This window comes from Pseudoalteromonas sp. Hal040 (assembly GCF_037162425.1).
Classification (GTDB): Bacteria; Pseudomonadota; Gammaproteobacteria; order Enterobacterales; family Alteromonadaceae; genus Pseudoalteromonas; species Pseudoalteromonas gelatinilytica.
In genome coordinates this window covers 545,343-602,253 of sequence record NZ_JARLUU010000001.1, presented here as the reverse complement: position 1 = coordinate 602,253, position 56,911 = coordinate 545,343, and the positions used below count along the sequence as shown (strand labels likewise).

Genomic DNA, 56,911 nt, shown 5'->3' with positions numbered 1-56,911 from the left:
CTAAATGCACAAATATATGAGATACCTGACATACGGTGCACGTACTAATTTTGTACACTACACTCAACTAATTTTCTGGTAACACAATGATGTATTCTACACAATCTGGCAAAGCTCTTTTTCCATTTATTATTACCCTTTTGCTAGGGTTATGTATTTATTTGTATTTACCTTCAAGCCAAGGTGAACAGAGCAACTTTGGTAATAGCGCAACTCAAGTGACAGCACATACGGTTGTCGCTGAAGAAAATGCCGTGCTGATAGAAGCAATTGGTAGTGCTCGTGCTAACCAAGCGATTTACTTGCGTAGTGCACAAAACGATTATGTTACCGATATTTTTTTTAACGATGGCGATTTAGTAAATAAAGGTCAAAAGCTTGTTCAACTGCAATCGCAAGAAGAAGAATTAGCAGTAAAAGAATTAAGCATCAATTTACGAGAAGAACGCCGCCAACTTGAGCGCCTCACTGAGTTATCTCGCTCACAAGCCACTGCAAAGTCGTTACTAGAAGAGCAGCTGTCACGTGTTGACGCAACCGAAGCACAGCTTGAAAGTGCAAAAACAAAATTGGCCGAGATGACGATTAAAGCGCCTTTTTCAGGTTTGCTTGGTAAGCGTGAAATTTCAATTGGTACCTATGTAAATAGCACAACTAACATTACGACACTTGATGATATCAGCATCATCAAAGTTGATTTTAAAGTGCCAGAAAAATACTTAGCGCAACTGCAACTCGGTATGAAAGTGATGACGCAAAATGATGCGTACCCAGAAAAAACCTTTACCGGTAAAGTCACTCACATTAGCTCACGCATAGACTCAATTACCCGTAGCGTTGAAGTGACTGCAAGCTTTATCAATAAAAGCGGCTTATTACGTCCTGGTATGCTGTTAAACACAGCCTTAGAGTTAAGCTCAAGCCAAGCACTTATGGTGCCTGAAAAAGCCGTGATCCCGCAACAAGACAAACACTATGTGTTCCAAATTGAAGATGGCGTTGCTAACAAAGTCGAAGTGCATGTGGCTGGTCGTCACAATGGCTGGGTAGCCATTGACAAAGGCCTTGAAAATGGCCAACAAGTTGTGACTGAAGGCATCATTAAGATCCGTACTGGCAGCAAAGTAAGTATCAAAGGCTAAACCATGAAAATTACTGATACTAGCGTTAAGCGCCCGGTCTTCGCGATCGTAATAAACCTATTATTACTCACCTTTGGCTTGGTGGCATTTTCTATGCTGCCACTGCGTGAGTACCCAGATATTGAAACGCCGATTGTTAGTGTTAGCACTGAATACACAGGTGCTAGCGCAGAGATCATTGAAACGAAAATAACCCAAGTCCTCGAAAACCGTATTTCGGGTATCGAAGGCATTAAAAGTATTAACTCGTCGAGCCGAAATGGCCGCTCAAATATCACCATTGAATTTAATATTAGCCGCGATATTGATGCCGCATCAAACGATGTACGCGAGCGTGTAGCTCGTGCCCTTGATAGCTTACCTGAGCAGGTTCGCCCGCCAGAGGTGTCTAAGTCAAACAGTGATGAAAGCCCAATTGCTTGGTTCGTACTAAACAGTACCACTATGGATTCATTGCAGTTATCTGATTACGCACAGCGTTTTATTGTTGACCGATTAGCCGTTGTTGATGGTGTCTCAAACGTGCGCGTAGGTGGCGAGCGTAAATACGCAATGAAAATCTGGTTAAACCGTAAAGCAATGGCTGCGCGCGGTATTACTAGTAGTGATATTGAAACCACTTTACGTACTGAAAACGTTGAATTACCTGCCGGTGAAATCGAATCTATCGACCGTGATTTTACAGTACGTACTGCGCGTAGTTATAAAGATCAACAAGACTTTCGAAACCTAGTAATTAAACGGGGTGAAGATGGCTATTTAGTGCGTTTAGGTGAAGTGGCTGATGTGCACTTAGAAGCCGCGGACGACGAAAGCTTATTCCGTGGTAATGGCCGCAACATGATTGGTTTGGGTATCGTCAAACAAGCCAAAGCTAATACCCTAACCGTGGTTGATAATGCCCGCGCAGAGCTTGAAAAAATTAAGCGTAACCTGCCAGAAGGCACCACCATTCAAGACAGCTATGACTCTTCAATTTTCATCAAAGAATCGATTGATGAAGTTTATCGCACACTCGTTATTTCAATGGCACTAGTTGTCTTAGTTATTTACCTGTTTTTAGGCAATATCCGCGCAACGCTAGTGCCAGCTGTAACCGTACCGGTGGCGTTAGTGGGTAGTTTTATGTTCTTGCTGGCTATGGGTTATTCAATCAACTTACTGACTCTTCTAGCCCTTGTGCTGGCAATTGGTTTAGTGGTGGATGATGCGATTGTTATGCTCGAGAACATTCACCGCCGTATCGAATTAGGCGAACCACCACTACTTGCTGCATTTCGTGGTGCCCGTGAAGTTGGCTTTGCGATTATAGCAACGACCCTCGTATTGATTGCGGTATTCGTACCACTGGTGTTTATGGATGGCCGAATCGGTGCCCTATTCACAGAATTTGCTATGGCGGTAAGCGCTCGCGGTGTTCTTCTCTAGTATTACTGCGTTAACGCTTTCTCCAGCGCTTTGCTCAAAAGTTTTGAAGTCATCAGAAAAAGAAAGCAAGTTTAGCCAGTGGATGGATAGAAGCTTTAACAAAATCGAAAATGCTTACCGTAACTCACTCACCTCAAATATGAGCCGTAAGTGGAGCTTACTACTGACTATGATTTTGGCCGGTGTTGCCAGCTTTATGCTATTTCAAAAAGTGCCATCAGAGCTTACGCCAAAAGAAGACCGCGGTACTTTCTTTATCATGATGAGTGGCCCTGAAGGCGCAAGCTATGAAAATAACGCTGCAAACATGGCTAAAATTGAAGAACGTTTAATGCCTTACTCTGAGTCTGGTGAATTGAGCCGAGTGCTTGTTCGTGTGCCGGGCTGGGGTGGTCAAGGTGGTGTTGCTATCATTGGTATGGCTGACTGGGATAAGCGTAAGCGCTCAACCTGGGAAGTAATGGACGAAATCAGCGGTAAAATGACTGAAGTGACTGATGTGCGTGCATTTGCCATTATGCGCCGTGGTATTGGTGGTGGCGGTTCATCTCGTCCGATTGAATTTGTACTGCAAGGTAACGATTACGACCAGCTAGCCGATTGGCGAGACCGTATTATTAAGCGTGCTGAGAAGAACCCTGGCTTGGTAAGAATCGATCATGATTACAAAGAAACATTCCCGCAGTTTTTAATCAACATTGATAAAAACAAAGCCGCTGATTTAGGGGTTTCTGTATCAGATGTGGGCCGCACGCTTGAAACCATGTTAGGTCAACGCCGCGTAACCACCTTTATCGACCGCGGTGAAGAATACGATGTGATTTTAAAAGGCACCAAAGAAGACTTTGCTAACCCAACTGATATCTCAAATATCTATTTAAAATCACGTAGTGGCGAATTAGTGCCGCTAGATAGCTTAATTAGCTTAAAAGAAGAAGCCACTGCATCGCGTTTAAACCGTTATAACCGTATGCGCGCAATTACTTTAAGTGCGAACTTAGCAGATGGTTATACCCTAGAAGAAGCGCTTAACTTCTTAAATCAAGTTGCAGCGGAAGAAAACGACATCGACGGTGCAATTGACTACAAGGGTGAATCTCAGCTGTTTTATGAAGGTGCATCGGCAATGACCTATGTATTCATACTGGCACTGACAGTCACCTTCTTAGTACTTGCAGCCCAGTTTGAAAGCTTTATTCACCCATTTGTGATCATGCTTACTGTGCCACTTGGTTTAGTGGGTGCATTATTTGGTTTGTGGTACACCGGACTTACTCTGAATATTTACAGCCAAATTGGTATCGTAATGCTGATAGGTTTGAGTGCGAAAAACGGTATCTTGATTGTTGAGTTCGCGAATCAACTGCGCGATAAAGGTGTGGAGTTTAACGAAGCGATTACCCAAGCGGCGACACAACGTTTACGTCCAATTATTATGACCTCATTGACCACCGTGATGAGCTCGGTACCGCTGGTACTTGCAAGTGGTCCAGGTGCAGAAAGTCGCATGGTAATTGGTGTGGTGGTATTTACTGGTGTTATTGTTGCAACCTTACTGACCTTATTCGTCGTACCTGCTGCATACAGCGCACTTGCACGAAATACCCAGTCGCCTGAGTACTTACAGAGCAAGTTAGAGCAGCAAGCAAAAGACAAGCCGTTAGAAGAAATTTAAACGAGCTTGAGCTTTAACAAAACGCCGTCTTTACGGCGTTTTGTTTTTTCGGCTATAGTCAGCAAAACGGTAAGGAAGTGAAATATGGATAACAACATACAAATAGCCACTTTTGGCGGCGGCTGCTTTTGGTGTATTGATGCCGCATTTAGACGCGTAAAAGGCGTGCTTAATGTCAGCTCTGGCTATGCCGGTGGTGAGATTGAAAACCCAAGTTATCAACAAATTTGTACCGGCTTAACGGGTCACGCTGAAGTGGTTCAGCTTGATTTTGACAGCAGTATTGTAAGCTATAACACCCTGCTTGAAATGTTCTTCACTTTACACGATGCCACACAGTTAAACCGCCAAGGTAATGATGTCGGCACCCAGTATCGAAGTGTTATTTATTATCATGATGAAAAGCAAAAAGCAGAATCTCAAGCCATGATTGATGCTTTACAAAAGCAAATTCGTGAGCCGATAGTCACCGAGCTGAGTCCACTTACAAACTTTTACCCTGCAGAGCAGTATCATCAAGACTATTACAATGAAAACCCAAATCAAGGTTATTGCAGTATTCTGATTGCCCCTAAGCTTGCTAAGTTCGAACAGTATTACGCAGATAAACTAAAATGAAAAAAGCCCGCTAAGTAGGTAGCGAGCTTTTAGACGCAGAACTAATAATAACGCTGAGCGTGTTTTAACTTAAAGGCGAATGACATCAACGGGCAAATTAATGTCAATTACTCGCTTTAAGCAAACAGCTCAGTTGACCTTAATGGTTATTAGAACTGATAACGGGCACCTACAAACAGGCGACGCTCGGCCGTGTTGTAGTAATAAAATTCGTCGTTAATGTAATCACCATCTAGGTCTGTACCATAGGCATCAACAGCGTTGTACTCTCTATCGAATAGATTTTCTACACGTAGTGAGACAGTTAAGTTGTCAGTCGCTTGGTAGTGACCAACTAAGTTCCATAACGTATAAGAAGGTAAGTGCGTTAACTTGCCATCACGATCACCACGGTATTGCATATCGATACCGGCATCAAAATCACCCCATGCTTTATTTAATGACCAATTCACACTGTGATTTGACACATAGGTTAGTGACTGACCTGTCTGTGTATCTTCCGCTGAAAGGTAGGTAAAGTTAAAGCTGTGATCAAAGCCAAACACTTGGTTTTTAAAGCTAAATTCAACACCTTCGTGGCGAGCTTCGTTTATATTAGTTGGGATCCACTGCCCTGATGCATTTGGTGCCCAAGCGATTTTATTGTCGATTTCGTCGCGGAAAATCGCAATATCAAGGCTGATATCATTCACATTCAGTGATAAGCCAAGCTCTTGGTTATCTGATGTTTCAGGGTTTAACTCTGGGTTACCTGAGCCTGGGTAATATAGGTCATTAAATGTTGGAGATTTAAAACCTGTGCTTTGACTTACGCGGAATGTAGCGATGTCATTTAAGTGATAGCCAACAGCTGCAGTGTAAGTTGTTTCATCACCAAACTGCTGATCATCATCTTGTCGAACGGTTAGGTTTGCCAGCACGTGTTCGTCGTCATAATATGCGCCAACAAACGCGCCGAATACTTCACGGCTGTCTTTTAAGTAAGTACCTGAGTTAGTGTTCACTTCATCTTTATACCAATTCAAACCGCCACTAAGAGTCAGTGCTTGATTGAAAAAGTATTGGCCATTGTAATCAATTTGCTCACGCTCAGTTTCAAACTTATCAACCACCGTTGCACCAGTGTAATCAATACGTGAGTCATCTGAACTATCACTTGATATAGCAATATCAATGGCATGGTTGTGTTTTTCGAAAGCCTTTTTCCAACCTAGTGAAGCTTGGTAATTTTCGAACTCGCCTTTTTCTACGGTGCTGTCTGCAGGGCTATAAGCGCTATCGTATTTTGCTTCGCCTTCTGAGTATTGTGCTTGCGCTAAAAACTCACCTAACTGCTCATTTTGATAACCAAGATTAAAGCCAAGGTTTTTGTTCTCGTAGCCGTCTTCATCAGGGGCTAAGCCTTGCAAAACATCAAAACCATCTGTTTTTTCATAACCGGCATTAACGGCAACATCAACACCCGCAAACTGACCACCTGTCGCTACTTGATACTCTTGGTAAAAGTCAGAGCCAAAAGTAACATCTAAGGTCGTGTTTTGTGCTTTACGCGTAATGATGTTAATCACACCAGCTAGCGCGTCAGAACCATATACAGCAGCACGAGAGCCTTTGATTACTTCAACACGCTCAATACTGTTTAAAGGAATATTGCTAATACTTTTATAGCCAAGTGTTGCAGAGCCTGTGCGTACACCATCAATTAAAATAAGTGTATGACGAGAACTTGCACCACGTAATGAAACACCTGAGCTTTGCCCAAAACCACCATTGGCATTAATTTGAAAGCCTGCTTGAGTTGCCAGTAAGCTTGGTAAGTCACGCACATAGCTTGCTTCAATATCAGCGCGGTCAATGACAGTAACACTGGCTAATACATCATTAATTGATTGTTCGAATTTATTGGCAGAAACTGTGATGTGCTCGATTGATTGCTCGTCAGCAGATACAGAAAAAGACAACGCAGCAGCAACCGCTACGCCTAACGCAGATTTATTTAGCATGATATCCCCTAGCCTGTGCCCACCGCACACGCGAATAGTAAGTTACTTCAAGGCCGGTCTCCGGACTCTGTATATGCATGGCATCTACATTACCGTTGCGGGGGCAGTGTTGGCATTGTTTTCTCCCTGAAAACGCACCGACTTCCCGATTATCTTGCGACTATTTCACCCTTTGAAATAAAACGTATCTGAAGATACAGCAAGCACCTAGAAAATAGGCCGTTATTGTGATGATTTTGGGGAAGAATGTCAATGGACGGCTATACCGCTAAAGGCAAGTTTTAAGTCTAACGCTGCAAGTGGAGTCAGATCAAAAAAGCCAATCAGCATGGTGATTGGCTTTTATAAAACAATGATTACCAGAAGTACTCATGAGGTTTTGAGTTTCCTAACGGAAAAACAATTCCTTCTGGGTCAGCACCATTCAGCACACGCTTGCAAAGAGCTTTATTTAAGCGTCTTCTTGGCTTAGTCATTGTCATTTTCACCCACCAACTTGGTGTTTGTTGGTAAAAATAAGTACTGTGTGGACCTGTGTATTTTCTGTTTATTTTACCGTGTTTATTACGGTCAATTGTTTTGTTTTTTACTGACATAAATATCCTCTAGCTGAAAATAGCTAGAAGATATCTTTTTCTCTGTAACCTAATATTCGTCTCAAAATACGCTCCTTGTAAAGTTCAGAAACTTGCAGGCTTATAGCTTAAAACTGACAGCTTAAAGCTATAAACACAGTGTATTAATCGCGGAAGTTTTTGAACTGGAATGGTTGACCTAAATCAGCAGTACGAACAACTTGCATTGCTTCTTGTAAATCATCACGTTTTTTACCAGTTACACGTAATTCTTCACCTTGAATCGCGGCTTGTACTTTAATTTTTGAGTCTTTGATTAGCTTAACGATTTTCTTCGCTACGTCTTTTTCGATACCTTGCTTAAGAGCAACATCACGCATTACGTATTTACCGCTACGCGACTCATCTCTTAATTCTAGGCTAGATACATCTAAGCCACGCTTTGAAATTTTCGCAGCAAGAATGTCAAAAAGTTGCATTACTTGTTGTGGTGCTTCAGCTTTTAACTTAATTACTTTGTCACTTAGTTCGATTGATGCATCAACACCACGAAAATCAAAACGCGTCTCTAGTTCACGCTTTGCATTATCTACTGCATTCTGCGCTTCGTTCATTTCTACTTCAGAAACAATATCAAATGAAGGCATGGGGTTCTCCTAACATAGTCTTTTTTAAATTCATTTATGGTTGGCAATTATAACGCTTATTTGTCGATTCTTTCTATTTTTATCCGATTTGTTCAGGTGCGATGCAAAAATTGTTTGATATACTGGCCATTCAATTTCGGCATTTTTAGGGTTTATTGTGACAAGGCGTGTTTACCAAGTTATCTTTTTAGCCAGCATTATTGGCTTTACGATTTTGTTTGCCAAAGAAATTAAAGGGGTTAGCAACCTCTTCCCACACGTAGATAAAGTGGCGCATTTTGGTATTTTCTTCATATTAGCCATGGTGATGGATAAAGCCTTTAAATTACCACTGATGGTGCAAATTTTACTGTTAGCTGGGTATGGAGCCGCCATTGAATTTATGCAAGACATGCTGCCTTACCGTCAAGCCTCGGTTGGTGACTTTATCGCTGACTTTATTGGTGCCATCAGCTATTTTGCTATAAAACTTGGTTTTCATTTAGGTAGTAAGCAACGTAATGGCTAATGTTTTAATTGTTGGCGATGGTGCGATTGGCTTATTGTTTAGTCATTTTTTATCTGCACAACATGACATCACATTACTGACCCGTAAGCCAACCCTGACCACGCGTTTTTATCAAGCAAGTAATGGTAAATCACACCCTATCAAAGCCCGTCTCATTAATCATAAAGAGCTTGGTCATTCAGCGCCCTTTGATTTAGTGTTAATCACCGTTAAAGCATTTCAAGTTCAAGCGGCCTTTAAGCAAATAAAACCTTACCTCAATGAAGACTGCCAAATCGTTATTTCTCATAATGGTATGGGTAATGTTGATGAACTTAATGCCCAGCTTTTGAACACGCAAGGATTAGCGTTTTTAACAACGCGTCTAGCTGGTTTTAAAACAACACCTTATAGCGTAAACCACACTGGAAATGGTGAAAGTGTGCTAGGCGCATGTAATGCGGCTGCAAGCGAAAGGCTCAACGAGCTTAAGCAGCAGTTTAGTTACTTACCACATTTTTCTGTGAGCGATGATATTCACTTCGTCGCGCTGGCAAAAACTACTAGTGAACATTGCCATTAATCCCTTAACGGCAATTCATAACGTTAAGAATGGCCAGTTACGCGCGCCACAATTTAGCACGCGCATTATTAATTTACTTAGTGAGGCGTGTTTGGTAGCCAATAAACAAGGTGTTGATGTAAAACTCAGCGAGGCGTTGGACCAAGCCTATTCTGTGATGACAGCCACCGCTGAAAACTTTTCTTCTATGCAACAAGACATCAGCCATAATCGAGAATCTGAAATTGATGCGATTTGTGGCTATGTGTGTGAGCAAGGTGCTAAGTTAGGGATAAAAACCCCCTATAATCAAGCAATGCTAAGCATGATAAAAATTAAAAGTTAATGGGCTGCTAGTTACTAAGAGAAAGAGTAAAGCTACAAGGGGAAAGGAGAAAGAGTAAAGTTTCTCGTAATGATTTCAGGCATTAAAAAAGCGCGAACATGTCGCGCTTTTCTCACTATTCCTTACGGGCGATACACTTTTACGTTGCTAAAGCCTTCTTCGTGAAGGATCAGTGCTTGTAGCTGGCTCATCACACCTTTAGCACAATATAAGTAATATTCTTTATCTTTTGGTAAGTCACCAAATTTAGTCGCTAAACGGAAGAAAGGTAAATGTACAACTTCAATACCTTCAAGCTCAAGTGGGTTTGCGTCTTCTTCTTCAGGTGAGCGAATATCAACAACAACCGCTCCTTCAGGTAAATCAGATACAGACTCTGCTTCTTTCACTTCTTGCTTAGCTTCGGTGTCGATATCGCGAATATCCATCACTCGTGCATTTTCAACAACTGTATTTAGCACGTCGAAATCAAACTTAGCTTCTTCGGCAAGAATGGTTTTGATTTTAGCTTTAACCGTTGGCTTTTTAGAAATTACACCACAGTATTCAGGCATGCTTTCTGCCATCTCAGCCGTACCAATTTTACGCGCAATATCAATAATATCTTGCTTATCGTGTTGGATTAACGGGCGAATGATTAAAGTTTCCGTTACACGGTCAATCACACTTAGATTAGCCAGTGTTTGGCTTGATACCTGACCAATACTTTCGCCAGTCACTAGCGCTTGTACACCTAGTTTTTCTGCAACTTGGCTACCGGCACGCATCATCATACGCTTAAGTACAACACCCATTTGGCTGTTTTCAACGTTCTCTAAAATCTCAGCAACAACAGGTTCAAAATCAACAGTAACGAACTTCACTTTGTGAGTAGAGCTGAACTGTTTCCAGATATAATAACTCGCCTGCTTAACACCGATTTCGTGCGCAGCACCACCTAAGTTAAAGAATAAGAAGTGAGTACGTGCACCTTTACGGATCATTTGATAGCTGGCAACACCAGAGTCAAAACCGCCCGACATAAGCGATAATACATCTTCTTGTGTTGGTAACGGGAAGCCCGCCATACCTAAGTGAGTTTGAGTAACGATATATGCTTTTTCATCACGCACTTCTAAACGTACTGTTACTTCAGGGTGAGATAATTTAACGCGCGCACCTTCAACATGCTGGTTTAAACCACCACCTACGTAGCGCTCTACATCGCTCGATGTAAAGTCATGCTTACCAGAACGTTTACAACGTACACAGAATGTTTTACCCGCAATCGTATGGCCAATTAGCTCAATTGCTTTTTGATAAATATCGTCGATTGAGTCGAAGTCTGTTTCTGTAACTTCAATAAACTGTACGATACCTGGAATGCGTTTTAAGCCATCGATAATATCTAAACGAACTTGCTCAGAGTCGAGTAAGCTAACAACAGAGATATTATCCCAGTTGTTTCTTACCTGAACTTTTTCGTCAACACGACGCAAAACGATCTTAATGTTATTTTCTAATAACTTGGTAAAACGCTTACGAACAGATTTACTCTTGATCGCGATTTCAGGGTGTAATTTGACGATAAATTTAAGCATAGTTCACTCTTAGACTGTGGATTTCACACGCCCTAAGGTTTAGCAACCTCAAGGGCGCGCGATTATAACAAAAATTATAGCGTCTAGGAAATAAACTGCTTTGTAGGATTAGTGGTCGTTTTGCTCAGATTCTGTAAGGGCCAAATACTTTGCCCTTAATTGATTTACTTGTTCTAAATGTTGCTCGGTACAGTGGGCTTTTAATAGCAGCAATACCTTTAAAATACCGTTATAAATATCTGCTCTGGCAAGTTCACCACTTAAGCGACGAGCTTTGATATAAGGCGTCCAAAAACTCACGGTCATTTTTAGCATATGCGCAAGTTCTGTGACATCTTCGTCTTCAATGCAAATGATCCCGCCTTCACGCAATGCAAACAGCACATCTTTCACTTGCTCTAAAAGCTCAGCTTGAAACGCAATGTAGCCTTTTTTCAGCTCTTCATCACGAGATAAAATATCGCCTAAGTTGTCGTAGAAAAACTGAAAACGCCACATAAGTTCAAATAGCGAATCAAGATAGCCCGCTAGGTTTTCTAGTGCGTCGTCACCGGGAGTCAGTGGCTTAAAGTGAGTGTGTAAATGATCGCTATACAAAGCAAATATGTGGCGAATAATATCTTCTTTATTTTTAAAGTGATAATACAAGTTACCTGGGCTTATCCCCATATGCGAAGCAATATGGTTAGTTGTTATGGCACGCTCACCATGGCGATTAAATAACTCGATGCTGGTGTGTATGATTTTGTCCTTTGTGCTCATAGCTTATTTACTCTGTTTTTTTATGATTATTACGGTCCCCAGCCGAGCAGTATAAACAAATGCGCAGCAATTAAATACTACCTTGAAAAATATTAACCTCAATCGGTTTAGTACCTTATATAGGTGAAGGATTCTAATCCGATACGCGTATTTTCGAAGCTGCATCGTCGAGAAAACACTGTTAATATAGCAAGCAAATTTATAAATCGCTGAATGTTATGAACGTTACTGCAATCTATCCGGGCACTTTCGACCCACTTACAAATGGCCATACAGACTTAATTCATCGCGCGGCAAAAATGTTCGATAAAGTGATTGTTGCCATTGCGCATAATCCAAGTAAACAACCTTGCTTTACCCTTGATGAGCGCGTTGAACTTGCTAATAAGATTTTGGCGCACCTTGATAATGTGAGTGTGATTGGTTTTTCTGGCTTATTGGCTGATTTAGCTCGCGACCACAAAGCCGAAGTGCTTATTCGTGGAATTCGTGCGGTGTCTGACTTTGACTATGAATTTCAGTTAGCGAATATGAATCGTCGCCTAAACCCAGATCTAGAAAGTGTATTTTTAACACCGGCAGAAAAAAATTCATTTATTTCATCGACACTCGTCAAAGAAGTTGCACGCCATAATGGCGATGTAAGCGAGTTTGTTGACCCAGTCGTAGCCAAAGCCTTACAGGATAAAATTCACGGATGAAATTAAAAAAGTTCATTAGCTTAACAGCATTACTAATGATCTCTGCGCCAAGTGTTGCTGGACCATGGATAGAAAGCGACGACCCGTTACTTCGCGCTTCAATCGAAATGCTCTTTAACCAAGGCATTATTAAACAGCCAATTAATAGCTATCCATTAATGTGGCAAGGTATCGCACGCGACCTAGACGTTGCCAATACCAGCCAACTTGACGAGCAAAGCTTATTTGCTTATCAGCATGTAAAACATGCTCTTGATAATGCAAAACAAAAAACCAGCTCAGGTATTCGCCTAAACTACAACAGCGAACCTCTCACTCAGCAAGGTTTTGGTAAACGCCACCAGCAAGAAAGCGGTGTAAATAGTTATGGTTCAATCACAGGGAAGCGTGTTAGCGCTAAAGTGAGTGTAAATTACGCCGATGACGCCCTTGATAAACAGCATGTTACTTATCAAGATAGCTATTTAGCCGTACTCCTTGGTAATTGGTCAATCAGTGCAGAGCAAGTTAGTCATTGGTGGGGGCCAAGTAACGATAACGCCCTACTTCTATCAAATAATGCGGCGCCAATGAAAGGTGTGCGCTTCAGCAGAGCAAATACGCAATATGTAGGCCCAAGTTGGCTGTCGTTTATCGGTAATTGGCAGTTAACGGGTATTTACGCTAAGCAAAAGCCATATCTAAATAGCTCAGATGACGGTGACTTTTGGGCACTCCGGTTTGCAAGTACGCCATTAACAGGCCTTGAAATAGCAATTAACAGTGCAGGCTCTGATTATTTAACTAACCTCGAAATTGACCCAGTTACACTCGAAAGCAGTGAATCAACACATCGTTTAACGAGTTTAGATATTAAGTATTCAACCACTTTAGCGGCGCAACCTGTGGCATTTTATGCTGAAGTAATGGGTCGAAATGAAAGTGGTTTAGCACCGAGCGAGCCATTTTATACGCTAGGCGTAGAAAGCTATTTTGGCTCGAAAGAAAGTCTATTAAAAAGCTACTTTGAATACTCAAATACAGAGCAAAGCTGTGATCAAATTAGCGATTGCGTATATGGCTCTGGCAGCTATACACAACGCTCACGCTTAATTGGTAGCTCAACACCGCTACAAAGTGAATCGGCTATCCTTGGCGCCTATTACCACACTCTAAATGGTTATGGTGGCCATGCGAAGTTACGTTGGATTGAAAGCGAAACCACACACGCTGAACTCGCATCAGATACGAGTCAGCTGCAGCTAGAGCTTGGTTATCAGCAATCTGTGTTTAATGGTCTGTGGAAAGTGACAGGGCTTATTTCAAAAGATGAAATAGGTGATGAGTCAGAAACAAACACAGCCCTTAGAACTAGCTGGGAATACCGTTTCTAACCAATTGGGGTCAAGCTAGTTCAGCTTGGCCTCGAACTTTCCTGTATAGCTTCACAAGCCCTAAAAAGTCTTTATTACTGAAAAGTGCGATGAGCATCATGATATCCATCAGGTTCACTGTAATACTGTAGACATCCCAAAACCACCAGCTTCCTGTATAGGCGTAGTTAATATCGAAATACATACCTAAAAACAGTGATATATTTACGCTTAGACCAATTGAAATATAGAGCTTTACAGGCTCATCAAAAATGCTTTTACTTTTTGAAATTAGCCACACTATAAAGAAAATGACAATATCAGAACAAGCCCAGATTAGATAAGCTAATGTTGTATCCAAAATATCGTATCCAAAAGTGATATTCAGCAACGGATCACTAGCCATATATGAAATAAACATTGTGAATGAGATCCACATCTTGGTGCCATCACCACCTGGAAATGAAGATTTTTTGACCATATTGTATAAAAAGGCCATTAAAAATCCCCACATAATAAATGTAGCTAGATATAAACCTATGTTTTCTTGAACCACTCCAATCATTGATTAGATCAATTCCAACTTTTCTTCAGGTTTTTCGCTCGACGACATAGGATACTTAACAAATTTTTTGAGTAGTAAAAAGTCTTTATTGGATGCAATAGCAATTATCATCATTAAATCTAGTAAATTTACACCTATCGAAAATACACTCCACAAAAGCCAAGGTTCTCGATTACCTAGTATGAAAATATCGTAATGCATCGAGAGCATAAAACTTGCATTAAGCAGTAATCCAGCGATTACATAAATTGAAGCTGTAAAGAGTTTTACACTTTTTACTAACAACCAAAAAGAGATCACTAATATTGTTATCAAATCGTATAGAAACCAATTCAAGTATGGCGCGTCAGATAATTTAATAACATCCGTAACAAAATATGATAAGGCCATAATCGCAGATAAAATCAGAGGAGATTTATCAACTTTATTAATGCTGGTCGATAGATTAAACAAGAAAGCCATAAGTACCCCCCATTCAATAAAAATTCCAACCAGCTGGCCAGTAATTGAATCAAGATACATTAGAGGTATTTACTACTTTTTTATTCCTAAAGTGAGATTTGATAGATTTTTTAAGTTTATGCAGACCGTATATGTCTCTATCGATAATAAGAACTGCAATCATACTGTAATCAACGAAGTTAACTCCAAATGCATAAATATCCCATAGTAGCCATGGAGTTGAATTTCTATTTAACTCAACATCTATATACAAAGAGATAAATAGAGTAATGTTAACGGCTAAACCAACGACTAGATATAAAAAGGAAGGGGTCGTTTTATTTATGAAATAATACCCAGTTAAGAGCGCTAATACTGTTGCTAAGTCGTAAAGTACCCAATCAAAATAAGTTGCGGCGGTAGAAGAAATCCAAGTGAAGAAATAATCACCAGCCATATAAGAAAGCATCATTATAAAAGAGCTGAGCAACAAGGTAGTACGACGCTTGACATCTAAACTATAAACAAAAACGTTAAAGAAAAATGCCATTAAAAATCCCCAAGCAGATAGGGCTGATAATGAAAAAAATCCAAATTGCTCAGTTAAAAACATTGTTTTCCTATAATCATTCTTCCTTCTTACTAGGAGGAAGAATTACACCGCCACCGCGTTGAATCTCTGCACCGCCTGATAAAGACAGCGCTTCACTTGATAAAGTTACTGTATCAGATTGCAGGGTTTTATTACTAGTAGTTTGTTCCAAAGCAGGCTTTGTTTGTTGCATTTGGCTGTAAGCTTGCATTTGCAATTGGCTATTGTTTGAAATTTGCATAAGTTAATTCCTTTAAGTTAATTGTTTTTTCAGTACAGCTTACAATAGCTTGTAAGCTGAGTTAAGCGCTCTCATTTTTTTGACGCTTTTTTATACTTCATCGCGACGTTGCCACCGCGCTGATAATAAAAGCAATTAACGATCCAACTTTTATAAATTTTGATCTTTTTGATCATAAAATTCAGAAAATCTAAATTTCAGGCATAAAAAAACGCACAGGGGTAACCGTGCGTTTTTCTCATCCAGGGAATTTAAGCCAGGTGTTTACACGGGATCACCGCGCTATTACTTGGCTTTAAAATATATTCCATTGCCACTTCATCGCAATTATCTTTACGAAGGCAAAGCTCACAATCTTTGATCACTTTTTCTGGCAAACTGTCTTTGCTACAAAAGCTGAAACCTTGGCTTGCAAAAAATTCTGGCACTCTTGTCAAGACAATTACCCGACTAAGCGCCAAGCTTTTGGCTTTTTTAAGCAAATGTTCAACAAGTTGACGCCCCTGCCCTGCAATTCGTGATTCGGGGTCCACCCCGAGCGAGCGAATTTCAGCAAGGCCAGTGTCGTAAATATACAGCGAGGCACAGCCAGTAACTTGGTTTTCAACCTCAGTAACAGCAAACTCATTGATTGAGTGAATCATGTCGCTCTTAGCGCGTGGTAGGTTTTCACCTACCGTCGCCCAATGCTGAATAAGCTTAGCGATTGACTCAACATCATTTAAGGTTGCGTCACGTACCGCTATTTGCTGTTTTTTTGCGTATTTAATGGCGCTTGTTACTTGCTCAAGTGACGTGCCACCCAGCGCTTTTCTTGCTTTAATACACGCGTCTATTTCTAATACAGGATATACATCTGATTCGAAAATGCTATGCACAGACTTAAATTGCTCTAAACTTAAATCTTCTAAGTTATTCCCTTGTGCAATAGCCATTTGCACGAGCGTACCAACAATGTGATGGCCTTCTCTAAATGGAATACCTTTAGCCACTAAATAGTCAGCAAGCTCAGTCGCATTTGAGTGGCCGCCTTTTGCTGCCGCTAATGTTCTCTCTGCATTAACTTTAATACCTTTAATGCATGCCTGCGCCATATGAATACATGCCAGCCAAGTTGGCATCGCATCAAATAAGCCTTCTTTGTCCTCTTGCATATCTTTATTGTAAGCAAGTGGTAGTGCTTTAAGAGTCATCATCATGGCACTGAATGCCCCAAATACACGGCCCGTTTTACCACGAATTAATTCTAGAGCATCCGGGTTTTTCTTTTGAGGCATAAGAGAAGAGCCTGATGTTACCCCATCAGAAAGCTCAATAAAGCCCGCTTCACCCGAGTTATAAAAAATTAAATCTTCTGCCATGCGCGATAAGTGGATCATCGAAATCGATGCGCAGCTTAATAACTCAACCACAAAGTCACGGTCAGATACGGCGTCAAGGCTATTACGTGTTGCACCGGTAAAACCTAACCCTTCGGCAAGAATTTGCCTATCAATTGGGTACGCTGTTCCAGCTAAAGCACCACTACCAAGTGGACAATAATTCATACGGTTCTTGGCGTCGGTTAAACGGCTTTCATCACGCTCAAGCATTTCAACATAGGCCATACACCAATGACTAAATAACACAGGTTGTGCGCGCTGTAAGTGTGTGTAACCCGGTAAAATAGTACCAAGCTCACGCTCAGCTAAGGCAATAAACTCACCTTTGAGCTCTGCAATTGCCTCAAGGATATGCTCAGCAGTATCACGACACCATAAGCGGAAATCGGTTGCAACTTGGTCATTACGACTACGACCTGTATGAAGTTTTTTAGCAAGGTCGCCCACTTTATCAATCAGTGCTGATTCAACATAAGAATGAATGTCTTCATGTCCTGCTACAGCGACTGCTTGTGGGTTTGCTTTAACCTCATCTAGCAGCTTATTAAGTGCTGCAACGAGGTCATCGTATTCTTGCTGATTAAGTACGTTAACTTGTTTTAACGCCCCTGCCCAAGCAACTGAACCAATAATGTCTTGCTCTGCAAGTTGATAATCAAAAGGAAGTGAATCGTTGAATTGTTTAAACGCTTCATCTGGACCCGTAGAAAAACGTCCGCCCCATAGTGCCATTGAACTGTCTCCAAATTCGGCTATTGCCCTGCTAGTGCAGGGCAATAATTAAATTACTTTTTCGTTAGTGCTGAGATTCTGCTTGATAGCGAGAATAAACGAATGAAGCCTTCAGCATGTGATTGGTCATATACATCATCTTCGCCAAAGGTTGCAAAGTCTTCGCTGTATAAGCTATTCGGTGATTTTTTCTGTACCGCAGTGACTTGGCCTTTATAAAGCTTAAGCACAACTTCACCCGTTGCTAACTTAGACAGAGATTCAGCCCCTGCAAGAATCGAGTCTTTTAATGGCGTAAACCAACGACCGTCATACACTAGGTGAGAGAATTCACCACCAAGCACTTCTTTCCACTTACGGCTTGATTTATCTAACACAAGCTCATCAACCGCTTGAAGAGCTGCCATGATCACTGTGCCCCCTGGTGTTTCATAACAACCACGCGACTTCATGCCAACTAAACGGTTTTCTACGATATCAACACGACCAACACCATGTGGCGCAGCAATGTCGTTTAATTTAACTAAGCAGTCATATGGTGTTAGTGATTCACCGTTTACTGCAACCACTTCACCTTCAACAACGTTTAATGTTACATATTCAGCTTCATTTGGCGCTTGCTCTGGCGAGTTAGTCCATGTCCATACTTGATCACTTGGTTGGCACCATGGATCTTCAAGTTCACCACCTTCATGAGAAATGTGCCAAGCGTTAGCATCACGGCTATAAATTTTTGTCGCTGAAGCAGAGCATGGAATATTACGCTCAGCTAAGTAATCAAGTAATGATTCACGGCTTGATAAGTCCCACTCACGCCATGGCGCAATCACTTTTAGATCCGGTGCCAATGCAGCGAAACATGACTCAAAACGTACTTGGTCGTTACCTTTACCTGTACAACCATGTGAAAGCGCATCAGCACCGACTTTACGGGCAATTTCAACTTGCGCTTTAGCAATAATCGGACGTGCCATAGACGTACCTAGTAGGTAAGTACCTTCGTAAATAGCGCCCGTTTTTAAAGTTGGGTATATATAGTCACTGACCATTTCGTCTTTTAAGTCTACGATATGACATTCCGACGCACCTGAAGCAATGGCTTTTGCTTCAACGCCTTCGAGCTCTTCTGCGCCTTGGCCTACATCAGCAACAAACGCGATTACTTCACAGCCGTAGTTTTCTTTTAACCATGGCACGATTGCCGATGTATCAAGACCACCAGAATAGGCTAGTACGACTTTTTTAATTGAACTCATTGGTGTTCCTTAAACAAAATTTGGATTTAATAATGTGACAAGTAGAGCATTTTGCGCGTGCATACGATTCTCTGCTTGTTGAATAATTTTTGATGCTGGGCCATCCATTACCTCAGAGGTAATTTCAAACTCACGATGCGCTGGCTGACAATGTAGTACAGTCTGCGCACCTGTTTTCTCTAATAGGGCTTGGTTAAGCTGGTAAGGCATATATTTAGCTTTTACCTGCTCAAGCGGTGTTTTATCACCCATTGAAACCCAGGTATCAGCATAGACTGCATTTGCGCCAACTGCCGCCTCAATTCTGTCACTTACCATAACAGACGCACCATTCATTGCTGCAATTTGCTCTGCTTGCTTGAGAATTTGTGAATCTGGCGAACTGCCTTTAGGACAAACTGCAACAAAATCAGTGCCTAAAGTGGCAGCTAATAACATTAGAGAGTGTGTGACGTTGTTACCTTCACCTAAGTAAGCAAGCTTTAGTTTGCTAACATCGCCATGCACTTCTTGCAGCGTTAAAAAGTCAGCAAGCGCTTGGCATGGGTGATATAAATCACACAGGCTATTAACGACAGGCACCGATGAGTACTCAGCAAGTGTAGTCAGTGTTTTGTGTGCATACACGCGAGCAACAATGCCATCAGCCCAAGCGGAGATATTAAGAGCAAAGTCTTTAACTGATTCACGAGCACCCATGGCACCATTTTGTGAATCTAAATAAACCGCATGACCGCCTAATTTATTAATACCAATATCAAATGACAAACGGGTACGTAAGCTGGGTTTTTCGAACAAGGTAACCACTGATTTTCCCGCTAATGCTTGGCTAAAATCAGCTGGATTTGCTTTAATTTTTTGCGCTAAGTTAAGTAATTTAAGGGCGCCTTTTTGGTCTAATTCAAGACCATTTAAGAAATTCTTTAACATGAAATACCTATGGTGTAATTTTCGTTCCTACATGCTCGCCCTTTAATAAAGCGACTAAATTCTCTGGCTTAAGCCAGCTTGAGATATACACACCACGTCGTAAATGTTGGGCAGCAAGAAGGCTGGTCTTTACTTTGACCTCCATCCCGCCCTGAATAACTCCTTCAAGGATAAGTGTTTCGATTTGCTGCGTATTAAGTTGGTGTAGTGGCTGCTTATTGGCATCAAGTACAGCTTCTACATCAGTCATAAAAATAAGTTCTGCATCAAGCTCTTTAGCGATAGCCGTCGCGGCTTCATCTGCATTGACGTTGTACCACTGACCATCTTCCCCAAAGCCAATAGAGCTCACTAGGGGTAAACGACCTTGTTCAAGCAAGCTAGGTAGCACGCTGTCACAACTACCTGAACACTGACCTACTTGCGCCAATACTTTAAGTTTTTCAGATACCAGTACACCCGCTTCATAAAGGCTTAAACCCACAGGTTTGTGACCAGCGCTGATTGCTTGGCTCATTAATTGTTTATTGGCACAACCTGCAAGGGCACCAACAATATAAGGCATTTGCTCATTTGGGCTGATACGTAAGCCTTGATGTTTTGCAGTTACAAAACCTGCGTCTTGTAACCAAGCATCCACTAAGGCACCACCACCATGAACAATGACAAAGTTATCTTGTTCAGAGGCTAAAACATCAAAAAGCGCTTTTGCTGCATCGGCGCTATTTAACACAGCACCACCGACTTTAATGATCCAAGTTTTCATTACAGCGCTCCTACTAAACCAGTGTGGTGAGGTTCACCCATGGCTAAATTAATACACTGTAATGCTTGTCCTGCCGCACCTTTTAGAAGGTTATCAATCGCTGACATAACAATGAGTTGCTCACCTTTTTGTTGCCATGCAATATCAACAAATGGTTGTTTAGCGACGCCTTTGATGCTTGGAATTTTATTGCCAAGTAAGCGAATTAACGGCTCATTAGCTAACACTTGATATGCCGCGCTCACTTGCTCTGCTGTTACGCCCGGTTTTAATTGCACATAAATAGTTTCTAAAATTCCGCGAGGAAAATTACCCAAATGTGGGGTGAATAGCACAGGGTGACCAAGGTGCTGCTCAATCTCAGGTGTGTGTCTGTGATTAAACAAACCATAAGGAGCAAGTGATACTTCGCAAAAGTGTGTATTAACACTGGCTTTTCTGCCAGCGCCTGTAACACCTGACACCGCATTAACAATAATGGCTTGATCAGCTAATAAACCTGCTTCTTTAAGTGGTTTTAAAGAATTAAGTGCTGCGGTTGGGTAACAACCCGCTACAGCAACGAGGTTTGCTTTACTAATTGCATCGCTATTCCATTCAGCTAAACCATACGCTGCTTGCTCTAAAAGCTCTGGATGTTCATGTGCGAAACCGTAATAAGTTAGGTAATCCTCATTCCCAGCTAAACGGAAACCACCAGATAGGTCGAATACTTTTTTACCCATGGCTAAAAATTGGGGAGCAAGATCAACACTGACCTTGTGGTCTGTACACAGGCACACATAATCAGCATTATTTTCGATATCTTGGAAAGCCTCAGCTGTTAGAGGCTGTAGTGGATACTCTAACAATCCAAGGTGCTCAGGGTATAAATCGCTTAATAATTTATCTTTATCTAAACTCCCTTCAGACACATAACATGCTTTTAGGGTCAGTTTTGGATGCTTAGCAACTAAACTTGCTAGCTCTGCGCCGCTATAACCACTTGCGCCAATAATCACTACATTCATTGCTTACTTTTACCTATTAAATCTGTTTATCGATACGCCTAAAATTACTCGCTGAATTGCGAATAAAAACACTGTCTAAAGTAATGAAATCAGGTTATCGTCGTTTCGTGTTCATCGTACAGCTTTACTAATATTTATGCTTAAAAAGTGAATTGATATTCATCATAAATACTTTTATATTGTTATGCAATTAGATTGAATAATTATTTTTGGATTTTTTATGTCGCTACCCTCTTTTTTATCTATGTATCAGCAGCTGATTGCAGCCCCTTCAATTAGTGCGATTGAAGATTCTTTGTGCATGAGCAATAAAGGGGTTATCACCTTGCTCGCAAATTGGTGCGAAAGCCTTGGTTTTACTTGTGAAATCACGGAGCTTGAAAACGGCAAAGGCCGTTACAACTTATTAGCCAAACGTGGTGAAGGGGATGGCGGTTTAATGCTTGCAGGTCATACCGATACGGTGCCATTTGATGATAGCCGCTGGAATTACGATCCGTTTAAACTCAGCGAGCATGACAATAAACTTTATGGTTTAGGTAGTATTGATATGAAAGGCTTTTTTGCCTTTGTATTGCAGGCAATTAGCGAGCTTGATGCTACGAAGCAAACAGAGCCACTATTGATCCTAGCCACAGCCGATGAAGAAACCACGATGGCCGGTGCACAGCAAATTTGCCGCCACCCAGATTTAAAACCAGCGCGTTGTATTATTGGTGAACCAACTGATATGACACCAGTATTTACTCATAAAGGCCATATGAGTACAGCGATTCGTGTGATTGGCCGCTCAGGCCATAGCTCTGATCCTGAGCGTGGTTTAAACGCCATCGAAGTCATGCATAAAATGATTACAAAATTGTTAATCATTAAAGAAGAGTTAAAGAATAAATATTCAGTTGACCACTTTGAAATTCCGTACCCTACTTTGAACCTTGGTCATATTCATGGTGGCGACAATGCCAACCGCATTTGTGGCTGCTGTGAAATGCACATTGATATGCGACCTTTACCTGGTTTAAGCGTGCAAGAACTGCAAGCGATTTTGCTAACTGCTGCAGAAGAAATTAATACCCAATACCCAAATGCTGTAACTGTTATCGACATGCATGAACCTATCCCTGCGTTTAGCGGCAGCACGGATACAGCATTAGTAAAGCTGGCCGAAAAAGTCTCGGGTCAACCCGCTGTTGCTGTGAACTATTGTACAGAAGCCCCTTTCATTCAACAGCTTGGCTGCGAAACCATTGTCATGGGACCGGGCTCAATTAACCAAGCCCACCAGCCAGATGAGTTTTTGGCGATGGAAAAAATTAAACCTTCGCAAGCGATTATCAGTAACATGATCAAAGCAAGCTGCTTTAGTGAATATACCCAAACCACCTAAAGATGCGAGTTTCAGTTGGAATTAAAAGCGATTTAGACAAGGCATTGATTGCAAGTAATAGTGGTTCTATTGTTAAAATCAATAACGCAGTATAAATCGCTTTTAAACCAACCCTTCGGGCGCTTCACAGGCACTTACTCTCATCGTTGTTACTTCTTTAAAAGGGACTACCATTCTTACAAAGTAACGCCTTGATATTAAGCACCTGTGAAACGCTGAATTCTGCATCTTGAGGTGGCTTGGGTATAATAAAAAGGGAGTATCACGCTCCCTTTGTTAATCCATATACTTACTTAAATATTTTTTAAATACCGGGTCGGTTTTCGCCAGCTCTTTTTGCTCCGCTAAAATATCTTTTAGAATCGCTTTAGAGGTTAATGGGTTAGCTAAAACAACGCGAAAAACCACGGTAGGTTGATGGTCATACTTTGCAGGTGTTAAACGAGTACGGGATACAAAAGAACGACCCGCTTCACGCTGACGTTTTTGCATGCTTGCAGTAAAGCGATTCAACGAAGCGTAAATATCTAATTTCGTTTCTTCGTCAGCCTCATTCAGCTTTGCTTGGATTTCTTTTGGTACGTAACGGTAGGTTAATAGGCAAAGCTCTGGCTCTGAAATTAACTCAAAGTCTTCATCTTGCTTGATCATATTGGCAAAGGTGCGTGCTTTCACGATGCTACGGTCAATCAGCATCTCATAGCCTTTTCGGCCAATAACACGTAAGCAAGCATGTACTAACATTGCCATACCAGGGCGGCTGCCCTCGAGTGTATGACTCCCTAAATCTTTTGACCCTTTACGAAGAATATATTCAGCATGATGCTCAATAGCATCCGTTGCGGCAGGGTCTTTAAACAACACTAGACCTGCCCCCATTGGCACATACATTTGTTTGTGTGCATCAATGGTAATTGAATCAGCGCGCTCAATACCGCTTAAAAGGTGGCGGTAATTTGAAGAAAGTAAGGTTGCACCGCCCCATGCAGCGTCGACATGAAAATGACAGCCAAGCTCTTCGCTCAAATCAGCCATCTCATTTAGTGGATCGATACTACCCGTTTCAGTTGTCCCAGCAACACCCACAAGCGCCATTACCTTAATACCAGACGCTTCAAGCTCATGAGCCTTTTTGCGCATCGCATCGACATCAACTTTATTATTTTCGCCAGTAGCAATGGCAATGATGTTATCGCGACCGATGCCCAGTAAATCAACGGTTTTACCTAATGAGTAATGGCCTCGCTCAGATACAAGTACAGCTAAGCCTTTGTAACCATAGTGCAGCATTCCAGCGATTAACCCCTGTGCAGCAATGCCTTTATAATCACCATCGGCTTTTAATAAACGGTTGCGGGCAATCCATAAAGCGGTAATGTTAGCGACAGTGCCACCTGAACAAAATGCGCCTAATGAGGTTTTCGCACTGTGCATCCATTTACTGTAAAAACTGTCATTTTCACCATAAGCAAGATGATGCATCATTCCCAATACTTGTCTTTCAAGTGGTGTGAATGCTTTTGAAGTTTCAATTTTTACTAGGTTTTGGTTTAGACCGACCATTAACTTAGATAGCGGTAACACAAAGTGCGGTAACGCTGAGGTCATATGGCCAATAAAGCTCGGCGCGCTGGTATGCACAGAATGAGCAACTAACTGCTCCATAATGTCTTGAGCGTAATCAGAAACAAAAGTTGGCTCTTCTGGAATAGTGGCCGTTTGAAAGTCTTTTTCAATTTCGTGCAAAGGCTTTTCAATCGCTGCAATGTTCTCATTTAGGAACCCAGCTAAATTGCTAGAAATTTCAGATTCGATTTTACTTAATGTCGAGTCTGGTGCTTCTGGCACCGTAAAAATACGAATCAAGCTTTCTTTAGAGGCGACGGCACAACGCTTTTGATCCATCCTAATACCCATAATTAGCAGCTAAAAATGCACCCGATGATGGGACACCTTGGTGAGCACTTTTGCGGCACTGTTTCTACGAAATTGGCTAACTTTACTGGAATATCACGAAAATGTCTCGCATAAAGCAAAAAAGCCCTAATTTCGATGGCAAAAAAGTGATCAGTTAATGAAATTTGCGGGCATTTTCTAGTATCAGCCCCGCATTTTTTGAGTATAATCAAATGATAACTGCTAAGGGAACCTCTATGCCCAAAGGAATGCAAAAAACCAGCTGGCTGCTATATGGCTTTGCCACATTTTTTATAAGCTTATTTGGCTATATCTATTACACCTATGAAACCACCCGCAGTGAGATCATGGAAAATATCGATAGCAAATTGCTTAATGCTGCGGTCAGTGTCAAACATATCCTCGGTGATGACTACCACAATATAGTCAATGCAGGGTTACCAGTCTCTGCGGCAATCTATAAAGAAAAAAGCCGTGCTCTATCTGAGTATGCAAAACAAATGCAATTAGCCTATGTATACGCAATGATTCTGCGCGACGGCAAAGTGTATTTTAGCGCCTCTAGCTACACGCAAAAAGATCAAAACAATGGCCGCGTTACCCAGTTTCTTGATGCCTACCCAGAAGCAACTGAACTTAATAAAGAAGCCTTTTTTTCGACTGAACCAGTCTTTGAGATCTCAAAAGATCAATGGGGCTATTTTAAAAGTATCTTTGTGACTTTTGTCGATAATAATGGTCACACTTATATCACAGGTGCCGACATAACCATTAGTGATTTGAATCAGCAACTGCAGCACAGTGTTACACGCGCAATGATCACCGGCTGCTTCTTTTTCTTTATCGCTGCACTTATTGCTGGGCTGTATTTTTTACAACTGAAACGTTCACTCTCTACGGATGCCCGCACCGGCTTTGCGAACCATGTCGCGCTGGAATACTACATAAAAAAACTACTAAACACCGCATGGAACTGGCGGTTGTTGCCATTAATGAGTTAGAAGACATTAGCAGTTTTTATGGCACGCAAGTGAGCGATAAAGTAATGGCGAACCTACTTGGCTATTTTCAATCACGAATGCCAGGCGAAGGGTTTGTTTATCGTTTAGCAACCAATAAAATTGCGCTATTGAGAACGCATAGTGATGAGCGCAATATCGATGATGTAATAACGGCCTTTAACCATGCAATTCCAGCACTAAAAGAGCCTTATATTTACGTGAGCTTGTATGCAGGTATCGCCACCGGTAATAAGCAAATGCTGATTGAAAATGCCCATGTTGCGCTGCAACAAGCAAAGCTAAATAACCAGCGTATTGTGCGTTATGAAAATGTCTTTAAACAAGTTGAAGAGCGATTTAGAAGTAACGTAACCCTTGCCAAAGAAGTAAAAGAAGCTTTCGATAACAATCGCATTGTTCCTTATTTTCAAGCTGTCTATGACAACCAGAGTAAACAGATTGACCATTATCAATGCCTTGCCAGAATGGCCAGTGCCATGGGCCGTATTCATACACCAGATTACTTTATGATGGTACTGAAGCGCTCACGGATGGACGGCCTTTTAAGACGCACCATGTTTACCCGTTGCATCGAGCAATTTAGAAAAACCAATGTGCGCTGGAGCATTAATATTACTGCGCAAGATATTCTCGATCCTAGTTTAAGCGAGTTTTTAGAGTTACAACTAAGGCGCTACCCGCAGCCCCATAATATTATTTTTCAGTTTTATGAGCGTGATGCTATCGCTTACTTTAGTGAAGTAAAAACGTTTATTAATACCCTAAAAAATAAAGGCGCTCAGGTTATTATTAATGAATTTGGCGCGGGTTTTTCAAACTTGCCCCACATCAGAAAGCTCGAAATTGATGGCCTTAAGCTTGATAAAGGATTGGTCAGCCAAATTCATATCAATGCCGATAACTATCTGTTTATTGAGAACTTGGTGAAATATGCTCAGCAACTTAAACTTGAAGTGATTGCTGAGCAAGTTGATAACGAGCAAATAGCAGACGCACTAGCTCGCGCGGGTGTGACTTTAATGCAAGGGAGTCACTTTGCACCACCGACTCCCTATATTCATTAAAGGTTGATCACCAGACGGTGACTTTGTTGACCACTGGCCCAATATTTACGTTCGAATGGGGTAATTGCAGTATCGCTTTCATATAGCTCAACATCGCACTTATGCCCTGCAAGCTCTAGTGAGCGGGCAAATTCCTTAACGTATATATCCCAGTTGCTTCTCAGCTCTAAGCGACCGCCTAATTTAACGATATATGGAAAAATTGCAGCGCCGTGCCAGCGTCTTTGCAAGTGCTTTGCTTTTGGCCAAGGATTTGGATACAACAGATAATGATGACTAGGTTGCCAGTTTGCAGCCACGGCTAAACGCCAAAAGTCGTTTAGATCTGCTTGTACTAAAATGTACTGCCCTGCATCCGTTTGCTTGTACTCGATATCATGCTTGTCTAAACGATGTGATGATTTATCAATGCCAATCACCAGCGCATCGGGGTGACGTTTTGCTAAGTTAGCGGTGCTTTCACCCACACCACAACACGAATCAAGAATGAGCGGCCCGTTAAACGCCTGCACCTTCTCGTTAACCTGATCAAAAGCCGCTTGCGTATGCTCTGCAATCGGCTTTTTAAATTCAGCACTTAAGTGCTTTAAAACAATTTCGTCTAGCTTTTCATGTAAGCCAGGTTGATTCGATACAATACTTCTCGAATTTGCATCCGTCATTAATGTCTAAGCCCCACACCACGTTTAATAAGGGTTAATGCTAACGTAAATAAACCTACAATAAATAAACCAAGTACACCAAATGCTACCGATAAATCGACATCAGACACACCTAAGAAACCATATCTAAATGCATTCACCATATAAATAATTGGATTTACTTGCGATACGCCTTGCCAAAATTCTGGCAACAAGGTGATAGAGTAAAACACCCCACCGAGATAAGTCAGCGGCGTTAAAATAAAGGTCGGGATAATACTAATATCATCAAAGCTATTAGCATAAATTGCATTGATAAGACCGCCTAACGCAAACACAGCCGACGTTAAAATAACCGTTGCCATAATCACAAAAATATTATGAATTTGAATATCAACAAATAGCAAAGAAACACTGGTAACAATTAAACCAACCAGCATGCCTCGTGTCATGCCACCGCCCATGTAGCCAAGTACAATGATGTAATTGGGCACTGGTGCAACTAATAGCTCTTCAATGCTTTTTTGAAATTTAGTCGAATAGAAACTCGAAGCAACATTCGAGTAAGAGTTGGTGATCACCGACATCATAATCAGACCCGGGACAATAAACTCCATATAAGTAAAGCCACCCATATCACCGATACGAGAACCAATCAGATTACCAAAAATCACAAAATACAGGCTCATCGTGATTGCAGGTGGAACTAAGGTTTGCACCCAAATACGTAAAAAGCGAATACACTCTTTGATCCAAATACTTTTTAGCGCTACTCCATATCTAAACATTATTCGCCTCGCCCTTGTTCTAATAAGCCTACAAACAGCTCTTCTAATCGGTTTGCTTTATTTCGCATACTCAGCACAGTATTACCTTGTTCAGTCAGCGCACTAAATACTTGGTTTAAACCCTGAGACTTCGCCACTTCAACTTCTAAAGTGTGATCATCAGTGAGTGTGTATTTGTAACCGTCGATGCTAATTGGCTGCACAGGTTGCTTTAAATCCAGTACAAAGGTTTCTTTATCAAGCTTGGCTAGTAACGCTTTAATGGTGGTGTTTTCAACAATCACACCGCTGTCGATAATCGCGATGTTTTTACATAACAGCTCAGCTTCTTCTAGATAATGGGTGGTCAAGATGATGGTCACACCTTGCTTATTAATCTCGCGAAGAAAATCCCACATAGAGCGGCGTAGCTCAATATCAACACCGGCTGTTGGTTCATCTAATATGAGTAACTTAGGTTCATGCATCAGGGCACGAGCAATCATTAAACGGCGTTTCATACCGCCTGAAAGAGTGCGCGCTTGTTTATCTTTTTTCTCAAATAAACCTAGCTGCTTTAAGTATTTTTCAGCACGCTCATGCGCTAGCTTTCTTGGTACACCGTAATAACCCGCTTGGTTTACCAAAATTTGATTTAGTGTTTCAAACTGACTGAAATTAAATTCTTGCGGTACTAAGCCTAGTTCAGACTTAGCGGCTTCAAGGTCTGTATCAATGTCGTGACCAAACACCTGAACCCGACCAGCACTTTTGTTCACTAACGATGAGATAACACCAATGGTGGTTGATTTACCTGCACCGTTTGGTCCAAGTAAAGCAAAGAAATCGCCTTGCTGAACTTGTAAATCAATGCCTTTTACGGCTTCAACACCATTTTTATAAACCTTTTTTAGGCCTTCAATATTTAATGCGATCGTTTTTTCGCTCACTGTTTGCCCTCTCCATAACCCCAACGTTTCGTCAAAGTATGTTCAATGTTTAAATGATCTAAAATTCGCGCCACCATAAAATCAACCAGATCTGAAATCTGCTCTGGTTGATGATAAAACCCCGGAGCTGCTGGCATAATGGTTACGCCTAGCCTTGCTAGCTTCAGCATGTTTTCAAGGTGAATTTCGCTAAATGGCGTTTCACGCGGGACTAAAATCAGCTGCCCACGCTCTTTAATCACCACGTCAGCAGCGCGTTCAAGTAAGTTATCTGACGCACCGACCGCAATTGCAGACACTGAACCTGCACTACACGGACAAACCACCATTTTTTTCGGCGCAGCTGAGCCTGATGCAACAGGACTAAACCAGTTGTCTTTACCAAATACTTTGAGTTGCTCAGGGGCAGCATTAAAACGTGTACTAAGCTGCTCTGTCGCTTTGTCTTCGTTGCCTGAAAGTTTAATATTCGATTCAGTATCAAGCACCACTCTTGCCGCACTTGAGATCAGTACATACACCTGAAACTGCTGTTCAAGTAATACCTCTAATAAACGTAAGCCATAGGGAGCACCTGAAGCACCGCTAAAAGCTAACGTTATTTTATCTTTAAATTGCATACAGTTAAGCTCCGTATACTGGTTAGTTTTGTTCAAGAGCAGAGATTAAACGCTGATGAATACCTTCAAAACCACCATTACTCATAATTAAAATATGTTGTGACGGTGCACTGTTGCCAACAACCTGAGTAATGATTTCCTCAGTGCTTTTCATGCAATGCATACCGGCTTTGTCTGCATATTCTTTAAGTGACCAGCTTAAATTTTCTGGCTCAAATAAATACACATCATCTGCTGCATCGAGAGAGTCAATTAGGGTTTGTTGATGCACGCCCATTTTCATAGTGTTTGAACGAGGCTCTAAAATAGCAATGATCTTATCAGTGCCTACTTTTGCACGTAGCCCTGCTAAGGTTGTTTTAATTGCCGTTGGATGATGGGCAAAGTCGTCATACACTTTTATCGAGTTAATGTCGGCTTTAAGCTCCATACGGCGCTTAGGAGAGATAAACTCAGCTAAGCCTGCAATACTGATAGATACCGCGATACCGACGTGTCTGGCTGCTGCAATGGCCATAATGGCATTTTTGACATTGTGCTCACCCATGGCTTGCCAGCTGACAACACCTTGCACTTGTGAATTTAATAGCACTTCAAACTCGCTACCATCAGCTTTAAGTAAACGGTAATCCCAATCACCCGAGAGTGTTTCGCTCTCGCTCCAAAGGCCACGTTCAATCACATCTTGTAGTGCTTCGTCTTGGCTTGGCCAGATCACTTTGCCACTACAGGGTAATGTACGCATCAAGTGATGAAATTGTTTCTTTATCGCGTTTAAATCTTCAAAAATATCAGCATGATCAAATTCAAGATTATTTAGAATTAAGGTACGCGGTAAGTAATGAACAAATTTACTGCGTTTATCGAAAAACGCCGTGTCGTATTCGTCGGCTTCAATAACAAAAAATGGCGTTTCGCCAACACGGGCAGACACCCCAAAATTTTGTACGATACCGCCAATCAAAAAGCCCGGTTTCATTCCCGCGTATTCTAGTAACCATGCCAGCATACTCGCTGTAGTCGTTTTACCATGGGTACCAGCGACAGCTAAAACCCACGAGCTTTGCAGTAAATTATGCTTTAACCATTCTGGACCAGAAGTATAAGGCAAGCCTTTATCAAGTACGTATTCAACGCAAGGGTTACCTCGGCTCATAGCATTACCAATCACCACCATATCTGGCGCGGGTTCTAGTTGGGCAACGTCATAACCTTGGGTGAGTGTAATACCTAGCTCTTCTAATTGCGTGCTCATCGGCGGGTACACATTTTGATCAGAGCCTGTCACGGTGTGACCTAACGATTTAGCGATTGCGGCAATTCCCCCCATAAAGGTGCCACAAATTCCAAGAATATGAATATGCATCTACTGTCCTGAGCAAAATGATTAAGAGATAAGTAAGGCGCTATAATGCCAAATATAAGCTTTACTTACCATTACTACACAGCAATAGACTTTTGCCAAATAGCCAACATAAAAAAACACCTCAATCTGAGGTGTTTTTCGAATTAAAGTGAATACTTATTTTATAGCATTAAGAATGCAAACAAACCTAAACCTAATAGTAAGCGGTAGATAACAAATGGCATCATGCCCATGCGCTCAATCACTTTTAAGAAAAAGAAAATACATGCATAAGCCGACACAAATGATAAACCTGCGCCTAGTAAAATAGCATGCCAATCAATTGCCTCGCCCGCTGTTGCAAGCTGATACACATAATATGAACCTGCTGCGGCAATCACAGGGATTGACATTAAAAATGAAAAACGTGCAGCGCTTTGCTTGTTTAAGCCCAGCATTAAACCCACAGTAATGGTAATACCTGAACGCGATGTTCCAGGGAAAACCATAGCGAGAACTTGCGAAAAGCCTAACAATAACGCGCTAAAAAAGTTTATTTGGTAAATATTCTTAACTTGCTTTGCTTTTACGTCGGCATACCAAAGTAACAAACCAAATACGATGGTTGAGGTGGCTATAACCCATGCATTACGCGAGTAGCTTTCAACAAAATCTTTGAATAGGTAACCAATTAATAATGCAGGTATAGTCGCTACAATAATCCACCAGCCTAAACGACTATCATCGGTTGCTCCTTGTGAGCCAAATGATTTAAACCAAGCGCCGAGAATATCCACCACTTCTTTACGAAAATACAGTACCACCGCACCTAACGTACCTACGTGTACCGCAACATCAAATGCTAAGCCTTGGTCGTGCCAACCTAAAACTTGTGAGGGTAAAATTAAATGAGCTGAGCTCGAAATAGGTAAAAACTCAGTCAATCCTTGAATTAAGGCTAAAACAATTATCTCTATAATACTCATGGGTTAGAAAACTCCACCTTCCATAGTTTTTGTTGTGGGTTGTTATAATTATTCCATAACTCAGCCAAAGTTAGCTTAGCTACAGGGTGAAAAAAGTCGGGAGCTATTTCAGCAAGAGGCTGTAATACAAACGCATTTTTGGTTATTTCATCCCGCGGTAACTGCGCAGGCGAATCACAGATAATGTCATCATAAAACAATAAATCAAGGTCTAATGTGCGCGGGCTAAACTTTTTATCCTCACGGGTACGGCCATTATCAAGTTCAATTTTTTTCAAAAGTTTACAGAGTTCAGCTAATGGCATATCGGTTTTTGCAGCAACCACTGAATTATAAAAATTGTTACCTGCAAACCCCACCGCTTCACTTTCATAAACAGACGAGTGTATAAAGTCAGGAAAATAAGGCTTTAAGGCAATAAGCGCTTGTCGAAGATAATGCTCTTTGTTGACATTAGAGCCTAGGCTTATAAATATTTGCGCCATGTTAGTTTGCCTTACGACGGGTGATCTCAACTCCCACAGTTTGCGCTTGTGGCACTGCGGCTGGTTTACTAACACGAATAGTCACTTGACTGGTCGCAAACTCAGCAAGGATCAATGCAGCTAATTGCTCAACTAAAGTTTCAAGTAATTCAACAGGTTTTGCTGTTGTGTGCTCAATCACTCGCTCACTCACCTTGGCATAATCAAGGGCTAAATTAATATCATCCGTTGCCGCCGCGGCTGAAATATCACATAACATTTCAATATCAAAATACAGGCTTTGTTTACTTTCTTTTTCAAAATCATACACGCCAATGATGGTGTCTACGTGCAGTTGTGATATATATACCTTGTCCATTGATACTCCAAGTGACATAAATATTAAAAACAATACTCATCCTAAACGCTTATTGATTTCAATAATGCGCTGTATAAGCTGTCATAGTGTTTTAATATATAAAAATTACCCCTACAATAACGGATAGATGCATTGCAATATGGTGCTTACATACTACTCGATGAGAGCGGCAGATGGTTTTGCCGCCAATGATAGCCCAAAAGTGCAGATTAAAAAATAAGGAAGCGCGTGTTAGAAGTTTTAATGTTAGTTTTAGCTTACATACTGGGATCGGTCTCTTCCGCTATCCTTGTATCACGGCTGTTTAAACTACCAGACCCACGCAGTCATGGATCGAATAACCCAGGTGCTACAAATGTTTATCGCCTTGGTGGTAAAGTCCCCGCTGTTTTAGTTCTTGTCTTTGATATTTTAAAAGGAACCATTCCTGTTTGGGGTGCCTACTTTTTAAAAATAGACCCACTAATGTTAGGTTTAATTGGTGTGGCAGCCTGTTTAGGCCATATGTATCCACTGTTTTTTAGTTTTAAAGGTGGTAAAGCCGTCGCGACCGCTTTTGGCACATTATTACCGATTGGTTTATCGCTAGGTGGGATGTTGATTGCAACGTGGATCTTAATTGTTGCTATTACGCGTTATTCATCACTTGCGGCACTGATCACGGTTTCATTAGCACCTCTTTATACGTGGTGGATAAAACCTTTGTATACCTTGCCCGTTACCTTTTTAACGGTACTGATAATTTTCCGTCACAGAGCAAATATTACTCGCTTGATGGCTGGGGAAGAACCTAAAGTAGGGGCTAAGAAAAAAGCCCCTGAACAAGAATAGCGAGCAGTTATAAGGCTTCGAGTGAATCAATAGGCCAGCGCGGCTTAGTTTTCATATCGAGGCTTGCAAATTGACCGGCTTTCAAACGCTGCATACCAGCGTAAGCAATCATTGCACCGTTATCTGTACAAAACTCTGTGCGCGGATAATACACGCGCCCTTTCATGCCTTGCATTACTCGTTCAAGTTGCGCACGCAGCTGCACGTTAGCACTTACACCACCAGCAATCACTAAACGTTTGATACCGGTTTGTTTTAATGCACGTTTGCATTTAATGATTAAGGTATCAATAACTGCTGTTTGGAATGCATGAGCAATATCAGCTTTAGTTTGTTCATCATCATCGCTATCACGAATCGCAAGGGATGCCGCTGTTTTTAAACCACTAAAGCTAAAATCTAAGCCTGGTTTATCAGTCATCGGACGCGGGAAAACAAAACGCTCAGGCGAACCTTGTTCTGCAAGTTTTGCTAAACGTGGGCCGCCAGGGTAATCAAGACCTAATAACTTAGCGGTTTTATCGAATGCTTCACCAGCGGCGTCATCAACTGACTCACCTAATACTTCGTATTCACCAATGCCAGATACTTTAACCATCATAGTATGACCGCCAGACACCAATAGTGCGATAAACGGAAACTCAGGTTTATCCTCTTCAAGCATTGGCGCAAGTAAGTGGCCTTCCATATGATGAACAGCAACTGCAGGAATATTCCAACCATAGGCTAAAGAGCGACCAATAGAAGTACCTACAAGGAGCGCCCCAACAAGTCCAGGCCCTGCGGTATAAGCAATGCCATCTAAGTCTTCTGGGCCACAGCCCGCTTGTGCAAAGGCGGCATCAATTAAAGGTAAGGTTTTACGCACGTGATCCCGTGAAGCAAGTTCAGGTACCACACCGCCGTAATCAGCATGTACTTTTACTTGGCTATACAGTTGATGTGCTAATAAGCCTTGTTCATCATCATAAATGGCAATACCTGTTTCATCACATGATGATTCAATACCTAAAATTCGCATCAATTACTCCGCCAGAAAAAACAAACGCGCATTTTACAGCGAAAACACGCATTACTAAATATTAAATTGCAATACCAATGTTGGTTTGACCGTCAGATACCGCCAGCTGCTTAAGCTCTTTTACGTTCTCTGAGGTAATTCGGCCCATTTGCTCTACAAAATCAATAAGCTCTGCAAGTACATCAATTTCGTATTGCATTAAAGGGTGTTCACGTACGGCTTTGTTATCTGCTACTTCACCATCAACCGTTAGTTGGTACTCTATGAAGCGTGCCACCGAGGCCTGTGAAATTTTACTGATGCTCAAGAACTCTTGTTCATCTTTTGCAATCAACCCATGCAACATACCTAATAAAGCGGTTGCTGTATCGATTGCAGGATAAGTCCCAAACATATCAAAGTCGCTCAGCTCCGGTACATTTGGTTCAATTTTCTCAATCTGCTTTTCAAGGCTAATCTTACTTTTTGGCAGTAAGATTTTTTCCCAGCACACATTTAGTGCACTACGAAATACCGCGGCATCACCAAACCCAGTTGCTTCACTAAACAAGCTATAGTTAGGCAGCATACGTTCAAGTAATGCCCCGCCTAACACCGCTTTTTGCAAATAGTTTAATTCTCTAATACGTTGAAAATTATTCGCTTTCGTCATTCTTTACAGTCCCACAAGACCAACATATTTCAAATGTTGCTCCGTTAAGCTCATGACATTTTGGGCATACCCAGTCAGGAGCCGATTGTTTTAATTGCCGGTAGTTTAGCAATATTTCTTGCGCCTGGCGCTCTTTTAATGCGTAAACAAGTATATCAACCCCTGTTTGTTCAAATGGGATTTCCCCAAGCGCCCCTTGTAAAAGCTCTCCTTGTAGTTGCGATTCAATCCCTTTACTTTTTAAAAGCCCTTTAATAATGTTTGCTTCTAAGCCGTTTTCAGCCTGAAACACTTTCACCCAAGCGAATGGGTCCTGCTTGGCTGGTTGATTTAAATTATTGTTTTGCAAATCACTTCCCTTTTACTTTTCTATCTTTAAATCCTAAACTACGCTAGCAACTAACTTCGCTGCAATGCTTATTTCAAGGTAGCCACATGACTTTAACAACACCGGGATTGTTATTCCCTGCGATCTCTTTACTGTTACTTGCTTACACTAATCGCTTTTTAGTGCTTGCTCAGCTTATTCGAGAACTCAATGCACGTGAAGGAGAAAGTATCCGCCCATTGGTTGTTGCGCAAATTACCAATTTAAGAAAACGCATTAAATTAATTCGCGTAATGCAGGTTTATGGCGTTGCCTCTTTTTTAATGTGTACCTTATCAATGTTTGCATTATTCATCGAATTTAATACCACAGGTATCATTTTATTTGGTATCAGCCTGGCGTGCTTAGCCTTGTCGCTTCTCACCTCTTTGTATGAGATTCACATTTCATGTGATGCTATTGAAATCGAATTGAAGAATATCGAAAAAAAACCAGTTTCAGATAAGGCAGAGTAAATTTCTGCCTCTATACTTATTGTATGAGATACAACAATAAGTGGTGTTTTTGTGGATGATTTCTTATTTTCTGAAGAACAGTTAGAAGAAAATAATGTACAAACTGAAGAACCTGAATACTGGCATATTCTTGTTGTTGATGATGAAGAAGATATTCACCAAGTTACGAAACTAGTATTAGCTGGGTTTACTTTTGAAAATAAAAGTCTGCGCTTTTATGACGCCTATTCTGCTGCCGAAGCAAAAGAGTTTCTAAAAAAAGACATTCCATTTTCTGTCGCTCTCGTTGATGTAGTCATGGAAACCAACCACGCTGGTCTTGAACTCATTCAATACATTCGCGATGAAATAGAAAACCACGATATTCGCTTAATACTACGCACAGGTCAGCCAGGTGAAGCCCCTGAAGAAGCGATTATCCGCGATTACGACATTAATGATTATAAAAATAAAACTGAGCTAACCGCGATTAAAATTAAAACCCTGCTCTACTCGGCGTTAAGAGCACACCGCGATATTCAAATTATTGACCGCCACAAGCATGGCCTTGAACAGATCATCAATGCATCTGCTAACTTTTTAAAATGTGACAGTGTTCATGAATTTGCTTCAACAATTTTAAGCCATGTCACTAATGTGATGGGAATTAATGACACGCAAATTTATTGTGCTGCGGCCGTTAATCTGCAATCGTCACCAGCAAAAGATTTTCAATTGCTTGCCGCCTCTGGCGTGGGTCCTACACCAAAGCAAAACACCATCCCTGACGAAGTAAAAAACTTATTTATAGATGCCCACGAGCGAAAATCATCACTGAAAACAAGTAATGATTATATTGGTTACTTCCCTACCAAAGCGGGTCTTGAAACCATGCTCTATGTTCACAAAGGCAGTAAGTTACAGCCCACAGAGCATCAGCTACTAGAGTTTTATGCCAACAATATTGCACTCGCCTACGACAACTTAAAGCTCAGAGAAATGGTGAAAGAGTCGCAAAAAGAGTTGTCTTATATTCTTGGTGAAGCGGTTGAAAAGCGCTCTAAAGAAACAGGCTCTCATGTTAAGCGTGTTGCATTATACAGCGAGTTACTGGCACAGCTTTCAGAACTTAACCCATTTCAATGTGAAATCATTAAGCTTGCATCACCACTGCACGACATTGGTAAGATTAGCATTCCCGACAGCATATTGAATAAACCGGGCAAACTGACTGATGATGAATGGGAAATAATGAAAACCCATGCCGAAATTGGTTACGAAATATTAAAAAATTCAAGTAACGAGATATTGACATGCGGCGCTTTAATTTCTTATCAACACCATGAAAAGTGGGACGGTTCAGGCTATCCACAAGGTTTAATTGGTGACGATATTAATATTGTTGGCCGCATTACCGCCCTTGCTGATGTGTTTGATGCGCTTTGTAGCGACCGTTGTTATAAGAAAGCGTGGCCATTAGATGAGGCACTATTACTAATAAAAGACCAGCGCGCGAAACATTTTGATCCAATTCTAGTCGACTTACTACTTGAAAATTTACCACTTTTCTTAGAGATTAAAGACCGTTACCCTGATTAATTGTAACTTTTCTGTAAAACAAACACTTCCCAAAAAGGGTACAATAATTTACTATGCCCACCGTGAAGTATAATAATACCGCCTGGACGTAAAGGGCTTACTTATAACAAGGGACTATTAAAGTGAGATTTGAACAACTTGAACAATTTGTAGCACTAGGCGTGCTGAGGCATTTCCGCCAAGCTGCAGAAAAAACCCAAATTAGCACTTCAGCGTTAACTCGCAGCATCCAAACGCTTGAAGACGAAATTGGCTATGAACTCGTTACCCGCTCTACTCGCTCTGTAAAGTTAACCAAAGAAGGTGAACTTTTCCTAGAGTACGCTAAACAAACCCTCGACAACCTTGAAGAAACCAAAAAACGTTTATTCGAGTCATTGAATGGCTGTGCTAACGAGAAGCTAGTTATTGGCTATACCAATAAAGCAAGCACGGTAGTACCAGTATCTTGCGGTCAGTTTTTAGCGCAGTATCCACACGTTAAAATTGAGATGCAGTTACAAGAGCAAAGTGAGCTTGTACGTAAACTACAATTAGGTGAAATTGATATCAGTGTATGTTCTCAAGCGATGAACAGCATTGGCAGTGACATTCATTTACCTGATCAACTGATCATTTTTGTGGCTAAAAACCACCCGCTTGCAAATAAGAGCGATATTAGCAAACGCGACTTTGCAGACTACCCAATGTACAGCTGTTTTTCACAGTCGAAACAAGTGCAGTCTATGCTAAACGATGCAATCGAATCTTTTGATAAAACATCAAGTATCAAAGTAGGTAGCATTGAACAAGTAATGGACGGCCTTAAAAAGTCGAATCACATCGCCATTGCCAGTATTGAACACACAAATATTGTCTCTTCAGACCCAGAATTACTATTATTGAAAACCAATAAAGGCATCGCACACGAGCAGCTTGTGATCCAAACAAACCAACAAATCAATGAGAACTCTCACGTTAGTCATTTACTTGATCTCATTGAAAAAACAGCATTAGCAAGCCAAGGCTAAGCGCCGTTTAATTACCGCTAGCCTGAAATAAATCAGGCTAGCTAATCCGCCTTTATTTTTCACACTCTCTACTGCATAAAAAGCGTGCATTGCACAATTTTTCATATACACTTACGCACCTTTTTTTGATTGTGCACATGAATGACCGCGCAGCTTATTTCCGACACTTATTTAGATGCCATCGAACGTGCTGGCTATGCCGTTGTTGAAAATGCGATTGATGAAAGCTTAATCGCTGATTTAATGGCTGATTGTTATCGTATTAACCCACATTTCCATACTGCTGGCATTGGCCGTTTGAACGACCAACAAATAGATAAAACCGTTCGTAAAGATAAAACCTACTGGTTTGATAGTTCAAGCCAAGCACAAATTACATATCTTGCGACCATGGAAGCGATAAAAACACAGTTAAACCGTAGTTTTTATTTAGGGTTGTTTGACTATGAATGCCATTATGCAAAGTATCAACAAGGTGACTTTTATAAAAAGCACTATGATGCCTTTAAAGGTCGTTCGAATCGCATTTTCACAACGGTTTGTTACTTAAATACGCCAGAATCTGGCGGTGAGTTGGTGATTTACAAGCCGAAAAGTAAAGATATTGAGATTGTCGTAAAACCTCAAGCCGGCATGCTGGTTATGTTTGAAAGCGAACGCTTTATGCATGAAGTATTACCCGCAAATGATGTTCGCTACTCTATTGCGGGCTGGTTCAGAAAAAATGCGTCGATCAGCGGTATTATCGACCCACCTAGATAATTAAAATGGCAGCGGCAAGGATGCTGCTAAACCGATAAAAATCACTAACCCCACATAATGATTATTCAAAAATGCTTTGAAACAAGGATCTCGCTCTCGTTTATGAATAAGCATTTGTTGATAAAATAAAAACCCAACTGCAGCCACTAACCCCAGCCAATAAGGCAAGGCAAGTTGATGACTCATGCCAATGTAAGCAAGAATCGCGATAAATAAAGCATTGAGTAAAAAGATGATGTGTCTGTCATAGCTTGCAAACAAGATTGCTGTTGACTTGACCCCTATTTTCAAATCGTCATCTCTATCAACCATGGCATACATGGTGTCATAAGCCACAGTCCACACAAGATTCGCAGTAAATAGGAGCCAGGCTTCTAATGGTACAGAACCAATTGATGCCATATAGGCCATTGGAATAGCCCAACTAAATGCAGCACCCAGCACAACTTGCGGTAATTGGGTATAACGCTTCATAAATGGATAACAAAACGCCAGTGCTAAGGCACCAAACGACAGTAATATCGTTGACCACCCGAGCGTTAACACTAAACCAAACGCCACCACAATAAGCAGTACAAATAAGCTTAGAGCTTCACCACTTGAAACTAACCCTGCAGCTAGCGGTCGCTGGGCTGTACGCTTAACTGAGCCATCTATTTTACGATCGGCAAAGTCATTAATTACACAACCAGCACTACGCATCACAAAGACACCCAAACTAAATACCACAAAGTTTAATAAGCTAGGGGTACCAAGCTCAGCCAGCCATAGTGCCCAGTAAGTAGGCCACAATAACAATAAAGTGCCAATTGGCTTATCGGTACGCATTAATTGCTTATAGTAAGGAATATGTGCGACCTGTAATGCAGCTAGCTTCATAGGTATATATAAGCTCCGGGTAAGAAAACTTCTGCTACTAAAAAATGCGCATTAGATAAGCTAAAGACACTGCGTCTTCCCCACAATGAATTAGATGGTAAGCCTAGCTCAGCTGTTAATGCCTGAATGGCGTGCTGCTGCGAAAACTCAGCAACCTCGATTTCTGTGCGAGATAAGCTTGGGTCTTGAAAAATAACATCACCCAGCGGCCTTGTTCCCATACTTAGTAACTGCTGCTTTTTTAATGTATCATCTGCCGGCAACCAACTTTGTGCATAAACTATTGGTTTACCGTCACATAGAAGTAACACTTCGCGGTTTAAAGCCTGACTTAGCGATGTATTTAATAATGCTTGTTGTTCTTCGGTTAAGTCAAAAGGGGCTTCGTTTAAAACTTCAACTGAAAAAGCCTGACAGTGACTTTTAAGCTTGGCCGTTAATGACCCGGCTTCAAGCAGCCAACCTTGTTGTTGCTGCGTTAAATCAAGAAATGCTGAAGCAGGCTGCCAATTTGCAGCTAATGAAACTGGGAATGTGATCACAACGACTCATTATTTTTAAAAACCGTGCAAATGATATCACTGCTGCACGTTTGGCAAAAGTCATGATTTAATCTCAAGCTGGGTTAAAAAACGCAGAACAGCCTGTATCTTAAGTGAATTTGGGTATAGACTAAAAATCATTGAAAGGGTGGAATATTCTTAACTATGAAAAAATCATTGTTATCAATTTACTTGATAAGCATGCTGCTTGTTGGCGCTACAACAAGTTGGTCTGTACGCGCTGAATCAAATGTTGGCTACTTTGGTTTTGAGCCTGACATCATCACTAACTATATAGGTCAAGGTAATAAAAAGCTTGGCTATGTTCGTATTACGGTAGATCTCATGCTCAATGATATGGCTGATATTGCAGTGGTAGAACACCACACTCCGCTATTGCGTGATGCGATCGTTGAAATACTCTCAAAAGAGCCTGAAGAAAACATTAAATCGCTGACCGGCCGCGAAGAAATCAGAAAGCGCTGCACCGAAAAGCTAAAAGCGCTACTAAAACAAGAAACAGGACAAGAGATTGTCAGAGAAGTGTTATTTACTAAGTATTTATATCATTAAAAGTAAAATGGCGGCATAAGCCGCCATTTTTATTTACGCGATTATTTGCGTGAAAGCAGCTTGTCTGACACAGCATAAGCCATACCAGCCAATAACCCCGCTAAATGCGCCCAGTTTGCCATACTCACAGGCAACATATCTACAAAGCCCAGAATAAGCCAAACCAGCATAAAACCAACGATGCTATTACTCACCAATGGCGGCTCTGAAGGTCTCATTGCACTGAAGATCCAACAAAAACCAAGTAAGCCATACACAACGCCGCTTAAGCCACCAAAGTTAGGCCCTACAAGTAAAAACTGCGCCCAATTGCTAATAAATGCCGTCACTAAAAATAAACCCACTAAGGTTAATTTACCGTCGCGTTTTTCTATATCGTTACCCAGCGTCATCCACCAGATCAGATTAAAAATAAGATGAATAGCGCTAAAGTGCACAATGGCAGGTGTAAACCAAGTTAGTGGCTGTGCTGGATCAAACTGCAACATACTGTAAATAGTTTCAAAACCACCTAGCAAGAAAGCAACAAATATAGCTATCGAGACTAAAGTAACCGTACGGTTTAGCCAGCTTAATGCTTTAAAACGAGCTTTTAAATTAAGGGACTGGCCCTGATATGACAAAGGCGATTGTGTACTGCCTACCTGCCATGAAGCTTGTTGGTATTTTTCGTCATGAGGGTTAGCAGCAAACTCCTGCCAAAGTGGTTGAGCTTGATGAAAGTGCTCTGGTGCAACACAAATAATCACAGTTTGCCCATCTTGAGAGCGTAACTCACCATGTAAGCCCTTACTTTTGATGAAATCTATAAAGCCTTGTGCGGCGCGAGGATTATTTATGCTACCCAACTCAATCATCGTTCAATATGCTCCGGAAGTTGCGTCTGCCAAGCACTAAAGCCACCATCCATGCTGTACACGTCTTCAAAACCCTGCTCAACTAAATAGCTAGCAGCACCTTGAGAGCTCACACCATGATAACAAACGATGATGATTGGCTGATCAAACTCTTTATGCATCATAAATTCGCTGATGTTGGCATTTGATAAATGCTCAGCGCCTGGGATATGCCCAGTTTGAAATGAGTTAGGATCGCGAATATCGGCAATCACAACCTCTTCTTTGTCTAACAGCGCAAATGTTTCACTCACTGAAATATGTTTATACGACATAATACTCTCTAAACTAAAAAGGCGGCCAAAGCCGCCTTATCAAATTACTCGGTGTTAATCCCAGTTGAGGATTACTTTACCTGATTGGCCTGAAATCATTGTATCAAAGCCTGCTTGGAAGTCATCCACAGAGAACTGGTGAGTGATAATTGGTTTCAGATCAAGGCCTGATTGAATTAGACTCGCCATCTTGTACCAGGTTTCAAACATTTCACGGCCGTAAATACCTTTAATGATTAAACCTTTGAAAATAACTTGGTTCCAATCAACCGCCATATCTGAAGGTGGAATACCTAACATGGCAATTTTACCACCGTGATTCATGTTGTTTAGCATGCTGTTGAATGCAACCGGCACACCTGACATTTCAAGACCGATATCAAAGCCTTCGGTCATGCCAAGCTCTTTCATAACATCTTCAAGCTTTTCAGTTGCTACGTTTACAGCACGAGTCGCCCCCATTTTACGCGCTAAATCTAGGCGGTATTCGTTCACGTCTGTGATAACCACATGACGTGCACCCACGTGTTTGGCAACAGCGGCTGCCATAATACCAATTGGGCCAGCACCAGTGATTAATACATCTTCACCGACTAAGTCAAACGACAATGCTGTGTGTACTGCATTACCGAATGGGTCAAAGATTGATGCTAGTTCATCAGGAATGTTATCTGGAATTTTAAATGCGTTGAAAGCTGGGATCACAAGGTATTCAGCAAATGCACCTTCACGGTTTACACCAACACCTGTTGTATTACGACATAAATGCACACGACCAGCGCGACAGTTACGACAGTGACCACAGGTAATATGGCCTTCGCCAGAAACACGGTCACCCACTTGGAAACCACGTACTTCCTGACCCATATCAACAACTTCACCTACATATTCGTGGCCAACAACCATTGGCGTAGGAATTGTATTTTGTGCCCACTCATCCCATTTATAAATATGGACATCTGTACCACAAATTGCTGTTTTGCGGATTTTAATAAGCAGATCGTTATGGCCAACTTCAGGCTTTGGCGCATCAGTCATCCAGATCCCTGGTTCTGCTTTTAATTTAGATAATGCTTTCATGATTTACACTCAATTAAACAAAACCGAAGCAAAAGCGTCGGTTTAGGGAATAAAATTAGATAACACCCATTTCTTTACCAATACGGGTAAAGGCAGCAATAGCGGTATCTAATTGCTCTTTTGTATGCGCCGCAGAAATTTGCGTACGGATACGTGCTTGGCCTTTAGGTACTACAGGGAATGAGAAACCTGTTACGTAAATACCTTCAGCAAGTAATTTGTCAGCCATGGCTGAGGCAACTTTAGCATCGCCTAACATGACAGGGATAATAGCGTGGTCTTTACCTGCACAGGTAAATCCTGCTGCTTCCATTTGTTCACGGAAATACTTTGCGTTATCCCAAAGTTTAGCGCGTAACTCGCCGCCATTGCTTAGCATCTCAAGTACTTTAATTGATGCAGTAACAATTGATGGTGCAAGTGAGTTTGAGAAAAGGTAAGGACGAGAGCGTTGGCGTAACCACTCTACAATTTCTTTTTTACCTGATGTATAACCGCCTGATGCGCCACCAAGAGCCTTACCAAGCGTACCTGTGATGATATCAACACGGTCTAGTACACCGCAGTACTCCGGCGTACCTTTACCATTTTCACCAACAAAACCAACAGCGTGAGAGTCATCAACCATCACTAATGCATCATATTTATCGGCAAGATCACAAACCGCTTCAAGATTACAAATTACGCCGTCCATTGAGAAAACACCGTCAGTGGCGATTAGCTTAGTTTTAGCACCCGCTTCATCAGCAGCAATAAGTTGCTTTTCAAGGTCGCTCATGTCGTTATTTGCATAGCGGAAACGCTTTGCTTTACAAAGACGCACACCATCAATGATTGAAGCGTGGTTTAGCGCGTCAGAGATGATTGCATCATCTGGGCCTAAGATTGTTTCGAATAAACCTGCGTTTGCATCAAAACATGATGAGTAAAGAATAGTGTCTTCTGTTTCTAAAAACTCAGAGATCTTTTGTTCTAAAGTTTTATGAATATCTTGAGTACCACAAATAAAGCGTACAGAAGCAACACCAAAACCGTGATCGTCAAGGCCTTGTTGAGCTGCTTTAATTAACTCTGGGCTATTTGCTAAGCCAAGGTAGTTATTAGCGCAAAAGTTAATAACCTTATCACCAGAGGCAACTTCAATTTGAGCCTGTTGCTGTGACGTGATAATACGCTCGCTTTTGTATAAGCCTTCAGCTTTCACTTCATCAATTTGCTGCTGCAACTGATTAAAAAACGCAGATGCTCTCATCTGTAATCTCCACATATTCTTGTATCTAACCAGAAATGATTAGCGTGACTTTAAATTTTGCGCCTATTGTAAAAGCTTAGACGAACAATTGCACTGTTTGCAGTTCGTCGCAGACCGTAAGGGTTGCGAAATAAAACTGGTCTTACCTGCTAAGACTGTAAAATTAAAGCAGGTAACTCAGCTAAAGACTCACAGACTACATCAGCATGTTGTTCTGTTGACTCGGCATAACTTTGCCCTGAGCGGACTAAAACACGGGTAGCGATATTAGCTCTTTCAGCGGCAATGAGGTCACCCAGCTTATCGCCAACCATAATGCTGTGTGATGGGTTGATTTGATGCTCATCAATGGCTTGTAAAAGCATACCCGGGGCAGGCTTGCGACAATTACACTCTTGCAAATAGGCAGGCTCAGCTTTGCTTGGATGGTGCGGACAAAAATAGACATCAAGAATAGTAACGCCGTTACGTAAAAACTCGCCCTTCATCCACTCCGTAAGGTTAGAAAAATCTTGTTCTGAATAATAACCACGGCCAATACCTGACTGGTTAGTTACCACCACAATTTTATAACCAGCATCAGTGAAGGCTTTGCACGCCTCAAATACACCGGGTACAAATTCAAACTCTTCTGGTTTGTATACATAGCCATGATCAATATTGACCACACCATCACGGTCTAAAAATAAAACTTTGCTCATTACAATTGCTCTTTATTTACCACGTGGTCAAACATCGAAATCACCTTTTCAACACTGATTTGCGCCATTAAATCAGCCCCTTTAACACGTGTTCCCCATGGCAGCTCTTGCGCCGTTTTGCCTGTTTGTTCACGTAAATTTTGGTGATACACCTCAACAACATACTCTTGATACAGATAAGGCCCTGTGCGTTTTGGATTTGAATGGGCATACAAACCAATAACAGGTGTTCCAACCGTTACAGCCATATGCGCAGGCCCAGTATCTGGAGCTAACACTAACGCCGCACGCTTCAAAACACATAACAGTTCTTTTAGTTGAGTTTTCCCTACTAAGTTAAGCACAGGTGCCGAACTATGCGCGATAATTTGCTCGGCAAGTTCAATTTCTAAAGGGGTTGGACCGCCAGTAATAACTACCGAAAAGCCTTGTTGATGAGCATGTTCAGCAAGTGCAGCATAACGCTCGGGTAACCAATTACGCTCTTTTTTACTTGCCGCAGGCGAGATAGCAAAAATACGCCCGGCTAAACGTTCTTCACCTAATAGCGCATCGGCTGCTTGTTGGTGCTGCTCGGTAATTGGCATTTGCCACTGAGGTTTGTAATCAGGTGACCCAATTGTTTGAGCAAAGCCTTTAAAGCCTTCTAATACATGCGCTTCAGATTGCGGGGCAATACGCTTATTAATAAACAAGCTATGTAACTCTTTTGAGCGAGGCCAATCAAACCCCACTTTGACCTTTGCAGGAATACAGCGGGCTGCTAGATTCGCTCTGAGTGCGACTTGCATATGTAAGAGCACATCAAATTTACGCCCTTTAAAAGTGTCTTTTAGTTGCTGATAAGCCTGTTTGCCTTGTTTTTTATCGAATACAACAAACTCAACACCTGGTAAATCGGCCAGTAACATGGCCTCAACTTTACCAATCACCCAAGTAATTTTTGCCTTCGGATGTGCCTTTTGAATTGCTTGCACTGCTGATACGGCATGACATACATCACCAATAGCCGAAAGCCTTAAAATACAAATATCTGAATAGGAGGTTGATTGAGTCACGTGCGCCCTTAGCTACAGCAAATAATATGCGATCTTAAATTAACTTGATGCTAATGCAAGCACTTATGCGAAAAGCTAAAAATACGGTAAGATAGCGCTAATTTTATTTAATCTTGAAGTTGTTATGTTTGAAACTCAGCATCTACAAAACACCACCCTTTTGTGTCACCCAGCTTATAAAGATGAGCTCACGCAACAGTGGTTCGATGCCAATTATTGGCAACAACAAGATAAAATAGTTGGCGCAAAAAAGGTCGCGCAACAGCATGGTTTTTTAAACATCAACAGCTTACAGGCGTTCTGCGTCACTATTGGCGCGGTGGGTTAGTAGGTAAGTTACTGAGCGATCAGTACCTATATGTTGGTTTAAAGCAAACTCGTGTCTATAAAGAGTTTACACTGATGATGCGCTTACTTGAGCTTGGCCTAAACGTACCGACACCCATTGCGGCAAAAGTGACCACCCGCGGCTTAATCTATCGCGGCGATATCATTACCGAGGCAGTGACAGGCGCAAAAAGCGTGTTAGATATTTTAATCACGCGTCCACTTAACCAATCTGAACTCAAAGCGATAGCAGTCACCCTCAGCGAGTTTCACAATCATGGCGTCTATCACGCAGATTTAAACATCAATAACATCTTGTTTGATGATACAGGTAAGGTGTTTATCATCGACTTTGACCGCGGTGAAATCAAACAGCCACATGCTAGCTGGCAAACAGAGAATATCAAACGCCTTGCCCGTTCATTTGCGAAAGAGCAAGGCCGTAATGAAGTGATGCATTGGCAGCAAAGTGATTGGCAGTCACTGGTGTGTGACTACCAAGAATTGCTGAACTAATTATCGATTTTGGGCCAATGCTAAATAACTTTCAGCAACTTGTGTTGCTGATATTTTTGATAGTATTTCTGCATCAACAACCTCTGGCTTATCGTTTAACACAGTTTCAATAGCTTGAGTTAAAGCCTCAGGGTTATTTGTAGGAACTAAATACTTGGCTAAATTACCCGTTAAGATTTCTTTTGGTCCATGAGTACAATCGGTGCTTACAACTGGCGTACCCAGTATGAGCGCCTCAATGAGAACAGTAGGTAATCCTTCATAATCGGAACTCAGTACCAAAGCATCAGCACCTTTAATCCAAGCATATGGGTTTTGCTGAAAGCCAGGCAAAATAAGCCTATCTTCAATACCATGTTGGCGACCAAGTTTGGCGGCTTTATTAACTTTATTACATAATAAAACAAGCTTATGGGATGTATTTAAATTTGCAAATGCTGAAAATAAAACATCATGTCTTTTTTGTTTTGCTAAACGACCAACGTGAATAATATAGGGCTCACGTGGTAATCCTAACTCAGTTTCACTCGCTTTTTTGACTATGCTTTGAATATTAAACGGGTTAAAAATTGTTGTGATACTTTGGGGAGTAATCAACTTTTGCTGCTTAATTTCACTTTCAATACCTTCAGAAACACAAATTAAATTTTGTCCTGACAAGCGCTTTTTACTTTTCAGTAAATATTGATAAGCAAATGGTCCAAGTTTCTTTTGTCTATCTAACTCAGCCGTAATTGAGTTATGAATGACATAGAAAACATGTTTAATAGTACTGCAAATTAGCAAATTATTACTACGATCTAAATTTGATAAAACGAGATCAAATTCCCCGTTTTTAGATTGGTATTGTGCAAACCAATTTTCGATACGTTTTACGCTTTTTTTAGTTGCCAGAACCTATCAACTTTTTTTGCTTTATGGTCAAACAAACACTCAACATTTAGCTGTGATGGTAAGGTATATTCAATCGAGTTCGCTAAACTAAGCATGACAACTTCATGTTGTTGAGCCAAAAGCTCGCCAGCCAGCGTCAGCATAACTTTCTCAGCCCCACCACCAACCAAAGAATCAATAACTATGGCAACCTTCATTTAGAAATCCCAAACAATAACTCAGACACCCCTTGCAGCATTTCTTTTTTGGCATTATGCGGTTTTATTTTCGCCAAAACGTTTTTAGTTGCTTGATACGTTGCTGGTACCAATAATTGCTTAACAGCATCACTCAAACTGGCTAACGTTGGATCTGCAGCTAAGGTTAAGTTACTGTCTACACAGTTTTGCAAACGTTTCGGTTGGTCTTTTGAAATTGCTGCAGCAACCGTCGGGACTTTAAGTGAAATAGCTTGTAATAAACTGTCCCCTGCTGATAACACTGCAAATTTAGCATTTGCTAATACACCAACAAATTCACTTGCATGTAAACTTTTTAAAATGATCAGGTTATCATCTTCGGGTAGATTATTTGGGTAGTTTGAACCAAAAACAACAACACCTTTAAGCCCTGTTTCTGTCGCTATTTTCTTGGCTGCTTGATAAAAAACATCAGCAAATAACTGGTTCTTTTCACCGTGCCCACCTGACCCAGCATTGACTAAAAAGTAAGCTTCATTCGTAAGATTTAACTGAGCTAACAATTGGTACGTTTCGGTACTTGATGATTGAGAGAAAAAAGGACCCACATTTACCGGAGGTGACAAAGGAAAAAGCTTGAGCTTTAGTCGCTCACTGAAGCTTATTTTTTCAATACAATAATCGGGTTGGGCAACCCAATGTCTATCTATTAAATTTAAACGATTTAGCTTTAAGCCTTTCGCTCTTTTTTTATTATGCTGTGAAATAAACACCACTTTAGCCCCAGCACGCTTTGCTGTTTTCATTTGGGCGGCTCTACCTGCACAATCAAAAACCACCAAGTTAGGCTTAAATACTTCAATTAATTGATTAACTTTACGTGTTTCCTTTGTCGCTGATTGCTCTATGAGTGTTGTATCAAATGGACAATCAAGGGCGTAATTTGTATGTTTATTTAATAAAAAGTGGATGTCTAAACGATCGGGAAAACACTCATCTAAATAATGAGCAAATGATAACGAACGCATGTATTCACCTATTCCTTCAGATGATGACACGGGGATAAATAAAAGGCGTTTTTTTTCCATTACACTTTAAATTATAAAATTTGCCAGATTATACATCAAATTGAGTTCCTTTTACGATACCTAGACGAATTGCTCGTTGTGAATTATTTACTGCAATCATCATGTAGGGTTGATAGACTTCTAGTCCCAAAAAACAAACCGAGAATTAAGCATTGCCTAAAAAAACACTTTTATTACTCGCTCTTGCTAGCGCATTTAGTCTACCTCTAGCTGCTGAACCTTGGGTTAAACCAGACGATTATGGCTTAAGAGCCGACATTCAATTATTAGCGGATACAGGAGTAATTAAAGCCCCTGTAACTACATATCCACTAATGTGGAATAGCTTTATTGATGAACTAAATGACACCACACTAGAGCAATTACCTAGTTTTCTTCAAGATGCTTTACTTCGTGTAAAGCACAGATATAAAGCCGAAAATACCGAACAGCACAATTTCCATACCGAAGTTTTTCTATCAACAGATACATTACCAGCCACGAGTTTTGGCGCCACCAACACACAAAAATCAGAAGCGACCGTCGCTTATAGTTATTTAGGTGAAAGTTTAGCTGGTAAACTAGCAGTTAATTATCGTTCTGATGGTCGAAAATGCTACTTAGAGGGCATGGATCAATCAGACATAGCTGAAGATCATCAAGCGCTTACTGATTGTGATGATATTACTTTTGACCATAGTTACCTTGCCTATAAAATTGGCAATTGGGTCTTTCGTGCAGGTGCAGTTGAACAATTCTGGGGACCTGGGGTTGACAACAGTTTAATTCTCACAGCGAATAGTAAACCTTTACAAGCTTTCAGCATTAGTCGTGAAAAAGCCACCGCTTTTGAATCAGCTTGGTTGAGTTGGATTGGCCCTTGGAACTTAACAACTCAAATGGCTAAACTTGAATCTTCCCGAGCTGTCCCCGACGCGCTACTTTGGAGTAGCCGAGTGAACTTTCGCCCAATTCAACAACTTGAGGTAGCTCTGAGCTGGTCTGCACAATGGGGGGGATGGTGAGCCCCAATCTATCTCTGAATTTTTTGATATGGTTACAGGTAAAAGTACTTGTCCTGATGGTTCGCAAGACTGTACTGAAGCTGAAAAGTCAAAATTAGGCAACCAACTGGCAGGTATTGATTTACGCTGGTCAGATACTCTCTATTCATACCCGTACGCTATTTATGTAAGTACGATTGGCGAAGACGCTAGTAGCTACTTTAAACCCGCAGACAGAGCGTATTTAGCAGGTGTAGAGACAACAATTCCATTTTCAGATCAAAATATCAAAGTAAACATTGAATACATTGATACTGTGGTTTCATGCTCTGGTGATGAATCTGTACCTGGCGCTGTGATCTCCTATAACTGCTATTACGAGCATGGTAAATACAATTCTGGTTATCGCTATCAAGGGAGAACGATTGGCTCTACATTTGATAACGACACAGAATCTCTGGTACTCACAGTGCTTGGGCAACATAGAAATGGTAACGATTGGCAAGTTAAACTGCGTCAGGTTGATTACAACAACGACAATGTAGATCTTTACCCTAGCAACCCAGATTTAGGACATACAATCACTAAAAATGCCATTGATAGCACACAATTAGAGCTGCGCTACAGAATGTTAGCATTACAAGGAAGAATCTCTTTCGGTGCTCTGGCTGCTAAAAATAAATCATTGGGGGAATCAGACACTGAAACCTCCGCATTTATGAAATATGAAATGAACTTTTAGAATCAAAAAAGCCAACAAATGTTGGCTTTTTTATTAACTTTTAATTTTGCTAATTACATTTGATGTTGAGCAACCATTAAGAAACTCAAGTACTTCGACTTTTCCGCCATGGCGTAAAACATGATCGGCACCGGCAATTTGATCGACAGTGTAATCGCCGCCTTTTACTAGTACATCAGGGCTAATTTGCTCAATAAGCTTAGCTGGCGTGTCATTTTCTTCAATGCTGCCAAATGGAATAACCCAGTCAACTGACGCCAGTGCACTTAATACCATGGCACGTTCATCCAATGGATTAATCGGTCTTTCTGGACCTTTTAAGCGAGTGATTGATTCATCATTATTTAAGCCAACAACAAGTCTGTCACCTCGTGCTTTAGCCTGTGCTAGGTAGCGCACATGGCCTGCGTGAAGAATGTCAAAACAGCCATTAGTGAATACTATTTTTTCACCATTTTGCTTAGCAAACTCAATATGCTGAAGCACATCTTCAAACGGCGTTTGGTAATGCTCGCCAGTTTGCTGTAAATATTGACCAAGCTTACGGCTTAGCTCTTCTGGCGATACGGTTGCGGCACCCAGTTTACCCACCGCAATTCCGGCAGCAAGGTTGGCAATTTCAACCGCATCTTTTGCTGCCATACCCGCACCAAGCATCACGGCAAGCGTCGCGATTACGGTATCGCCGGCGCCAGTAACATCGCTGACTTCAAGCTGCTGGGCCGCAAAATCATGTTTTTCTGCTTGGCTGATTAACGACATACCCTGCTCTGAGCGAGTTAACAACATAGCAGCGATGCCCGCTTCAGTAATTAGCTTACGTGCGCTGTCAGTCAAGTTTTGCTCAGAGTCCGTCAAACCACCAGCAAGCTTAAACTCGTTTAAGTTAGGGGTTATGTAATCAGCACCACGATATAAGCTTAAATCAGATGATTTAGGGTCGATAAGTACCGTTTTACCCGCTTTCTTTGCAACCTGAATCATTTGTTGAATTAAGCTCAAAGAGCCTTTGTTGTAATCAGAAAACAACACAAAATCGTAGTCATCTAAAACCAGCTCTAAACGGTTTAATAACAATTGGCTGTGTTGCTCAGTAAAGCTCTCTTCAAGGTCTAATCGAACAACTTGCTGATGACGGCTGATTACTCGCATTTTAGAAATAGTCGGTAAATCGCAAACACTCACTAATTGCGAATCAATTTTCTCTGAACTTAAAATTGTTTCGAGGATTTGCCCACTTTCATCTTCACCAACTAATCCTAGTAGGCCCACTCTACCATCTAAACGAGCAATATTTTTTGCTACGTTTGCTGCACCACCAGCTTTGTCTTCAAATTTACTGACTTTAACAACAGGTACTGGGGCTTCAGGCGAAATACGTCCTGAATCGCCATGCCAATATCTATCTAGCATGACATCACCAACGACCAAAATACGTGCCTTTGAAAGGTTTTTTAGTAACGCTAAATCCATTACTTTTGCTCCGCTACAACCATATCGATGGCTTCGCATAACCAATGTCCGATGAACATATGCGCTTCTTGGATACGCGCTGTTTCATCATTTTTAATGATAATAGGTAGCTTAGCGATATCTTTTACTTTACCGCCATCTCGGCCTGTTAATGCCACTGTAAAGGCACCAATTTCATTTGCAGCTGCCAGTGCTAGGTTGATGTTAGGGCTAGTACCAGAGGTGGTTAAGCCAATCACTAAATCTTCAGGTTTACATAACGCCTGCACTTGGCGCTCAAATACAGTATCAAAATGATAGTCGTTACTGTGAGCTGTTAAAATTGAGGTATCTGTTGTCAATGCGATTGAAGCTAGTGGACCGCGCTCCAATTTGTAACGCACGACAAACTCAGCAGCTAAATGCTGTGCATCAGCCGCACTACCGCCATTACCAAACCAAATTACCTTACCACCTGCTTGCAAAGCGCTGTGACATGCTTCAAGTAATTGCATCACTTCTGGGTGATAAGTATCCATCGTTTCAAATAACATTTGATGGCGGTTCAAACTTTCTAAGTAGCTTGCTGCTACAGAATCTAATTCAGGCATGAATATCCCTCTTTGGAACAAACTTTGGCAGGAGTAATAATGTTATTATTCCACAGATTTATTTCTTTGTGTTCAGTTTATCGTACTTTTATGAATATCGACTGGATAATTACAGTTATATGTAGACTAACTATTGGCAACAGCTCGATTAGCGTTAAACTACCCTAAAACTCTATATATTAAAAATTATGGCGCGCATTTTATACTCTTTACTTTTATACCTACTAAGCCCACTGGTTGTTTTTTACCTGTATGTTTTACGTGGCAAAAAGAATAAAGGTTACCGTGAGCATTTTGCTGAGCGCTTTGGCTTTTCGAATTTGTCGCATCACGATGTTATTTTCCATTGTGCCTCTGTAGGGGAAGTGTTAGCAGCAACGCCGCTTATTAAGGCCGTTCAATCTGAAAATCCAACACTTACTATTTTAGTAACCTGTAATACCCCAACAGGTCGCGAGCAAATAAAAAATAACTTTAAAGATGCGGTTAGCTGCTGTTATTTACCGATTGATTTTTTCTTCGCTACGAATCGATTTTTAAAACGTATCCAGCCAAAGGTACTATGTATTTTAGAAACTGAGCTTTGGCCAAACCTTATGGCGCAAAGCAACAACACCGGCACAAAAGTACTTGTTTTAAATGCCCGACTTTCAGCTAAATCACAGCAAGGCTACCAAAAGGTAATGCCTTTAACTAAGGTGATAATGCAATCAATTAGCGATCTTGCTAGTCATAATCAAAATGATGCCAAACGTTTTATTGAACTTGGTTTAAAGCCTGAAAAGGCACGCGTATTTGGCTCAATTAAATTTGATATCACGCCTACAGAAGAGCAATTAAATAAAGTTGCAGCACTAAAAAAACAGTATAACAACGAGCGCTTTATCTGGGTTGCAGGCTCCACTCACCCTGTTGAACATGAGCTTATTTTAACTGCTCATGAGAAGCTATTAAAAGCGTTACCCAACGCACTTTTGATTATTGCTCCACGTCACCCAGAGCAATTTGATAAAGTCGCGGAGATATTAAAAAACTCAAATTTGAGCTTTAGTCGTCGCAGTGAAGATAACTATAACAACCAACAGATTGTGTTAGCTGACACGTTAGGTGAGTTACAATGCTTATATGGTGTGGCAAACATCAGCTATGTTGGTGGTAGTTTAATCGAGCGAGGCGGCCACAATCCGTTAGAGTCAGCAGCGTTTTCTGTTGGCGTATTAGCAGGTCCTCATACCTATAACTTTGACCATATTTATCCTGAGCTGATTAGTGCTCAAGGAGCTAAAACCGTTACCGATGAAAATCACCTTGCTGACACACTTATCGCTTTGAGTACTGATCTACAAAAGACGATTAAGCTCGGTCAGCAAGCTCAGAAATGCGTTGCTAACAATCAAGGCGCCATCAGTAAAACGGTTAATTTAATTGAGCATTACTTAGAAAAGTAAGATAGAAAAGTAAAATAGAATAGAGAAATAATGTGACTTCAAAGCAAGCGATGAATCGCCCAGAAATACAAATGCGCGAATGGGTATCAAGCGTAATCGTAAAATACAATTTCTGCCCGTTTGCCCGAAAAGAAGTAGAAAGCAATTGCATTCATTATCAAATCAGTCAGTCTATTACGCTTGATGATGCAGTAATGGATATGCTTGAGCAATGTAGCGCGTTAGACCAACAAGCTGAGCGCGAAACTACTTTATTAATGTTTGAGCAAGGCTTTAAGGATTTTGAAGAATTCTTAGATTTAGTCGATTTAGCCAATGCGCTTTTAGCTGCACAAGGCTATGAAGGTAAGTATCAAATAGCCAACTTTCATCCTGACTATGTATTTGCTGATAGCGATGACTGCGATGCTGCAAACTATACGAATCGTGCACCTTACCCAACACTGCATTTGATCCGTGAAGCCAGTATGAGCGAAGCGTTAGATAACTACGATGAACCTGAATCGATCCCAGAGCACAATATTAAACTTGCAAGACGCAAAGGCATCGACTTTTGGCAGCAGCTGCTGCAAAACTGCATCGATAAGCGCTAACACCTACCGGCGTTCAATAGATAAAAAGCCAGCAATGCTGGCTTTTTACTTTTTATATCTATTAAATTTAGTGAGCTATTTTTTTACCCACTCACCGTTCACTTCAATGTAGTGACCCGGCTTAGTTTTTTCGATAGTTTTTGCCGCAGCAAGGGCTTCAACTTGCGCTAACGAAAGATTATTCTTTTTCGCAAGTTTTAAATATTGCTCTTTACGCTTTGCATTAATTTCATCAACGACCGCTTTTGCTTCGCTATTATTAACCACTAAACCTAAATAGCCTGAGCTGTCTTCACCTACTAAGCCTTGGCTTTTTGCATCATCAAGGCTGATAGCCCAAGCAGAGAAAGATAAACAAAGAGCACTGATCAAGGTGATCACATTTAGTTTTTTAAGTTGTAATTTACGCATGTGTGCTCCTTAGAATAATTCGCTGTCATCACTGAATAAGGTATCAAGTTCTTTATCCACTTTTACGCGGATCTCATGGTCAACTTTTACATTTAAGTTGATTGTAATCGGCTCTTTTGCTGCCACCTCAACACGGTGCGTACAGGCACTCAGCATGCCTACTGCCGTCAGCATTACTAACCACTTAGCCATCATTGCTTCCTTTTTTTGCATACTCTTTCTCAACTCTTTGAGTAATTTCATCACTTAAACGCGACGCTCTAAGTAAAGTAAATACATTCTCTTCATGATTATAATTAAAGTTCACTGCTTGCTGCTGGGCTTCATTATAACCCTCTAAATTAACACCTAAATGCAACCATCCATCCGGTTTGAGGTT

58 protein-coding genes, 4 pseudogenes and 1 riboswitch (1 of these 63 running past the window's edge) are annotated in these 56,911 nt (G+C 41.1%); of the genes and pseudogenes, 21 read left to right on the top strand and 41 right to left on the bottom strand.

What is annotated here, in order from left to right:
* Window positions 1–89: 89 nt before the first annotated feature.
* From P4S60_RS02755 to msrA, 3 genes and pseudogenes are all read left to right on the top strand, one after another.
* Window positions 90–1,142, top strand: coding sequence for an efflux RND transporter periplasmic adaptor subunit (locus P4S60_RS02755; protein ID WP_063703532.1), 1,053 nt, complete (start codon window positions 90–92; stop codon window positions 1,140–1,142).
* 3 nt (window positions 1,143–1,145) lie between these two features.
* Window positions 1,146–4,245 (top strand): annotated as a pseudogene (locus tag P4S60_RS02750) (efflux RND transporter permease subunit).
* Window positions 4,246–4,329: 84 nt separating this feature from the next.
* A complete protein-coding gene (msrA, locus tag P4S60_RS02745) occupies window positions 4,330–4,863 on the top strand; it encodes a peptide-methionine (S)-S-oxide reductase MsrA (RefSeq protein WP_054560929.1) in 534 nt (177 codons plus the stop codon).
* A gap of 149 nt (window positions 4,864–5,012) precedes the next feature.
* Here the strand turns inward: msrA and P4S60_RS02740 are convergent, their stop codons facing one another.
* The 3 genes from P4S60_RS02740 to P4S60_RS02730 all read right to left on the bottom strand — a co-directional run bounded on the left by P4S60_RS02740 (window position 5,013) and on the right by P4S60_RS02730 (window position 8,088).
* Window positions 5,013–6,866 carry a TonB-dependent receptor domain-containing protein gene (locus P4S60_RS02740; protein ID WP_337114923.1) on the bottom strand — a complete coding sequence of 618 codons (1,854 nt, stop codon included), beginning with the start codon at window positions 6,864–6,866 and terminating at the stop codon, window positions 5,013–5,015.
* Window positions 6,867–6,900: 34 nt separating this feature from the next.
* A riboswitch (cobalamin riboswitch) is annotated at window positions 6,901–7,056 on the bottom strand.
* A gap of 166 nt (window positions 7,057–7,222) precedes the next feature.
* Window positions 7,223–7,462, bottom strand: a complete 240-nt coding sequence (locus tag P4S60_RS02735) for a hypothetical protein (RefSeq protein ID WP_063703179.1) — start codon at window positions 7,460–7,462, stop codon at window positions 7,223–7,225.
* A 143-nt stretch (window positions 7,463–7,605) separates the two neighbouring features.
* Window positions 7,606–8,088 carry a YajQ family cyclic di-GMP-binding protein gene (locus P4S60_RS02730; protein WP_063703177.1) on the bottom strand — a complete coding sequence of 161 codons (483 nt, stop codon included), beginning with the start codon at window positions 8,086–8,088 and terminating at the stop codon, window positions 7,606–7,608.
* 157 nt (window positions 8,089–8,245) lie between these two features.
* Between P4S60_RS02730 and P4S60_RS02725 the strand changes: the two genes are divergently transcribed.
* From P4S60_RS02725 to P4S60_RS02715, 3 genes are read left to right on the top strand one after another with little or no spacing between them, the layout of a single operon-like run.
* Window positions 8,246–8,596 carry a VanZ family protein gene (locus P4S60_RS02725; RefSeq protein ID WP_063703175.1) on the top strand — a complete coding sequence of 117 codons (351 nt, stop codon included), beginning with the start codon at window positions 8,246–8,248 and terminating at the stop codon, window positions 8,594–8,596.
* Window positions 8,589–9,158: a ketopantoate reductase family protein gene (locus P4S60_RS02720; RefSeq protein WP_337114922.1), complete on the top strand. Its 570-nt coding sequence runs from the start codon at window positions 8,589–8,591 to the stop codon at window positions 9,156–9,158. Before P4S60_RS02725 ends, P4S60_RS02720 begins: the two co-directional genes overlap by 8 nt.
* Window positions 9,142–9,483, top strand: a complete 342-nt coding sequence (locus P4S60_RS02715; protein ID WP_337114921.1) for a ketopantoate reductase family protein — start codon at window positions 9,142–9,144, stop codon at window positions 9,481–9,483. The genes P4S60_RS02720 and P4S60_RS02715 overlap by 17 nt, the downstream gene beginning before the upstream one ends.
* Window positions 9,484–9,605: 122 nt before the next feature.
* On the opposite strand, the gene thiI is transcribed toward P4S60_RS02715, so the two are convergent.
* Window positions 9,606–11,063 carry a tRNA uracil 4-sulfurtransferase ThiI gene (thiI, locus tag P4S60_RS02710; protein WP_337114920.1) on the bottom strand — a complete coding sequence of 486 codons (1,458 nt, stop codon included), beginning with the start codon at window positions 11,061–11,063 and terminating at the stop codon, window positions 9,606–9,608.
* A gap of 108 nt (window positions 11,064–11,171) precedes the next feature.
* Window positions 11,172–11,825, bottom strand: coding sequence for a TetR/AcrR family transcriptional regulator (locus P4S60_RS02705; RefSeq protein ID WP_337114919.1), 654 nt, complete (start codon window positions 11,823–11,825; stop codon window positions 11,172–11,174).
* Window positions 11,826–12,043: 218 nt separating this feature from the next.
* Here P4S60_RS02705 and coaD point away from each other — a divergent pair, with 218 nt between their 5' ends.
* Together coaD and P4S60_RS02695 are read left to right on the top strand one after the other, a co-directional pair.
* The gene (coaD, locus tag P4S60_RS02700) at window positions 12,044–12,526 is read left to right on the top strand and encodes a pantetheine-phosphate adenylyltransferase (protein WP_063703162.1); all 483 of its coding nucleotides are present in this window, start codon (window positions 12,044–12,046) and stop codon (window positions 12,524–12,526) included.
* Window positions 12,523–13,899: a capsule assembly Wzi family protein gene (locus P4S60_RS02695; protein WP_337114918.1), complete on the top strand. Its 1,377-nt coding sequence runs from the start codon at window positions 12,523–12,525 to the stop codon at window positions 13,897–13,899. Before coaD ends, P4S60_RS02695 begins: the two co-directional genes overlap by 4 nt.
* Window positions 13,900–13,909: 10 nt before the next feature.
* Here the strand turns inward: P4S60_RS02695 and P4S60_RS02690 are convergent, their stop codons facing one another.
* The 9 genes from P4S60_RS02690 to argC form a co-directional block, all read right to left on the bottom strand.
* A complete protein-coding gene (locus tag P4S60_RS02690; RefSeq protein ID WP_337114917.1) occupies window positions 13,910–14,443 on the bottom strand; it encodes a hypothetical protein in 534 nt (177 codons plus the stop codon).
* A gap of 3 nt (window positions 14,444–14,446) precedes the next feature.
* Window positions 14,447–14,965 (bottom strand): hypothetical protein, encoded by a 519-nt coding sequence (locus P4S60_RS02685; protein ID WP_105181288.1) that lies wholly within the window; start codon window positions 14,963–14,965, stop codon window positions 14,447–14,449.
* A complete protein-coding gene (locus P4S60_RS02680; RefSeq protein ID WP_105181289.1) occupies window positions 14,955–15,497 on the bottom strand; it encodes a hypothetical protein in 543 nt (180 codons plus the stop codon). Before P4S60_RS02680 ends, P4S60_RS02685 begins: the two co-directional genes overlap by 11 nt.
* A 13-nt stretch (window positions 15,498–15,510) precedes the next feature.
* Window positions 15,511–15,717, bottom strand: coding sequence for a hypothetical protein (locus P4S60_RS02675; protein ID WP_287246080.1), 207 nt, complete (start codon window positions 15,715–15,717; stop codon window positions 15,511–15,513).
* 251 nt (window positions 15,718–15,968) lie between these two features.
* The gene (gene argH, locus P4S60_RS02670) at window positions 15,969–17,831 is read right to left on the bottom strand and encodes an argininosuccinate lyase (protein WP_337114916.1); all 1,863 of its coding nucleotides are present in this window, start codon (window positions 17,829–17,831) and stop codon (window positions 15,969–15,971) included.
* A 53-nt stretch (window positions 17,832–17,884) separates the two neighbouring features.
* A complete protein-coding gene (locus tag P4S60_RS02665) occupies window positions 17,885–19,087 on the bottom strand; it encodes an argininosuccinate synthase (protein WP_337114915.1) in 1,203 nt (400 codons plus the stop codon).
* A 9-nt stretch (window positions 19,088–19,096) separates the two neighbouring features.
* Window positions 19,097–20,017 (bottom strand): ornithine carbamoyltransferase, encoded by a 921-nt coding sequence (locus P4S60_RS02660; protein WP_063703145.1) that lies wholly within the window; start codon window positions 20,015–20,017, stop codon window positions 19,097–19,099.
* Window positions 20,018–20,024: 7 nt separating this feature from the next.
* A complete protein-coding gene (gene argB, locus P4S60_RS02655) occupies window positions 20,025–20,783 on the bottom strand; it encodes an acetylglutamate kinase (protein WP_337114914.1) in 759 nt (252 codons plus the stop codon).
* On the bottom strand, window positions 20,783–21,793 hold the full coding sequence (gene argC, locus P4S60_RS02650; protein WP_337114913.1) for an N-acetyl-gamma-glutamyl-phosphate reductase: 1,011 nt from the start codon (window positions 21,791–21,793) through the stop codon (window positions 20,783–20,785). The genes argB and argC overlap by 1 nt, the downstream gene beginning before the upstream one ends.
* A 220-nt stretch (window positions 21,794–22,013) precedes the next feature.
* Here argC and argE point away from each other — a divergent pair, with 220 nt between their 5' ends.
* Window positions 22,014–23,180: an acetylornithine deacetylase gene (argE, locus tag P4S60_RS02645; RefSeq protein WP_337114912.1), complete on the top strand. Its 1,167-nt coding sequence runs from the start codon at window positions 22,014–22,016 to the stop codon at window positions 23,178–23,180.
* A gap of 276 nt (window positions 23,181–23,456) precedes the next feature.
* Here argE and panP read toward each other — a convergent pair whose 3' ends face one another.
* Window positions 23,457–25,085, bottom strand: a complete 1,629-nt coding sequence (gene panP / locus P4S60_RS02640) for a pyridoxal-dependent aspartate 1-decarboxylase PanP (protein WP_337114911.1) — start codon at window positions 25,083–25,085, stop codon at window positions 23,457–23,459.
* Between the two features lie 248 nt (window positions 25,086–25,333).
* Between panP and P4S60_RS02635 the strand changes: the two genes are divergently transcribed.
* Both P4S60_RS02635 and P4S60_RS02630 read left to right on the top strand, forming a co-directional pair.
* Window positions 25,334–26,098, top strand: coding sequence for a hypothetical protein (locus P4S60_RS02635; RefSeq protein ID WP_337114910.1), 765 nt, complete (start codon window positions 25,334–25,336; stop codon window positions 26,096–26,098).
* The gene (locus P4S60_RS02630; protein ID WP_337114909.1) at window positions 26,065–27,183 is read left to right on the top strand and encodes an EAL domain-containing protein; all 1,119 of its coding nucleotides are present in this window, start codon (window positions 26,065–26,067) and stop codon (window positions 27,181–27,183) included. Before P4S60_RS02635 ends, P4S60_RS02630 begins: the two co-directional genes overlap by 34 nt.
* Here P4S60_RS02630 and trmB read toward each other — a convergent pair.
* The 8 genes from trmB to folB all read right to left on the bottom strand — a co-directional run bounded on the left by trmB (window position 27,180) and on the right by folB (window position 33,335).
* The gene (gene trmB / locus P4S60_RS02625; RefSeq protein WP_138619242.1) at window positions 27,180–27,845 is read right to left on the bottom strand and encodes a tRNA (guanine(46)-N(7))-methyltransferase TrmB; all 666 of its coding nucleotides are present in this window, start codon (window positions 27,843–27,845) and stop codon (window positions 27,180–27,182) included. The two genes, P4S60_RS02630 and trmB, sit on opposite strands and share 4 nt — an antisense overlap.
* Entirely contained in the window at window positions 27,845–28,612 is a 768-nt protein-coding gene (locus P4S60_RS02620; protein WP_337114908.1) for an ABC transporter permease, read from the bottom strand. The genes trmB and P4S60_RS02620 overlap by 1 nt, the downstream gene beginning before the upstream one ends.
* Entirely contained in the window at window positions 28,612–29,541 is a 930-nt protein-coding gene (locus tag P4S60_RS02615) for an ABC transporter ATP-binding protein (protein ID WP_063703115.1), read from the bottom strand. The genes P4S60_RS02620 and P4S60_RS02615 overlap by 1 nt, the downstream gene beginning before the upstream one ends.
* Entirely contained in the window at window positions 29,538–30,161 is a 624-nt protein-coding gene (locus P4S60_RS02610; protein ID WP_337114907.1) for a flavin prenyltransferase UbiX, read from the bottom strand. The genes P4S60_RS02615 and P4S60_RS02610 overlap by 4 nt, the downstream gene beginning before the upstream one ends.
* 22 nt (window positions 30,162–30,183) lie before the next feature.
* On the bottom strand, window positions 30,184–31,527 hold the full coding sequence (mpl, locus tag P4S60_RS02605; RefSeq protein WP_337114906.1) for a UDP-N-acetylmuramate:L-alanyl-gamma-D-glutamyl-meso-diaminopimelate ligase: 1,344 nt from the start codon (window positions 31,525–31,527) through the stop codon (window positions 30,184–30,186).
* Window positions 31,528–31,688: 161 nt separating this feature from the next.
* Complete coding sequence (locus tag P4S60_RS02600) at window positions 31,689–32,492, bottom strand: undecaprenyl-diphosphate phosphatase (RefSeq protein ID WP_337114905.1); 804 nt, start codon at window positions 32,490–32,492, stop codon at window positions 31,689–31,691.
* Window positions 32,489–32,977, bottom strand: coding sequence for a 2-amino-4-hydroxy-6-hydroxymethyldihydropteridine diphosphokinase (folK, locus tag P4S60_RS02595; protein ID WP_188727960.1), 489 nt, complete (start codon window positions 32,975–32,977; stop codon window positions 32,489–32,491). The genes P4S60_RS02600 and folK overlap by 4 nt, the downstream gene beginning before the upstream one ends.
* Window position 32,978: 1 nt before the next feature.
* The gene (gene folB, locus P4S60_RS02590) at window positions 32,979–33,335 is read right to left on the bottom strand and encodes a dihydroneopterin aldolase (RefSeq protein ID WP_337114904.1); all 357 of its coding nucleotides are present in this window, start codon (window positions 33,333–33,335) and stop codon (window positions 32,979–32,981) included.
* Window positions 33,336–33,563: 228 nt separating this feature from the next.
* Here folB and plsY point away from each other — a divergent pair, with 228 nt between their 5' ends.
* Window positions 33,564–34,166 carry a glycerol-3-phosphate 1-O-acyltransferase PlsY gene (gene plsY, locus P4S60_RS02585; RefSeq protein WP_119852424.1) on the top strand — a complete coding sequence of 201 codons (603 nt, stop codon included), beginning with the start codon at window positions 33,564–33,566 and terminating at the stop codon, window positions 34,164–34,166.
* 7 nt (window positions 34,167–34,173) lie between these two features.
* Here the strand turns inward: plsY and tsaD are convergent, their stop codons facing one another.
* The 3 genes from tsaD to P4S60_RS02570 form a co-directional block, all read right to left on the bottom strand.
* A complete protein-coding gene (gene tsaD / locus P4S60_RS02580) occupies window positions 34,174–35,187 on the bottom strand; it encodes a tRNA (adenosine(37)-N6)-threonylcarbamoyltransferase complex transferase subunit TsaD (RefSeq protein ID WP_063703101.1) in 1,014 nt (337 codons plus the stop codon).
* A gap of 61 nt (window positions 35,188–35,248) precedes the next feature.
* Window positions 35,249–35,839, bottom strand: a complete 591-nt coding sequence (locus tag P4S60_RS02575; RefSeq protein WP_063703099.1) for a YjaG family protein — start codon at window positions 35,837–35,839, stop codon at window positions 35,249–35,251.
* Window positions 35,823–36,188 (bottom strand): putative signal transducing protein, encoded by a 366-nt coding sequence (locus P4S60_RS02570; protein ID WP_054560955.1) that lies wholly within the window; start codon window positions 36,186–36,188, stop codon window positions 35,823–35,825. The genes P4S60_RS02575 and P4S60_RS02570 overlap by 17 nt, the downstream gene beginning before the upstream one ends.
* A gap of 86 nt (window positions 36,189–36,274) precedes the next feature.
* On the opposite strand from P4S60_RS02570, the gene P4S60_RS02565 reads away from it, so the two are divergent.
* The 4 genes from P4S60_RS02565 to P4S60_RS02550 all read left to right on the top strand — a co-directional run bounded on the left by P4S60_RS02565 (window position 36,275) and on the right by P4S60_RS02550 (window position 40,032).
* On the top strand, window positions 36,275–36,682 hold the full coding sequence (locus P4S60_RS02565) for a DUF2721 domain-containing protein (protein WP_054560956.1): 408 nt from the start codon (window positions 36,275–36,277) through the stop codon (window positions 36,680–36,682).
* 51 nt (window positions 36,683–36,733) lie between these two features.
* On the top strand, window positions 36,734–38,260 hold the full coding sequence (locus P4S60_RS02560; RefSeq protein WP_063703096.1) for a response regulator: 1,527 nt from the start codon (window positions 36,734–36,736) through the stop codon (window positions 38,258–38,260).
* 122 nt (window positions 38,261–38,382) lie between these two features.
* On the top strand, window positions 38,383–39,270 hold the full coding sequence (locus P4S60_RS02555; protein ID WP_063703094.1) for a LysR family transcriptional regulator: 888 nt from the start codon (window positions 38,383–38,385) through the stop codon (window positions 39,268–39,270).
* A 141-nt stretch (window positions 39,271–39,411) separates the two neighbouring features.
* Window positions 39,412–40,032: a 2OG-Fe(II) oxygenase gene (locus tag P4S60_RS02550; protein WP_063703090.1), complete on the top strand. Its 621-nt coding sequence runs from the start codon at window positions 39,412–39,414 to the stop codon at window positions 40,030–40,032.
* On the opposite strand, the gene ubiA is transcribed toward P4S60_RS02550, so the two are convergent.
* Together ubiA and P4S60_RS02540 are read right to left on the bottom strand one after the other, a co-directional pair.
* Window positions 40,033–40,911, bottom strand: coding sequence for a 4-hydroxybenzoate octaprenyltransferase (ubiA, locus tag P4S60_RS02545; protein ID WP_337114903.1), 879 nt, complete (start codon window positions 40,909–40,911; stop codon window positions 40,033–40,035).
* Complete coding sequence (locus P4S60_RS02540; protein WP_337114902.1) at window positions 40,908–41,453, bottom strand: chorismate--pyruvate lyase family protein; 546 nt, start codon at window positions 41,451–41,453, stop codon at window positions 40,908–40,910. Before P4S60_RS02540 ends, ubiA begins: the two co-directional genes overlap by 4 nt.
* Window positions 41,454–41,654: 201 nt before the next feature.
* Between P4S60_RS02540 and P4S60_RS02535 the strand changes: the two genes are divergently transcribed.
* Entirely contained in the window at window positions 41,655–42,026 is a 372-nt protein-coding gene (locus P4S60_RS02535; RefSeq protein ID WP_370626054.1) for a flagellar basal body-associated protein FliL, read from the top strand.
* 41 nt (window positions 42,027–42,067) lie between these two features.
* On the opposite strand, the gene glpG is transcribed toward P4S60_RS02535, so the two are convergent.
* The 6 genes from glpG to P4S60_RS02505 all read right to left on the bottom strand — a co-directional run bounded on the left by glpG (window position 42,068) and on the right by P4S60_RS02505 (window position 47,288).
* On the bottom strand, window positions 42,068–42,883 hold the full coding sequence (gene glpG, locus P4S60_RS02530) for a rhomboid family intramembrane serine protease GlpG (RefSeq protein WP_337114901.1): 816 nt from the start codon (window positions 42,881–42,883) through the stop codon (window positions 42,068–42,070).
* Window positions 42,880–43,197, bottom strand: coding sequence for a thiosulfate sulfurtransferase GlpE (gene glpE, locus P4S60_RS02525; RefSeq protein ID WP_337114900.1), 318 nt, complete (start codon window positions 43,195–43,197; stop codon window positions 42,880–42,882). The genes glpG and glpE overlap by 4 nt, the downstream gene beginning before the upstream one ends.
* 54 nt (window positions 43,198–43,251) lie before the next feature.
* Window positions 43,252–44,277 carry an L-threonine 3-dehydrogenase gene (gene tdh, locus P4S60_RS02520; RefSeq protein WP_054551064.1) on the bottom strand — a complete coding sequence of 342 codons (1,026 nt, stop codon included), beginning with the start codon at window positions 44,275–44,277 and terminating at the stop codon, window positions 43,252–43,254.
* A 55-nt stretch (window positions 44,278–44,332) separates the two neighbouring features.
* Complete coding sequence (locus tag P4S60_RS02515) at window positions 44,333–45,529, bottom strand: glycine C-acetyltransferase (protein WP_119852429.1); 1,197 nt, start codon at window positions 45,527–45,529, stop codon at window positions 44,333–44,335.
* Between the two features lie 149 nt (window positions 45,530–45,678).
* Window positions 45,679–46,230, bottom strand: coding sequence for a D-glycero-beta-D-manno-heptose 1,7-bisphosphate 7-phosphatase (gene gmhB, locus P4S60_RS02510; protein ID WP_337114899.1), 552 nt, complete (start codon window positions 46,228–46,230; stop codon window positions 45,679–45,681).
* Window positions 46,230–47,288: a glycosyltransferase family 9 protein gene (locus P4S60_RS02505; RefSeq protein ID WP_337114898.1), complete on the bottom strand. Its 1,059-nt coding sequence runs from the start codon at window positions 47,286–47,288 to the stop codon at window positions 46,230–46,232. Before P4S60_RS02505 ends, gmhB begins: the two co-directional genes overlap by 1 nt.
* Window positions 47,289–47,412: 124 nt before the next feature.
* On the opposite strand from P4S60_RS02505, the pseudogene P4S60_RS02500 reads away from it, so the two are divergent.
* Window positions 47,413–48,131, top strand: a pseudogene (locus tag P4S60_RS02500) (3-deoxy-D-manno-octulosonic acid kinase).
* Here P4S60_RS02500 and P4S60_RS02495 read toward each other — a convergent pair.
* Window positions 48,132–49,222: pseudogene (locus tag P4S60_RS02495) on the bottom strand (glycosyltransferase).
* The gene (locus P4S60_RS02490; protein ID WP_337114897.1) at window positions 49,219–50,232 is read right to left on the bottom strand and encodes a glycosyltransferase family 1 protein; all 1,014 of its coding nucleotides are present in this window, start codon (window positions 50,230–50,232) and stop codon (window positions 49,219–49,221) included. The pseudogene P4S60_RS02495 and the gene P4S60_RS02490 overlap by 4 nt, the downstream one beginning before the upstream one ends.
* Before the next feature lie 212 nt (window positions 50,233–50,444).
* Between P4S60_RS02490 and P4S60_RS02485 the strand changes: the two are divergent.
* Window positions 50,445–52,017, top strand: a pseudogene (locus P4S60_RS02485) (capsule assembly Wzi family protein).
* A 33-nt stretch (window positions 52,018–52,050) separates the two neighbouring features.
* Here the strand turns inward: P4S60_RS02485 and hldE are convergent.
* Together hldE and P4S60_RS02475 are read right to left on the bottom strand one after the other, a co-directional pair.
* Complete coding sequence (hldE, locus tag P4S60_RS02480; RefSeq protein WP_167658521.1) at window positions 52,051–53,490, bottom strand: bifunctional D-glycero-beta-D-manno-heptose-7-phosphate kinase/D-glycero-beta-D-manno-heptose 1-phosphate adenylyltransferase HldE; 1,440 nt, start codon at window positions 53,488–53,490, stop codon at window positions 52,051–52,053.
* Window positions 53,490–54,080 carry a D-sedoheptulose-7-phosphate isomerase gene (locus P4S60_RS02475; RefSeq protein WP_063703058.1) on the bottom strand — a complete coding sequence of 197 codons (591 nt, stop codon included), beginning with the start codon at window positions 54,078–54,080 and terminating at the stop codon, window positions 53,490–53,492. The genes hldE and P4S60_RS02475 overlap by 1 nt, the downstream gene beginning before the upstream one ends.
* Before the next feature lie 188 nt (window positions 54,081–54,268).
* Between P4S60_RS02475 and waaA the strand changes: the two genes are divergently transcribed.
* Together waaA and P4S60_RS02465 are read left to right on the top strand one after the other, a co-directional pair.
* The gene (gene waaA / locus P4S60_RS02470; RefSeq protein ID WP_337114896.1) at window positions 54,269–55,528 is read left to right on the top strand and encodes a lipid IV(A) 3-deoxy-D-manno-octulosonic acid transferase; all 1,260 of its coding nucleotides are present in this window, start codon (window positions 54,269–54,271) and stop codon (window positions 55,526–55,528) included.
* 50 nt (window positions 55,529–55,578) lie between these two features.
* Window positions 55,579–56,121, top strand: coding sequence for a DUF1415 domain-containing protein (locus P4S60_RS02465; RefSeq protein ID WP_337116815.1), 543 nt, complete (start codon window positions 55,579–55,581; stop codon window positions 56,119–56,121).
* Between the two features lie 75 nt (window positions 56,122–56,196).
* Here the strand turns inward: P4S60_RS02465 and P4S60_RS02460 are convergent, their stop codons facing one another.
* The 3 genes in view from P4S60_RS02460 to P4S60_RS02450 are tightly spaced (at most 9 nt apart) and all read right to left on the bottom strand, a layout consistent with a single transcriptional unit that may run on beyond the window.
* Entirely contained in the window at window positions 56,197–56,532 is a 336-nt protein-coding gene (locus P4S60_RS02460) for a YdbL family protein (protein ID WP_337114895.1), read from the bottom strand.
* Window positions 56,533–56,541: 9 nt separating this feature from the next.
* Window positions 56,542–56,724 (bottom strand): YnbE family lipoprotein, encoded by a 183-nt coding sequence (locus tag P4S60_RS02455; RefSeq protein ID WP_054551055.1) that lies wholly within the window; start codon window positions 56,722–56,724, stop codon window positions 56,542–56,544.
* A protein-coding gene (locus tag P4S60_RS02450; protein ID WP_337114894.1) for a YdbH domain-containing protein crosses the window boundary here: on the bottom strand, window positions 56,717–56,911 show its 3' portion. 2,274 nt of this gene lie beyond the right edge of the window; 195 of the gene's 2,469 nt are visible here — the last part of the coding sequence; its start codon lies beyond the right edge, outside the window; its stop codon occupies window positions 56,717–56,719. Before P4S60_RS02450 ends, P4S60_RS02455 begins: the two co-directional genes overlap by 8 nt.

What these genes read in the sequence shown, in the direction of transcription:
- argH (WP_337114916.1), bottom strand. Translation starts at nt 17,831, where the DNA reads ATGGCACTATGGGGCGGACGTTTTTCTACGGGTCCAGATGAAGCGTTT.
- P4S60_RS02635 (WP_337114910.1), top strand. Translation starts at nt 25,334, where the DNA reads ATGCCCAAAGGAATGCAAAAAACCAGCTGGCTGCTATATGGCTTTGCC.
- P4S60_RS02660 (WP_063703145.1), bottom strand. Translation starts at nt 20,017, where the DNA reads ATGTTAAAGAATTTCTTAAATGGTCTTGAATTAGACCAAAAAGGCGCC.
- hldE (WP_167658521.1), bottom strand. Translation starts at nt 53,490, where the DNA reads ATGGATTTAGCGTTACTAAAAAACCTTTCAAAGGCACGTATTTTGGTC.
- P4S60_RS02730 (WP_063703177.1), bottom strand. Translation starts at nt 8,088, where the DNA reads ATGCCTTCATTTGATATTGTTTCTGAAGTAGAAATGAACGAAGCGCAG.
- P4S60_RS02455 (WP_054551055.1), bottom strand. Translation starts at nt 56,724, where the DNA reads ATGGCTAAGTGGTTAGTAATGCTGACGGCAGTAGGCATGCTGAGTGCC.
- P4S60_RS02475 (WP_063703058.1), bottom strand. Translation starts at nt 54,080, where the DNA reads ATGCCTGAATTAGATTCTGTAGCAGCAAGCTACTTAGAAAGTTTGAAC.
- P4S60_RS02740 (WP_337114923.1), bottom strand. Translation starts at nt 6,866, where the DNA reads ATGCTAAATAAATCTGCGTTAGGCGTAGCGGTTGCTGCTGCGTTGTCT.
- P4S60_RS02680 (WP_105181289.1), bottom strand. Translation starts at nt 15,497, where the DNA reads ATGTTTTTAACTGAGCAATTTGGATTTTTTTCATTATCAGCCCTATCT.
- thiI (WP_337114920.1), bottom strand. Translation starts at nt 11,063, where the DNA reads ATGCTTAAATTTATCGTCAAATTACACCCTGAAATCGCGATCAAGAGT.
- P4S60_RS02565 (WP_054560956.1), top strand. Translation starts at nt 36,275, where the DNA reads ATGACTTTAACAACACCGGGATTGTTATTCCCTGCGATCTCTTTACTG.
- P4S60_RS02705 (WP_337114919.1), bottom strand. Translation starts at nt 11,825, where the DNA reads ATGAGCACAAAGGACAAAATCATACACACCAGCATCGAGTTATTTAAT.
- P4S60_RS02535 (WP_370626054.1), top strand. Translation starts at nt 41,655, where the DNA reads ATGCTGCTTGTTGGCGCTACAACAAGTTGGTCTGTACGCGCTGAATCA.
- panP (WP_337114911.1), bottom strand. Translation starts at nt 25,085, where the DNA reads ATGGATCAAAAGCGTTGTGCCGTCGCCTCTAAAGAAAGCTTGATTCGT.
- P4S60_RS02460 (WP_337114895.1), bottom strand. Translation starts at nt 56,532, where the DNA reads ATGCGTAAATTACAACTTAAAAAACTAAATGTGATCACCTTGATCAGT.
- P4S60_RS02620 (WP_337114908.1), bottom strand. Translation starts at nt 28,612, where the DNA reads ATGTTTAGATATGGAGTAGCGCTAAAAAGTATTTGGATCAAAGAGTGT.
- P4S60_RS02610 (WP_337114907.1), bottom strand. Translation starts at nt 30,161, where the DNA reads ATGCAATTTAAAGATAAAATAACGTTAGCTTTTAGCGGTGCTTCAGGT.
- P4S60_RS02735 (WP_063703179.1), bottom strand. Translation starts at nt 7,462, where the DNA reads ATGTCAGTAAAAAACAAAACAATTGACCGTAATAAACACGGTAAAATA.
- gmhB (WP_337114899.1), bottom strand. Translation starts at nt 46,230, where the DNA reads ATGAGCAAAGTTTTATTTTTAGACCGTGATGGTGTGGTCAATATTGAT.
- P4S60_RS02690 (WP_337114917.1), bottom strand. Translation starts at nt 14,443, where the DNA reads ATGATTGGAGTGGTTCAAGAAAACATAGGTTTATATCTAGCTACATTT.
- argC (WP_337114913.1), bottom strand. Translation starts at nt 21,793, where the DNA reads ATGAATGTAGTGATTATTGGCGCAAGTGGTTATAGCGGCGCAGAGCTA.
- P4S60_RS02465 (WP_337116815.1), top strand. Translation starts at nt 55,579, where the DNA reads ATGAATCGCCCAGAAATACAAATGCGCGAATGGGTATCAAGCGTAATC.
- mpl (WP_337114906.1), bottom strand. Translation starts at nt 31,527, where the DNA reads ATGCATATTCATATTCTTGGAATTTGTGGCACCTTTATGGGGGGAATT.
- P4S60_RS02675 (WP_287246080.1), bottom strand. Translation starts at nt 15,717, where the DNA reads ATGCAAATTTCAAACAATAGCCAATTGCAAATGCAAGCTTACAGCCAA.
- folK (WP_188727960.1), bottom strand. Translation starts at nt 32,977, where the DNA reads ATGGCGCAAATATTTATAAGCCTAGGCTCTAATGTCAACAAAGAGCAT.
- argB (WP_337114914.1), bottom strand. Translation starts at nt 20,783, where the DNA reads ATGAAAACTTGGATCATTAAAGTCGGTGGTGCTGTGTTAAATAGCGCC.
- tsaD (WP_063703101.1), bottom strand. Translation starts at nt 35,187, where the DNA reads ATGCGAATTTTAGGTATTGAATCATCATGTGATGAAACAGGTATTGCC.
- coaD (WP_063703162.1), top strand. Translation starts at nt 12,044, where the DNA reads ATGAACGTTACTGCAATCTATCCGGGCACTTTCGACCCACTTACAAAT.
- P4S60_RS02550 (WP_063703090.1), top strand. Translation starts at nt 39,412, where the DNA reads ATGACCGCGCAGCTTATTTCCGACACTTATTTAGATGCCATCGAACGT.
- P4S60_RS02665 (WP_337114915.1), bottom strand. Translation starts at nt 19,087, where the DNA reads ATGAGTTCAATTAAAAAAGTCGTACTAGCCTATTCTGGTGGTCTTGAT.
- folB (WP_337114904.1), bottom strand. Translation starts at nt 33,335, where the DNA reads ATGGACAAGGTATATATATCACAACTGCACGTAGACACCATCATTGGC.
- P4S60_RS02685 (WP_105181288.1), bottom strand. Translation starts at nt 14,965, where the DNA reads ATGTATCTTGATTCAATTACTGGCCAGCTGGTTGGAATTTTTATTGAA.
- tdh (WP_054551064.1), bottom strand. Translation starts at nt 44,277, where the DNA reads ATGAAAGCATTATCTAAATTAAAAGCAGAACCAGGGATCTGGATGACT.
- ubiA (WP_337114903.1), bottom strand. Translation starts at nt 40,911, where the DNA reads ATGAAGCTAGCTGCATTACAGGTCGCACATATTCCTTACTATAAGCAA.
- P4S60_RS02490 (WP_337114897.1), bottom strand. Translation starts at nt 50,232, where the DNA reads ATGCGTTCGTTATCATTTGCTCATTATTTAGATGAGTGTTTTCCCGAT.
- trmB (WP_138619242.1), bottom strand. Translation starts at nt 27,845, where the DNA reads ATGACGGATGCAAATTCGAGAAGTATTGTATCGAATCAACCTGGCTTA.
- argE (WP_337114912.1), top strand. Translation starts at nt 22,014, where the DNA reads ATGTCGCTACCCTCTTTTTTATCTATGTATCAGCAGCTGATTGCAGCC.
- glpG (WP_337114901.1), bottom strand. Translation starts at nt 42,883, where the DNA reads ATGATTGAGTTGGGTAGCATAAATAATCCTCGCGCCGCACAAGGCTTT.
- P4S60_RS02575 (WP_063703099.1), bottom strand. Translation starts at nt 35,839, where the DNA reads ATGACGAAAGCGAATAATTTTCAACGTATTAGAGAATTAAACTATTTG.
- P4S60_RS02600 (WP_337114905.1), bottom strand. Translation starts at nt 32,492, where the DNA reads ATGAGTATTATAGAGATAATTGTTTTAGCCTTAATTCAAGGATTGACT.
- glpE (WP_337114900.1), bottom strand. Translation starts at nt 43,197, where the DNA reads ATGTCGTATAAACATATTTCAGTGAGTGAAACATTTGCGCTGTTAGAC.
- waaA (WP_337114896.1), top strand. Translation starts at nt 54,269, where the DNA reads ATGGCGCGCATTTTATACTCTTTACTTTTATACCTACTAAGCCCACTG.
- P4S60_RS02630 (WP_337114909.1), top strand. Translation starts at nt 26,065, where the DNA reads ATGGAACTGGCGGTTGTTGCCATTAATGAGTTAGAAGACATTAGCAGT.
- P4S60_RS02755 (WP_063703532.1), top strand. Translation starts at nt 90, where the DNA reads ATGTATTCTACACAATCTGGCAAAGCTCTTTTTCCATTTATTATTACC.
- msrA (WP_054560929.1), top strand. Translation starts at nt 4,330, where the DNA reads ATGGATAACAACATACAAATAGCCACTTTTGGCGGCGGCTGCTTTTGG.
- P4S60_RS02695 (WP_337114918.1), top strand. Translation starts at nt 12,523, where the DNA reads ATGAAATTAAAAAAGTTCATTAGCTTAACAGCATTACTAATGATCTCT.
- P4S60_RS02515 (WP_119852429.1), bottom strand. Translation starts at nt 45,529, where the DNA reads ATGAGAGCATCTGCGTTTTTTAATCAGTTGCAGCAGCAAATTGATGAA.
- P4S60_RS02720 (WP_337114922.1), top strand. Translation starts at nt 8,589, where the DNA reads ATGGCTAATGTTTTAATTGTTGGCGATGGTGCGATTGGCTTATTGTTT.